The organism is Dermabacter sp. p3-SID358, assembly GCF_025147465.1.
In the GTDB taxonomy this organism is placed as follows: domain Bacteria; phylum Actinomycetota; class Actinomycetes; order Actinomycetales; family Dermabacteraceae; genus Dermabacter.
This window is the reverse complement of sequence record NZ_JALXOZ010000011.1, coordinates 1-57,671: the sequence shown is the minus strand read 5'-3', so window position 1 is coordinate 57,671 and position 57,671 is coordinate 1. Positions and strand designations below refer to the sequence as shown.

Here is a 57,671-nt window from a genome sequence, read left to right as displayed (position 1 = left end):
CCGTGCTCGACCAGCCGAGCCGAACCCTGAACCGCGCCGCGACCGTGTTCTACAACGTCGCGAGCGCCGATGGAACCGAGCCGCTTCTCGAGATCGAATCGAAAGTCTCCGAACTACTCACCGAGCTTGATAACGAGCTGCACCTTAACCCGCAGGTTTTCGAACGCCTCAACGCCGTGTATGAGAACCGCGAAGCGGCGGGGCTCGACGCCGAGCAAGTGCACCTCACCGAGAAATTCCATCAGCGCTTCACCCTCGCGGGTGCGGCTCTGAGTGAGAAGGAGCGCGAGGATCTCGCAAAACTCAACCTCGAGATCTCGAAAGCGCAAACGGAATTCAGCCAGCAGATCACGCGCGACATGAACGCCGCGGCCCTTCACCTCACGAACGAGGATGATCTTGCCGGACTCAGTGCAGATTCGAAGGCTGCCGCCGCGCGCGCCGCGAAGGAAGCTGGCCGCGAGGGCTGGCTTCTCACGTTCATCCTTCCCACGAATCAACCGGCACTCAGCTCGCTCACGAACCGCGACGTGCGAAAGCGCCTTTACGAGGCGAGCATCGAGCGCGGCGATCGCACGTGGCAAATGGCCGCGGAGATTGCGGCGCTGCGTGCCCGCAAGGCTGCGATGCTCGGCTTCGAGGATTTCGCTTCGCTCGCCGTTGCCGATCGTACGGCCCGCACGGCTGCCGCTGTTGATGAGCTTTTCGCGAAGACGAGCGCGCCCGCGATGGCGAACGCCGACCGCGAGGCAGAAAAGATTGCGGCCCGCGCAAAGAAGGATGGCATCAATACTCTCGAGCCGTGGGACTGGGCGTTTTACAGCGACAAGGTCAAGGCCGAGGAATTCAGTGTCGACACCGCGGCGCTTCGCCCCTACTTCGCCCTCGATCGCGTGGTCGAAGACGGCGTGTTCTACGCAGCCGAAAAGCTCTATGGCATCACCTTCAAGCGCCGCGAGGACCTCGTGGGCTACCACCCCGAGGTCAAGGTGTGGGAAGTTTTCGACGAGAGCGGTGAGGGTCTCGGATTGTTCCTCGGCGACTACTTCACGCGCGACACGAAGCGTGGTGGCGCGTGGATGAACAACATCGTCAGCCAGTCGCTCTCGGAGGGCACGAAGCCCGTCGTCGTCAACAACCTCAACATCAGCGCCCCCGCCGATGGCGACACGGCGCTCGTATCGCTGGATGAGGTGAGCACCCTCTTCCACGAGTTCGGGCATGCCCTGCACGGGCTCTTCTCGAACGTCACGTACGAGACCCTCTCGGGCCTTTCGGTCGAACGTGACATCGTCGAGTACCCGAGCCAGGTCAACGAGATGTGGATGTTCCACCCGGAGATCCTGCCGAATTACGCAAAGCACGTGGAGACCGGCGAGGTCGTTCCTCAAGACCTCATCGACGCCGTGACCGCCTCGCAGCAGTGGGGCGAGGGCTTCGGCACCGTCGAGTATTTGCGTGCCGCGGCTCTCGACTGGGCGTGGCACCGCCTTCCGGCTTCGCTCGAGGCCGAGCCGATCGAGGATCCGGTCGTGTTTGAGCAGGCCTCGCTCGAGGACGCGGGCCTCATGCACCCGCTTGTCGAGTCCCGCTATCGCACGAGCTACCTCAACCACACCTTCTCTGGCGGGTACGCGGCCGGCTACTACTCCTACCTGTGGGCCGAGGTTTTCGATGCCGACACAGTCGCGTGGTACGAGGAAAACGGCGGGCTCAAGCGAGAAAACGGCGATAAGTTCCGCACGCACGTGCTCTCGATCGGTGCGACGCGCCCGATTCCCGAGGCCTTCAAGGAGATGACGGGCCGTGAGGCCCAGTACGAGCCGCTCCTCAAGCGGCGCGGTCTGATCTGATCCTCACCTCAGTGTTGGGGCGGTGCCTTGGGGTACCGCCCCATTTTTCGCTTCCCGACGCGCGCGCCACTTGCGCACAAAACGCACGAGAACAACGATCGCGATGATGGCCCCGATAAGGATGAATACCGCGGCGATGCCCGCGAGAATCGGGAGCAATACCGCGAGAATTGCAAGGATCACCGCGGCAATGTCCTCGATGACGCTCACGAGCACATTCGAAACCGGCTCGGGCGAAACGTTGACCGCGGCGCGCGTGGCGGCCTTCGCGCCGTGCGTGCCGAGCGCCGCAACCGTTCCCACAGCGGCATAGATCACCGCGGTCGTCGTGTCGGTTTCACCGCCGAGCAGAAAGCCGATTGCACCGCCGGCAACAGGGCGCACGATCGTGTTGATGCCATCCCACACCGAATCGAGAAACTGCACCTTATCCGCGAGAAAATCGACAATCACGAGGATCGCGGCAATCACGAGCACGTCCGTGCGCTGCATGACCTGTGGGATCTCCTGCACCTCAAGGAGTCGGCCCGCAAGGCCCAGCACGAACAGCATGAAGTAAGGCCGCACGCCGCTCACAACTCCGGAGCTCAACGTCATCATGAAGGCTTCCACTGCGACTCCTTTGGGTGGGCTGCGGGGAAGTTCGGGGTCCGACGCTTGCCGAGCAACCGTCGGAACTACCGTACCCAAAGCAGGGCAAGCCTTCACGAGTAGGGTTGTGTATATGGCAAAGTTCAGGCGTCCCGCATCACTTTCTCCGCAGCGTCAAGAGGCGATTGAGGGGGGTGTCGATCCCGCTCTCAAGAACGAAGCCGCGCATGAGAGCGCAGCGGCGCTCCTTCGCGAGACGCGTGAAAATGCGCGCCCCGAAGTCGTTGAGCGCGTGCTCCGACTCGTGGAACGCGAGGGCCTCGAGGACCTCGCGGCACTGTGGTCGGGCGCGGAGCCCACATCGCTTCCCGGCGCGTTCTGGCGGCTGTACGTTCTGCACACGTGGGTCCAGCGCGATACCGACGAAGTGCGGCGCCTGTTCGAGCTTGGCCGTACCACGGCGCCGGGGCTCACATACCTCGTGGGTTTTAGCGACCCGCCCACGATCGACTCGATGCGCGTCACTCTCGATGCGATCCTCTCGGGCGCCTTCACGGGCGATCTCTCGGTCGCGCTCTCGCGCGCAGCGGCCGTTTCCATGCTCGCCGCCTATGGCTCGGCCCACGCTGCTGACTCCCCCGAGGCTCGCGCGGAGCTCACGCATTCGCTCGGCCGGCCCGCGACTCCCGAAGAGCTCACGATGCGCGCCGAGCGCCTCCTCAAGACCGGCGAGGCCCTCAGCGAGGCGGCCCGCTCGGCAGCCGCGGGCACCCTCGCCTAGCCGGGCTCCGTAGGAGAAGTTCGCCGAAAACGCACGGGAGCGGTTTGAAGCCCCCTCCCCCTTCACTGTTAGGCTTAAAACGCGCGCCGGGCCGTGGTGGCCCCGGGCTCCAACATTTGCCGCTACGAGCGGCCTTCGCGCCGACAGGCGCCCCCGGTCCGGCGCCTCAACCCCTTTTTCATCGTGAGATGATCGACGCTTCACGCGCCGAATTTGGTTACTTTCGGGCGGTACCCTGAGCCCATGCCGCTGTTTTCCCCTCCTCGCGAAAGATCCGTGTACCACATCTTCACGGACCTCGCGCAGTGCGTGCAGACCAGCTCCGAGACGCTCGCCGAAACCCTCGCTCTCGAAGATGAGGCTCGGGCGAAGGCATTCGAACGGCTCCAGGCCCACGCGATCGATGCCTCCGAACTCAACCACAGGATCGCGAACAGGCTCGCCACGAGCCTCATTACCCCGTTCCAGGCCGACGCCCTTCACGGTGTCGCGGCTGCAATGAAGCTGTGCGTGAGCGAGATGGAGCGCGCAGCCGATCTCACCCTTCGGCTCGAGATTGGGAAGCTCCCGAACCGTTTGCTCGAGATCCTCTCTGTCGTCGAGCGCGCTTCGGAGCTCGTTGTGCAGTGCGCCTGGAAACTTGAGGCCCCCAAGCAACTTTCCGCATTCGACGAGGACATGCGGCGACTCACGACCCACGCTTCAGAGCATTCCCGCAAAGCGATCGCGGAACTATGGGAGAGCTGCACGACCCCGTCGGAATTTCCCGCGTGCGCGCGCATGCGCGAGGTGATCGGGGCGCTCGAGTGCGTGCTTCTCGCGTTTCAGAATCTCTCGCGCTGCGTCGACTTGTTGCGCGTCAAGGACGTCTAATGCTCAGCTGGAGCATCGTTGCGCTCGCATCCGTATGGGCGTTCACAAACGGCGCCCAGGACGCCCCGAACGCGGTCACCACCACAATCGTCACGCGAGTTCTTCCCGAGCGGCTCGCTCTCGTCTACGCGGCGATCATGAACGGTGCGGGCGCCTTGTTTGGGCTCGCGAGCGGGGTATTTCTGCATTTCTCGCTTGTCCAGGTTCTGGGCGTTCCCGGGGCGCTTCTCGATGAGCCGCATTCGCTCGGAGTTGCACTCGCGTGCGGACTCGCGACCGCCATCGTCTTCCTTCTCGTCGGATGGTGGCGCGGCATTCCCCTCTCGGGGTGGGTCACAACTCTCGCGGCACTCACAGGCGCGTTCGCGGGAGCCCTCGGCAATGTGAGTCAGCTAGGTGGCATCGCGACTCTCTTCATCCCTGTCCTCGCGGGCCCACTCCTCGGCTTCGGTTTGAGTTTCATCCTCACCCGCGCGGTCAGTGGTCTCCAGTCGAAACGTCGGCTTACGACTGAAACGGTGCGGTGGACTCAAACCCTGACCGCGGGCCTCGTCGCGTTTGGACACGGACTCAGCAATATTCGCCTCCCGCTCGGGATCGTCATCGTCGCCCTCGCAGAAATCGACAGGTCTGCCGCACTCGACTCCTACACGCACGCCCCGGAGTCCGACGGCTCCCTCGGCCACCTCCTCTCGTCTCACTCGGGAATCGCCACCCTCCCCCTGTGGATCGCGCTGCTTCTCTCGGGCGCGATGGCCCTCGGCACGTTCGTGGGTGGCCGCGAAATCGTGCGCACACTCGGCCGGCGCCTGACCGACCTCACGGTGAGCCAGGGTCTCGCGGCCGAAACCTCGACCGCGGCTTTGCTCTATAGCGCGAGCGTGTGGCTTGGCCTCCCCATCTCGTCATCGTTCACGATTGTTGGCTCGATCGTCGGCTCCTCGCTTGCGGCCTCGAAGAAGTCCGTCGCGTGGAATGTGCTCGGTGGTATCGCGCTGTGGTGGGTCTTCACACCGCTCGCGTGCGCTGGTCTTGGATGGGGAACGGTCTTTCTGTCCCTCTCGTAAGGGAGTGCGCACGTTTCCACAAACGCCTGAGGGGAACCTTGTAGGCTTGGCGTGTAAAGCGTCACGCCCGTGATTGCGGTCCCTACTTATCTGGAGGCACACGTGTCCGATCCCTACAACGGCAACGATCGCCCGCGCCCCACTTACGGGCAGAGCGCCAACGAAGCGCAAGGGCAGTACTCCCCGTACGGCCAACAGGTAGCCCCCGGAGCACAGGGGTCAAACCAAAACCAGGGTGTGCCTCAGTACTCGCAGGGCGGCCAGCAGTACCAGCAGCAGAACCAGTATTCGCAGCCCCAGTACACGCCGCAAACGCAGCAAGGTGCCTTCGGCGGCTACGGCACCCCCTACGGATACGGAGGCGCGGCCGCCAAGCCAAAGCAGAAGCCTATCGGCATCGTTCTCACACTCATCGGTATCGTCCTCATGATCATCTCGGCGATCCTCACCGTCGTCGCGGTATGGCAATTCTTCGGGGGCGCATTCAATGAGATCGGCAACTTAAGCAATCTTGATAAGACCAACTCCAAGTTCGAGAACGGTACGGCGACTTATGATTTCGAGGTCGATGGCTTCGAGATCATGGTGCTGTACGTTCCTGAGGAAGATGGGGAAAATGCGACCTGCAAGGCCGTTCTCGAAGATGGCACCGAGCTCCAAACACAGACGGACACCTCAGACTCCGAGGGCATGACGATCGACGGCAAGAAGTACGTTCCCTACAAGGACTCATTCTTTGCTGAAAACCTCAAGGGCAAGGGAACGCTCACGTGCGAAAACGTAAGTGCGCCTGTCTCCGTCATGGGGCCGATCAATGTCTTTAACATGTTCACGAACAGCGCTGGCTGGGGCATTGGTGCACTCGCGACGGGACTCATCGGCGGCTTCCTGTTCTTCGTGGGAGTCATCGTGATGATCGTTCGCGCAATCGGCCGCAGCAGGAACTAAGACGGCCCGCAGGGGCACGAGTGAGGAGTTTTCCATGGTTCACGAAAGGGCGGGGAAGCTCCCGCTTCCCTCTGACCTGATCGACCCGTCACAGGTCATCGACGCGTACTACTCGCTGCACCCGGATCCCGAAAACCCGGATCAGGCCGTGAGTTTCGGGACGTCGGGTCACCGCGGAAGTTCGCTCGATACGGCGTTCAACGAAGACCACATCGCGGCCACGACCCAGGCGATCGTCGAATACCGCGCGGGTCAAGGCATTCGCGGCCCGCTCTTCATGGGCCGCGATACGCACGTGCTGAGCAAGCCCGCGTTCGAGACGGCCCTCGAGGTGCTCGTCGGCAATGGCGTCGCCGTACTGATCGACTCAGGCGATGGCTACACGCCCACGCCCGCGGTTTCGCACGCGATCCTCGTGCACAACCGCGGCAAGGTTGCGAGCGATGACTCGCGTGCCGACGGCATCGTCGTGACGCCGAGCCACAATCCTCCGCGCGACGGCGGATTCAAGTACAACCCGCCGCACGGCGGGCCGGCCGATACCGATGCGACGTCGTGGATCGCGAAGCGCGCGAATGAGATCCTCGCGGGCGGGATTCGCGACGTGCGTCGCGTTGATTCAGCCAAGGCCCGCGAGGGCGCCGGGCGCTACGACTTCACAACGACCTACATCGACGATCTGCCCTCGGTCGTCAATGTGGAGGCGATCGCGAAGGCGGGCGTGAAGATCGGCGCGGATCCTCTCGGCGGCGCCGCCGTCGAATATTGGGCCCGCATCGCCGAGCGTCACGGTCTCGACCTCACGGTCGTCAACCCCGAGGTTGACCCAACCTTCTCCTTCATGACCCTCGATGCTGATGGCATCATCCGCATGGATTGTTCGAGCCCGTGGGCGATGGCCTCGGTTCTTGAGCAGCGCGATAAATTCGATATCGCAACGGGCAACGACACTGATTCTGACCGCCACGGCATCGTCACCCCGCAGGGCGGGCTCATGAACCCGAATCACTACCTCGCAGTCGCAATTACCTACTTGTTCAACAACCGTCCCGGGTGGCCTCAAAACGCGAAGATCGGCAAGACCCTCGTCTCGAGCTCACTCATCGACCGCGTCGGGAAGAAGATCGGTCGCGACGTACTCGAAGTTCCCGTGGGCTTTAAGTGGTTCGTGCCCGGCCTTCTCGATTCCTCGGTGGGTTTTGGCGGCGAGGAAAGCGCGGGGGCGTCGTTCCTGCGCATGAACGGCGATGTGTGGACGACCGATAAGGACGGCATCATCCTCGCGCTCCTCGCCTCGGAGATCACCGCGGTCACGGGCAAGAACCCGCACGAACATCTCGAAGAGCTCATTGGAGAGTTCGGGGCGAGCGCCTACGCGCGTATTTCCGCCCCGGCCGATCGCGAGGCAAAAGCAAAGCTCAAAAATCTCTCTCCCGAAGCCGTCTCAGCCACGAGCGTCGCCGGTGAGGAGATCTCTTCGATCATGACGAACGCCCCCTCAGGCGATCCGATCGGCGGCCTCAAGGTGACAACCGAGAACGCGTGGTTCGCCGCGCGCCCTTCCGGCACGGAGGACATCTACAAGATCTACGCCGAATCTTTCAAGGGCGAAGATCACCTCTCGAGTGTCCAGGCCGCGGCAAAGGACGTCGTGAACGCAGCCCTCAGTGAGTAACCGCTGATCAGCCCTCTTTTCTATCTCAACGGCGGGAGTATTCGTGTGAGCGGTTACTCCCGCTTCTGCTGTCGCCATTCGGCGATTACTACACCAGTCGGTGCACTTTTTATTACAAATCGATAACAGGGGTGACACGCGCATTTACTACCGCGTAGTCTGGGTTCCGTGGCTTTTAGGCCTCTATCCGATTTCCCCACAAGCGCTTTACTCTCGGGAGACTGCATGTCAACTTCACGCAGCGGCGTGCGCCACTCGGCGCATCGAACGCCGGCTCGCAGTCTGCCCTCGCGCCCTCACTCTTTCGTCAAGCGAGTGGGCGCACTCCTTCTCGCCCTCTCCGTTTTTAGCGTGCCCGCGGCACCACTCGCCTTCGCGGTTGGAGAGAGCACACCTTCAACCACCACCAGCTCCGCACAGCCCACAAATGAGAACTCGACTGTGGTGGCTGAACCGTCGGAAATCGAGGCCCCCACGTGCGTGGTACCGGGACCGGAGTACTTCTTCTTCGCGGGATTCCGATGGGTCAAGTGGTGGATTGAGCACCCGGATGAAGTGCCGTGTCTCGATGATCGCTCGGAACCGGAGCCGGGCGATGCGACTCAACCCGAGCCGGAGCCAAGCGGCGAGGCAGAACCAAGCCCAACCGACGAGCCGACTCCAACTCCAGAACCCACCGCCGACCCTTCAGAGGAACCAGCCCCAACGCCCGGGCCCGAGCCCACGGATGAGGCTACGCCCGAGCCGGAGCCGAGCGACGAGCCAACACCGGAACCCACACAAGAATCCTTGCCGCATCCGGAACCATCGACTGAGGCGCCAACGATAACCGAGCCCCAGATTGAGCCAAAACCGGCTCCTTCCGAAAAGCCGGAGCTCGAGCGCGAGGCGTCACCCAAGCCGCAACCCCAATCCGAGCCTAAAGACGAGGCGAAGAAGGCAAAACCAACGGTTCACGCGGAGCCCCCCGCCGAGGCCCCCGCGCCCGAAAAGCGGCTCGAAACCGCCGACCCAGAAGCTAATCCCACCCGGGAGGCTCAGCCGAAGCCGGAGTCCTCGCCCTCGCGACAGACCGAGCCCTCACCAGAAGCAGAGCATCCCGAACGGAACACGCCAGCGCAAAGGGATGCCCAACCCGAGCCAGAATCGGAGCCGCTTCCCCCCGCTCCCGCGCCAGAACCCGAGCCTTCGCCCTCCCCGGGAGGCGACCCCACCGAGATTCCCGCTCTCACGATGCCTGACGGGGGCGAGCCTGAAAGCGCTCCTCCTGGCGTTCGCCTCAACCCAACCGCGGCCCCCACGGATGGTTCGACACCGCGCGCGAACGACATTCTCGGTGATGAGGACGAAAAGGTCGACACGATCCTTTCGGTGTGGACCAACCCTGATGGCAGCGCCCTCGGTTCACTCAAGACCATCCTTGCGGGTACCGTTGCCGTGGGCGTGACCGTAGCCGGTGGCCTCGGCGCCCTGACGCTCAGGGCGCGCGCGAAGAAGCCGTAAATACCCGCGGTTCGCGGCGCTCAGAAATCGCTGCGCACTCGGATCGCCTCTTTGCTCATGGCTCGGGGCTAAGCGATCTCTCCGCGCTCTCGAAGGCGCGACTTAATGAACAGCAGGATCGACGGGACCGCGCGCTCCATTTTGAGCACGGTGCGGTCGAAGAACTTCTGCCCCTCGTAGAAGGGGTCGGGCACCTCGAGGTCCTCGGGTTCAGCGACAGCGGGCTTAGCCGGATCGAACTCGCCCCACATGTGAAGCGTGGGCGGTTCAACGCCTTCGGGAATCGCCTCGAGCTTGCGGTTCATTTCCGCAAGGTGCTTTGTGCTCATCGTAAGAACGAGGTCCCATTCACCGAGCTGATGCACGAGAACGGTGCGGGCCGCGTGCGCCTCGGGACTGTAGCCGGCACGTTCCAAGGCGAGAACGATGCGATCGTCCATGGGAAAGCCCTCGGATTCATAGGTTGTTCCCGCGCTCTCAACCTCGACGAGATCCTCAAGCCCCGCCTGTTCAAGACCGGTTTTGAGCATGACGGCGGCGGCAGGCGAACGACAGATGTTCGCCGTGCACACCGTCAACACTCGATACTTGCTCACGGCACTATCTTGCCGCATTTTCGAGGCGCGCGTTAAGGGTCGCGTGCGGCGCGTCCACTAGGATGAATGAGCTCCCGCCGGGGGCTTTGTCGCGATCCGAGGTGCAGGGAGGTGTGAGTTTGGGTTCGCACACATTCTCGCGCCCCGATCGACCCCATTGGTCGGCGCGCCTCGAGGATAAGAAGAACACTGCAATGGCTCGGCTGCTTCGCACTCTCGGCTACGAGGCCCGAATCCAGCCTTACACCGCGTACGGTTCACGCACGAAGGTTCGCGTTCTCGGACGCGTCCTCTTTGCGGGGCCCGGCACGAAACCCGATCATTTCGATCAGCCCGTTTACGACATGCGCTCGCTCGCGCGGCGAGGTTTTCGCAACTTCATGTCGCAGATCGACCCGCACGTTCGCGTCGAAATCACGGTCGACACCGCTAAGGGCGCACAAGTTTTTGAAACCTACGCGGACCGCTCAGGCATCATCGACGAAATCATCCCCGTCGAGCTCGAACCCGGGCTGCACGAGATCACCCTCAGCACCGACGGCACCAACACCGTCACGGCGAACGCCCACGTGTTTGACGACGAGGCGCAGGAGATCGCCGTTGTGAGCGACATCGACGACACGGTGCTCATCACCCTCCTTCCACGCCCCCTCATCGCGGGCTGGAATGCCTTCGTCATTTCGCAAGCCTCGCGCCGCATCGTCCCGGGCATGCCAGTGTTCTACCAGCAGCTTCGCCGCCACTACGGCGAAAACACCCCGTTCATCTACGTTTCGACAGGGGCGTGGAACGTTGCCCCGGTGCTCGAGCGCTTCCTTTTCAAGAACGGCTACCCCGCCGGGCCCCTCCTGCTCACCGATTGGGGCCCCACGAACACGGGCTTCTTCCGCTCTGGCACGCGACACAAGTTCACCACCCTCGCCTCGCTGCGCGAAATGTTCCCGAACACCCGCTGGCTCCTCGTGGGCGACGACGGTCAACACGACCCGTCAATCTACGGCAGCATCGTGGAGGATCACCCGGAATCGGTCGCAGCGGTCGCGATACGCGAACTCACCGACGACGAGCAGGATCTCGCCCACGGCGCCGAACGCCCCCTCGCTTCCATCGGCGCTTTCGGGCGCGCGCTCGTGGGGGCGGTACCGAAAGTGTGGCGCAGCACGATTGGGAGGAATGAGTCCGACGCCCGCCCGGCAACCGTCGGACCTCCTTCGAGCGGCGCGGGTCGCAACCGATCCGAACATGCGCACGAGAGCGTGCACGAGCGTCACGGCGTCCCGTGGGTGAGTGCACCCGATGGCTTCGGGCTTATCCGGGCGGCGCGCGCGATTGGGATCCTCGGCCGTCACCCACGTGAGGGCGAAGAAAAACTCCCGTGAGGGTGTAGAAAAGAGGGAAGGCAAAGCCGAAACTGGGTCTATGACGCAGTTATCTACACCCTGAACAGTTGGGACGGACGGGCGAGAGAGGGGCAGGCATGGACGAGAGCACCTCCACCGTGCGCTACGACGATGGAAATCTCGCCGATGCCGCGAGTGCACGCGAGGCGCGCGCACGCCGCTATATCCAGGCGCTCCTCGCCTTTTGCAGGCGATACGCCGGCGTGTTGATCGTCGTGCTTATCGCGGGCATCCTCGCCGACATCATCGTGAAGAAGACGACCGGCTTCCAGCTCTTCTTCATCTCTTTCGTGACCTCCGCAGGGATGTTGCTTCTGATCGGTTTCGCGCTCTTTCGAGAAGGGCGCGCGATCGTCGAACGCCTTTTCTCGAACGCTTCAACGCGTTAGCCAACACCTCGGCCCCACCCAAGGGCGAGTACGCGCTCGAATGGGGCCGCGCACTCGACGGAACGGGATTGTGGCTTGGTCCCGAAGGACTGAGTCTCGTCGCCGATCCCGGCGAGCGCGAGACGTATCCGTGGAGCGAGGTGCGACTCGAGACTGCGAAGGTGCTGTGGTTCGGAACCATGGACCTCATCGTGCATCTCCCGCATCGGCGTTTGCGCTATAGCGGCGACAAACTCGGGTTGAGCGCGGCAGAAATCATTGCGCGCGCCTCTCGCCTTCACACGGCGGAGCAGTAGCCACGTTACGCCTGGTCAGGGGGTGACTTTTCCACGCATATTCTCATAGAATTAACAGTGATTCAGGGGCGCGAGAGAGGGCTCAAGATGGAACCCGTCGTGGTGGGCTATGAGGATCACGGTTTGCCGGATGCCCGTGCGAAATTCGGCGCCTTCGCGCGAGAATCACTCGGCGATGCGGGCCTCTCGCGTGACAGCGTCAATCACGCCCTCGGGAACGTTCTCCCCTCACTCCACACGATCAGCATGATTGTGAAGTTTGCGCTCATCCTCGGTCTCGGCGCTATCGCCGCGGCACTCTACCGAAGCAACGTGCTGCCCGAGGACATGCGCTTCACGGTGCTCATCGTTTTCGGCGTTCTCGCTTTCGCCATCATCCCTTTCGTGTCGCGCGTGATCCGCTGGGTGGGCGGAAGCATCGGGCGTTTCACTCCCGTGCGTGAGCCCGAGTTTTCCGACGGCTACGCGGCCGAAGGTGTGTATACGCTCGATGAGCGTGATCTCGCAAACCCTAAGCCGCGAAGCAGGAAGTTTTCGGAGCGGATTTCCTCGGCCTACGACAGACTCGGCGACAACGCTGGCGAGGTCTTCCGGGTCCCGAACATCGCTGGCTCCTCGTATGGCCGATCCTTAGACGGGAAAGGCTTGTGGCTGGACTCCGAGGGACTCACGCTCGTGGTCGCTCGCGGCGAGCGCGAAACCTTCCCGTGGCACAAGGTGCGCCTTTCGGAAACGAGGCATCGCTGGCAAGAGGGCACGGGCCTGGCCGTGCATCTCCCGGACGTGACTCTCCAGTATTTCGGCCTGTATCTCGACCGCACTCCGAGCGAGATCATCGAAGCGGCAGAGCGTTTCCGCTCCGCTCGCTAGAGCACGCTTGCAAGAAATTCCTTGAGTCGCTCCGAGCAGGGATTGTCGAGGACTTCGCTCGGCGCCCCGGCCTCGATGGCCTGCCCCCCGTCCATGAACACGACGTGGTCGGCGACTTCGCGAGCAAAAGCGATCTCGTGGGTCACGACGACCATGGTTTGCCCTTCGGCAGCAAGGTCCTTGAGGACCTGGAGGACTTCGGCAACGAGTTCGGGGTCGAGCGCCGATGTCGGTTCATCGAAAAGCATGATCTCGGGCTCCATCGCGAGCGCCCGCGCGATCGCGACGCGCTGCTGCTGACCGCCGGATAGCTCGCTCGGGTAGTGATCGGCACGGTCACCGAGCCCCACGCGCTTCAGAAGCTCGAGGGCCTGTGCCCGGGCCTCGGCTTTCGGCACGCCGCGCACGTGAATCGGCGCCTCGCACACGTTCTCAAGAGCGGTCATGTGCGGAAACAGGTTGAAGCGCTGGAACACCATCGAGATGCGCGAGCGCTGCGCGGAGATCTCCTTTTCGGAAAGCTTTTGCCAGCGGCCGTCAGCCAAGGGCTCCGGCTGGTACCCCTGCAGTTCCCCGTCAATGAGGACTTTCCCGCCGGTTGGCTCTTCCAGTTGATTGATGCATCGAAGGAGCGTGGATTTACCCGAGCCGGAGGGGCCGATGAGAACGCATACTTCCCCTTCTCCAATTTCGAGGTCGACGCCGCGCAAAACGTGCAGGTCCCCGAAGGCCTTGTGGATGTTGTTGAGCTGCACTTTCGGAGCCGCCGCCATGGTCATGTTCTCTTCCTTGCCGTTCTCGTTGGTCGTTGCCACTGCCGAGCCTGCACTCACAGTTCCACCTCCGGTAGCGGTTCCTTCGGAGTTGTTCCCGAGGCGTTCACGGAGGTTTGACGCGAAGCACGCGAACCCGGTTTCACGCCAGCGCGGTCATCGAACCCCTTGCCGAAGTACCGCTCGATGTAGTACTGGCCAACCATGAGCACGCTCGTCACGGCGAGGTACCACAGGGCCGCGACGATGAGCATCGGCACCGGTTTGAACAGGAGGTTCGCGATCGAGTTCGAGGCGTAGGTGAGGTCGAGCGTGAACGGCACGGCGAGCACGAGCGACGTGGTCTTGAGCATGCCGATCGTTTCGTTGCCTAGCGGCGGAATAATCACGCGCATTGCCTGCGGAATCACGATCCTTCGCAGGATAAGTGAGTTCTTCATGCCGAGGGACTTCGCGGCTTCGCTCTGGCCGCGCTCGACGCTCGTGAGGCCCGCCCGCATGATTTCCGCGAGGTAGGCACCTTCGTTGAGTCCCAATGCGACGACCGCCGCCCAGAATGCCGTGAAAAACTCGCGGGTCGAAAAGCTGAAGAGTTCAGGGCCAAATGGCACACCAATCACAATCTTCGGGATGATCACGGTGATGAGACCCCAGAACACGAGCTGTGTGTACACGGGAACGCCGCGGAACACGAAGATGTAGGCCCACGAGACGCCCCGCAAAACGGGGTTGGAGCTAAGCCGCATGATCGCGGCGGTCAGGGCGATCACGGTGCCGATCACCATCGACACGAGCGTGAGAAGTAGCGTCCAACCGACGCCAGTGATGACCTTGACGTCGAACAGGTAGGTCCCAACGACGCCCCATTCGAAAACCTCGTTCCCTGCAAGGAACACGATAAGCGCCACACTCAGGAGTGCGACGATCACCGCGGCGATCCATGTTCCGGGCCTCGGGGCACGTTTCGCGCGGATCCGGTTGGGGATCGGGGTGTCGATACTCGTACTCATGCCTTCTTGACCTCTGCTTTCTCGATCATCCCTACCTCGTTCCCCCACGCGCTCATAATGCTGCGCAGCGCATCGGTGTCGATGAGGTGCTGCACGGCCGCGCACAGTGCTTCGGCGAGCTGATCCTCGCCTTTCTTGACGACAATCCCGTTGAGCGCCGATTCTTCAACCTCGCCCACGTGCTCGAGGGTCCCGCGCGAACGCGCGATCGCGTAGCTCGTCACGGGCGAATCGGCGATGAGCACATCGGCCTTGCCTCCCGCGACGTTGGTGACGGCGTCGGAATTGTTGGCGTAAGCGAGAATGTCGACGCCACGCTTTCCTGCAGCTCTGCATTTCTCGTCCTCTGCGAGGGCAATTTCCTCCTGGTAGGAGCCGACCTGCACCGCGGGGCGTTTACCGCACAGATCATGCGGATCAATCCCGTAAGGGTTGCCTTTCTTGACCGCGTAGGAGATGCCGGCCTCGAAGTAGCTCACCATCGTCACGGTTTCGAGCCGCTCATCGTTGATCGTGAACCCTGAGATCCCCACGTCGTATTTGCTGCCCACGGCGGGGATGATCTGCGAGAACACGGCGGACTCTGTGCGCGTCTCGAGCCCGAGAACGAGGCCGAGGGCGGTGAGGAGGTCGATGTCGTAGCCAACCGCTTTGCCACTATTGAGGAATTCGCCCGGGGCGTAGCTCAGCTCTGCACCGTTGACGAGTTCGCCGCGGGCGCGGATCTCTTCGGGAAGGAGCCGGGCGATGCTTTCTTGGTATTCGATCCCGCTGAAGTCGACTTCGGGGATGAGGCTCGCCTCGGCCGCGAGGGTTTCGGAGGCCCGGGTACACGCCCCGAGGCTCGGTGCGAGGGCGCCTGCCGCGAGGGTGGCGGGGATGGCGCGTAAGAATGCGCGCCTGGAGGTTCCGACGCTTGCCTGGCTGGCGTCGGACCGAAACTCACTCACTTGAATCATTTTGCAATAGTATGCATGACTATTCGCTTAGCGCAAGGCGTGCACCCTGTGACATGCACGAGGCCTAAAGACTCGGTGACGAGCATTACACTGGAATGGCAGGCATCACTCGGCAAGGAGGCCACCATGAACGAGAGCACCCCCACGAGCCGCGCAACCATGGATGAGGCAAGTTACGCGCACTTCCGCCGCCTTGGAACCTCGGGGCTCATGCTCCCGCCAATTTCCCTTGGTTTTTGGCACAACTTCGGGCGCGAACGCTTCGAGGGTGGCTTCGAACACGAGAATCGCGAACGCCCCAAGGCCGATTTCTCGCGCCAACGCGAGATCGTGCACTACGCCTTCGACCACGGCATCACCCACTTCGACCTCGCCAATAACTACGGGCCGCCCGCGGGCAGCGCCGAGGAGATCTTCGGGGAAATCTTCCACAAGGACCTCGCAGGCCACCGCGACGAAATCCTCGTGACCACGAAGGCGGGCTTTCGCATGTGGCCCGGGCCCTACGGGGATGGCGGCAGCAGGAAGTATCTCCTCGCGTCGCTTGACCAATCACTGAAACGCCTCGGCCTCGACTACGTCGACATCTTCTACCACCACCGCCAGGACGATTCGACCCCCCTCGAAGAATCCATGGGGGCACTTGCAAGCGCCGTCAAGAGCGGCAAGGCGCTTTATGCCGGCATCTCCAACTACTCCCCCGAAAAAACCCGCGAGGCCGCAACGATGCTGCGCACGATGGGTGTTCCGCTCGTCGTCAATCAAGCGAGCTATTCGATGCTTACACGTACGCCCGAGCAGAGCAGGAGCGGGCACGCGGAAGATTCGCTCCTCGGCGTGTGCGAAAAGCTCGGCATCGGCGTTGTCGCCTTCTCCCCGCTCTCGCAGGGACTCCTCACGAACCGCTACCTCACGGGCATCCCCGAGAAGTCACGCGCCGCGCAAAACGTGTTCCTCGGGGAAGACGTCGCGAAGGATCCCCGCTACCTCGACAAGGTACGCGCCCTCAGCCGCGTTGCCGAGGCACGCGGGCAGAGCCTCGCGCAAATGGCCCTCGCGTGGGTTCTGCGCAAGCGGGTCGTCACCTCCGCAATCGTGGGAGCCTCGAGCGTGCAGCAGCTGCGCGCCAACATTTCGGCCGCGCAAACGATCGTGCGAGGCGGCCAAAGTGTTCCGGCAACGACCTTCAGCGATGAGGAAATCTCGAGGATCGATGAGATCCTCGCCGACCCCGCCGACGAGGACTAAAACATCTGGCCTTCCTGAGCAGGGGCCAACGGCTCCTGCTCAGGAGGGTCGGCAATCTCGCTGCTCGCGCCCTCGAACTGCGAGCGATAGAGTCGCGCATACGCGCCACCCACCTCGAGGAGTTCCTCGTGGTTGCCCTGCTCAACGATGTCGCCGTGCTCCATCACGAGAATCAGATCGGCATCCCGAATCGTCGAGAGGCGGTGCGCGATCACGAACGACGTGCGGCCCTCGCGCAGAGTATTCATCGCGTTCTGCACGAGCACCTCGGTGCGCGTATCCACGCTCGAGGTCGCCTCGTCGAGAATGAGCAGCTCAGGGCGCGCAAGGAACGCACGCGCGATCGTGAGCAGCTGCTTCTCGCCCGCCGAGACCGTCGAGCCTTCGTCGTCGATGATCGTGTCATAGCCCTCGGGGAGGTGCTGCACGAAGTCGTGCACGTGGGTTGCCTTCGCGGCCTCGAGCACCTCCTCATCGGTCGCGTCGAGACGCCCGTAGCGGATATTCTCGCGGATCGTGCCCTTGAACAGCCACGTATCCTGCAGCACCATGCCCGTGCGGTTGCGGAGCTCATCGCGCGTCATCTCGCGCGTATCCACGCCATCGATCGTGATTGCTCCGCCATCGATTTCGTAGAACCGCATGATGAGGTTCACGAGGGTCGTTTTTCCCGCACCTGTGGGGCCCACGATCGCGACGGTTGTGCCGGGACTCGCCACGAGCGACAAATCCGAGATGAGCGGCTTCTCGGGTGAATACGAGAAGCGCACGTTCTCAAAGCGCACCTCGCCACGACCCGAGCTCTCCGGAGCGCCTGAGGAAAGGGAAGCGTCGGACCCCTCCCCTGCGAGCGCGGAAACGTTCCCGGAATCAGGTACCTGCTCCTCCGCGTCGAGGAACTCGAAAATACGCTCGGCCGAGGCGACGCCCGACTGGAGCTGCGTGGCCATCGACGCGAGTTGCGAAACTGGCTGCGTGAACTGGCGCGAGTACTGGATAAACGCCTGCACATCGCCGAGCGAGAGCTGCCCCGAAATGACCTTGAGGCCACCCACGAGCGCAACTGCCACGTACGACAGGTTGCCCGCGAACATCATGAAGGGCATGATGAGCGAGCTCACGAACTGCGCGCCGAAGCTCGCCTTGTACATCTCGGCGTTCTTTTCCTCGAACCGTGCGCGCACGTCCCGCTCGCGGCCAAATACGGACACGATCTCGTGGCCCGCGAATGCTTCCTCGACCTCGGAGTTCACGTCGCCCGTCGCGTCCCACTGCTCACCGAAGAGCTTCTGCGCGCGCTTGCCGATCACCGCGGTGATCACGAGCGCGAGCGGGATGACAATGAGCGCCACGAGGGTGAGAATCGGCGAGATCGTGAGCATCATGATGATCGTGCCGAGCACCGTGAGGGACGCCGTGATGATGCCGCCGAGCGTATTGTTGAGCGTGTTTTGGATGTTGTCCACGTCGTTCGTGACGCGCGAGAGCAGATCGCCGCGGCGACGCGAATCGAAGTAGCTGAGCGGCACGCGGTGAAGTTTTTCCTCGACCTCGCGGCGGAGCCGATACACGCTTCGGTAGACCACGCGCATGAGCATGCGCGTTTGCAGCCACGCGAAAAGCGCCGAGATGACATACAGGATCGTGACGGTGAGGAGCACCGTATTGAGGGCGCTGAAGTCGATGCCATGCCCAGGGTTGAGGTCCATCCCGGAGACCATGTCCGCGAGCTGCGACTGGCCGTTGGCGCGCATGCCCGCGACAACCTGGTCCTTCGTCACGCCCGCGGGAAGGCGCTTCGAAATGACGCCGTTGAAGATGATGTCGGTCGCGCGGCCGAGAATCTTCGGGCCGATCACGCTCAGGATCACCGAAATGATGCCGATCGCCATCGCACCGATGAGCATCGCCTTCTCGGCCATGAGCTCACCGAGGAGCCTCTTGAGGGACGGCCCAAAATTGCGGGACGTCTGGCCCGGGCGAAGGCCCCTGTCGCTTTGCTTCTTTTCGTCGCTCATCGCGTCGCCCCTTCCTCGGTCTCCTCAGCCGCGCCCTGCGAGGCCACGATTTCCTGGTACGTTTCGTTCGTCGCGAGGAGTTCTTCGTGCGTGCCGCGGCCAACGACGCGCCCGTGATCGAGCACGAGAATTAGATCGGCGCTCGTAATGGTCGAAACGCGCTGCGCGACGATCACGACGAGCGCATCTCGGGTTTCCGGCGCGAGGGCTGCGCGAAGCCGAGCATCGGTCTGCAAGTCGAGCGCGCTGAACGAATCGTCGAACAGGTAAATATCCGGCTTTGCGAGGAGCGCACGCGCGATCGAGAGGCGCTGGCGCTGACCACCGGAGACGTTCGTGCCGCCCTGCGCGATGGGAGACTCGAGCCCCTCGGGCATTTCGCCAACGAAGTCGCGAGCCTGCGCGATCGTGAGGGCGTGCCACACGTCATTCTCGCTTGCCTCGGGGCGGCCAAACTTCACGTTCGAGGCGACCGTTCCGCTAAACAGGTAGGGGCGTTGCGGCACGTAACCAAGCGCACCGTGAAGGAGTTCGGGCGCCGCTTCGCGCACGTCCACGCCGTTGACTTTGACCGCTCCCTCGGTGACATCAAACTGCCGCGAGATCGCACCGAGAAGCGTCGTCTTGCCGGAACCAGTGCCGCCGATGATGGCGACGGTCTGTCCCGCGTGGGCCTTGAACGACACGTCCGCGAGAACGGGACGCTCAGCCCCGGGATACGTGAACGTCACGCTCTCGAATTCGAGCTCGGGGCGCTCACTCACGCGCGGGTCTCCCGGGTGCACAGCCACATCCGCCTCGGGCGGAAGAACCGAGCTCGGCGTCTCGAGCACCTCCGTGATGCGCTCGGCGGAGACCATTGCACGCGGGATCATCATCGTCATGAACGTCGCCATCATGACCGCGATGAGGATCTGAATGAGGTAGGAAATGAAGGCCGTGATTGAGCCGACCTGCATCTCGCCGCGATCGATCGGCCCCGCAGCCACGAGGAGCACGAGCACCGAGCTGGACGAGAGGAGGAACATGATGATCGGGTTGATGAGCGCAATCAGATGCCCCACGCGCCGATTGATGTGCGTAAAGCGCTCATTCGACACCTCGAATCGGTCGCGCTCGAACGGCTCACGCACGAACGCCCGCACCACGCGAATACCCGTGATCTGCTCGCGGAGAATGAGGTTCAGCTCGTCAATTCTCTCCTGCATCTCGCGAAACAGGGGCGCAGCGCGCAAGACGATCAGTCCGATCGCGACGAGCATGAGCGGCACCATCACCGCGATGAGCCACGCGAGCTGCGCCTCTTGCCTCAGGGCGAGCACAACGCCTCCGATACCCGTGATCGGCGCCGACACGAGGAACTGAAGGCCAAAGAACGCGAGGTTCTGAAGCTGCTGCACGTCGTTCGTGTTGCGCGTAATGAGCGACGCCGGAGTGAAGTGGCTAATCTCTTTCGCGCTGTACGACTGGACGCGGTCGAACACGTCGGAGCGCACATCGCGCGCGAGCCGCATCGAGGCGCGGCCCGAAAAGTAGTTCGCGGCCACGAGTGCCGTAATGTTCGCGAGGCTCACGAGGAGCATCCATCCCGCGAGCCGCCAGATCGCGTCGATATCGCCCTTCGCGATGCCATCGTCGATGATGTCGGCGTTGAGCGTAGGCAGGTAGAGCGCTGCGAGCTGCGCGCACACTTGGAACACGATAACGAGTAGTAGTGAGAGCCACGACGGTTTCGCGTAACGCCACAAGAGCCTCAGGAGGGTCACGGGGCACCTTTCCAGCCGGCTTGGGCTCCTGCGGGCCGACGCCTGCCACGCCCACGGTGATAACTACTCAAGCGTACCGCCCGGCGAGAGATAGTCGGTAGATGGTTCTTCGCCCTCGGCCGATTCTGACTCGCGTGAGAGCGCTGTATTAGCCTTGAGCGGTGAGTAAAACGACCCAGCGCATCGTCGTCTTGATCTTTGCCCTCGCCCTCATCATCCCCGCGGGGCTCGTGGGACTCGGGCAGTTCTCGCAGAACAATCAGGGCGAGCAGCAGGTGGCCGATTCCGCGCAAGACACCCGCAAAAAGGTGGATCCGGCGAGCCAGCCGACACCCACGAATACGACGAAGCCGAATCGCGCCGACTACCCCGGCATCGACGACGAAAGCGAAGCCGGGGCAAAATCAACAGCGACCTATCTCTTTGCCGTCTACGCCTACATGATCGGCACGGGCGATACAGCCGCGTGGCGCGAACTCATGGACCCATCCTGCGAAGAGTGCATGCGCTTCGCCGATAACGCCGAGCAGCTCCACGCCTCGGGAGGCTGGATCGTGGGCGGCGAAATCACCCTCAGCGATGAGAAGGTGACGCTCACGAAGGGCGGCGCGAGTGACGGCGATGCGACAACCGCGAAGGTCGAGGCGACGTTCCACGAAGCGCCCGCAAAGCTTATTGACGACCCTACCCGTGAGCCCGCCACGCGCGGCGCCTCGAGCGGAAAATTCACCGTGGGGATGCATTTTGTTGAGGGCCGCTGGCGCGTGACCTCCATGGCGGTCGGCTAGGTCGACTTTTCGCGACCCTCGATCCGGTAGAGGAAGAGGTCGGTGCGATATGGCATCGCCATTTCCCGGCCGGGTTCGTGTCCGAGGTGCTCGTGGAGGTACCAATCGAGGTTGTCGAGTACCTTCGCCCGGGTCTTGTCCGAAGCCGTGAGGTAATAGCTGCGCGTGCTCGCGAGGCGCACGAAATCCCACGTGGGGCGCGCATCCAACCAGTGCTCGACGTGCCGCTCGACGAGCTCGAGCCCCTCACCCACGTCGGGGAGAAATCCCTCGCGCTGCACGTCGCCCGCGTGGGCGATCCGCGAATACCGGTGCACCCAGGGGATGCTCACATCGAGCGTGTTCCACACGAGTGCGAGCACTCCCCCTGGCGCGAGGATTCTTGCCGCTTCGGCGCTCACCGCATCTCGCTCGAACCAATGCCACGCTTGCGCGGCGGTCACGATATCCGCACTTTGTGTCTCGAGGCCCGTGGCCTCAGCAGGCGCCACGCGCGCCTCGAGCCGCTCCCCTACTCCGATTTCCGCGGCCTTCTCCCGCGCCACCTCGAGCATGGTCTCGCTCGCATCGAGCGCAGTGACGCGACAGCCTCGCTCAGCGAGAGCGAGCGAGAGCTTCCCGGTTCCGGCCCCTAGGTCAACGACCCGGGGGCGTGCGGCGGTTCCGACGGCTGCCAGCATCACGTCGAGCGCCCCTTTGGGGTATCCCGGTCGCAATTCGTCGTAGCCGACACCCGCGCCTAAAAATCCCTTCGCGAGTTCTTCCTTGCGCTCCCGCGAACCATACCTCGGCTCATCGCGGCGCGAGATGTTCGGAATCGGCCCGGAGCTGCGGCGCCTGTCGTCAGTGTTCACGAGTGCTCACCCTAGCGGTGCGCTACCGCTTCGCATTGCGGTGCGCGACCCACGAGTGGTGCAAGCGCGCGTAGATGCCGTTTTCGAGGCCAACGATCTCGTCGTGGGTACCGTGCTCGGCGAGGCGGCCTTTGTCGAGAACGATGATCGAATCTGCACGCTCCGCCGTCGAGAGACGGTGCGCGATCGTGATGGTCGTGCGGCCGCGCGAAAGACCTTCGATGGCGGCCTGGAGGCGCACATCGGCGGCTGGATCAACTGCCGAGGTTGCTTCGTCGAGAACGATCACGTCGGGATCCATGAGATAGGCGCGCGCGAGGGACACGAGCTGGCGCTCCCCCGCACTGAGTGCTTCGCCTCGCTGGCCAACGCTCGTATCGAGACCCGCGGGAAGCGTCTCGAGCCAGTGGCCGTGGCCCAGCTCATCAAGCGCACGTTCGATGTCGGCGTCGGTAGCGTCGGGCCTTCCGAACGCGAGGTTGTGCCGCACGGTCGAATCGAAAAGGAAACCCTCTTGCGGAACGAGAACGACTCGGGAGCGAAGCGACGAGAACGGCACCTTGTGCACGGGGACGCCGCCCGCGAAGATTTCACCTGAGGTCGGGTCCATCATGCGCGTGAGGAGCTTGACGAAGGTTGTTTTGCCAGAGCCGGTTTCACCAACGATCGCCACGTGCGAGCGCGCGGGGATATCAAGAGTAAGGCCGTGGAGAACCTCGGGCCCATTCGGGTAGGTGTAGCGGACGTTCCGCACCGTGAATCCAATGGGCCCCGCGGGGATGGGCCGCGCGCCCTCGACAGGGGCGGTACGCTCCCCCGTGAACGGGTCGATTTTGCCACCGGGATCGGCAACGTCGGCGGGCGTGTCGAGAACGCCGAGCACACGCCCCCATCCAGCGACCGCGTTCTGCGCTTCATTGAGCATTTCAATGAGCATGCGCACGGGCGCCGAGAACAGCGAAATAAGGAAGAGGAATGCGACGAGCTGGCCTGCCGTGAGGATATCGAACCCCGTGCCGAGGTAAATGCCCGCGACGATCACGGCGGCGGTCGTGATGCCGTCGCCCATTTCGGAAAGCACCATCGTTCCCGCTTGCGGGGTCTGCACTGCGAAGCTTGCATCGCGCACGTCCCTCACGGCCTTGAGGCTCTTCTTCTCGCTGCGCTCTTGAACGCCGTAGGCCCGCAGCGTCGCAGCCCCTACGAGAGATTCGGAGATCGTTCCAAGCATGTCGCCCGTGCGGGCGCGGATCCTTTGGAAGCGCGTGCGGATCATCGCGGTGAGCGTGCGAATGAGGAACAGCGCAGGAAGGTAGCAGATCCACACGAGCAGGCACAGCACGGGCGAGTACACGAGCATGACGGCGGTCGCGAGCACAAGCTGCAGCGCCTGTATCACGAGGGTGATTCCGCCAAACGAAATGAACTGCGCGACCGTGTCAATATCACTCGTCACGCGCGAGACGAGCGATCCGCGCTTCTCGGTGCCCTGGGTGAGGAGGGAGAGGTCGTGAATGTGGCGAAAGGCGCGCGTGCGCAGCACCGCTAGGGCCGTTTCCGAAGCTCTAAAGAGGCGCCTGTTCATCCAGATGTTCGCGATCATCGTGAGGGTGAGAACAAGGATCGAAACGCCCGAGATGAGGCCGATGAGCCCGAAATCCGGCTCGCCTTTGGCGAGAATGCCATCGTCGATCACTGACTGGACAGCAATAGGTACCACGATTTTTCCGACGGTGGCGAGCACCGCAAGGAGGATCGTGAACCACAGGCCGTTCTTGATCTCGGGAGTGATGGAGAAGCCGCGTTTGATGATCGAAAGCGAACTTTCGTTCGTCGCTTTCCGCGTGAGGCTCGAGCTACTCATGTCGCACCTCCCCCATCATCTTCGCGCAAATCGTCTTCACTCAGGGCGGGGATCTGCCCGGTTTCGAGTCCCGTGCTCTCCCCGAGCTGGTAGGGATCGACCGCGGGAATGGTGCCCGTCGTTGCGCGCTTTTCGTTCGCGAGGCGGGCCTCGCGATCGGCATCGGTCTTCGTGCCCATGTTGTAGTGGCCTCCCCCGCGCCTCGGGCCGTTGTCCGTTTCGAGAAGATTGTGGGCAATCGCCGCCTCATCGTAGGCGTTCACGAGCGACGAGTATTCGGGATCGCTCGCACTGAGTTCTTCGTGCGTGCCGATTCCTTTGACGGTCCCGCCGCTCATGAACACGACGCGATCGGCAATCGAGATCGTCGATTTTCTATAGGCCACGACGAGCAGGGTCGAGCTTGTCATGTGTGTGCGAATGCCATGTAGGATCGCCGCCTCGATCGCGGGGTCGCACGCCGAGGTCGCGTCGTCGAGGATGAGCAGGCGCGGCTCTCGTACGAGGGCACGCGCGAGAGCGAGACGCTGGCGTTGCCCTCCCGAGAGGGAGCCGCCTCGCTCACCGAGCACGGTCTCGAGCCCCTCGCCGAGACCTTCCACGAACTCGCGAGCCTGCGCGATCTCGAGGGCCCGCCAAATCTGTTCATCAGTGAAGGTCCCGCCGAGCGCAATGTTTTCCCGCACAGATTCATCGAAGATGAATGCCTGCTGGAGGGCGAGCGCAACGGAGCTGTGGAGCGATTCGGTGGAAAGCGCCTGCATGTCGTGGCCGTCGAGGAGAATTCTCCCTTTCGTGGGGTCGAGCAAGCGCGACGCGAGCAGCGTGAGGGTCGACTTCCCACTGCCTGTCGATCCCACAACGGCGAGAACCCGCGAGCCCTCTTCCGGATCCGCCGCGAAGCTCACGTCGTGAAGCGCTGGGTCACTCGAGCTTGCGCGCCCGGCCTCGTCGTCGTATTCGAGGCTCACGTTCTCGAATACGAGGCGCGCGGGGGCGGCGATTTTCTCAACCTCATCAGTTCCGCGGTGCTGATCGGTTTCGGTGTTCACGATCGCTTCAACGCGATCGGTGCCCACGACCGTACGCGAGAGATTCCCGAGAACCCAACCAAAGGAACGAATCGGTACCGCCATGAGCGTGAAGAGGTACGAGACTTGCACGAGCTCGCCTGTTGTCAGGTGCCCTTCGCTCATGCGCCACGCACCGAGGAGCGCGAAAAGAATGATCCCGATATTGGGGAGGGCATCGATGAGCGGGTCGAACCAGCCACGCAAGTACCCGAACTTGATGCCGACATCGCGCAGCTCCTCCGAGGCGGTTCCGAAACGCTCGTCCTCGTCGTCTTCGCGCCCGAGCGCCTTGACGACGTTGCCACCGTCAAAGCTCTCATGGGCGATGTCGGAAACCTCCGCGCGCAGCTCTTGCATGCGGATGACCACGGGAGTGATCATCGTTTGGAACACGAGGTTGAGCCCAATGAGCAGGCCAAACACAAGCACAAGGACGCTCAACATGACCCAGTCGATGAGGGCAACCATGACGGTCACGTAGATGACCATGACGCCCGTCGAGAGGGCATAGGCCCACGAGATGATCGCTTGAACGGCGGCTTCCGTATCGGCATACACGGCGGAGAGCAGCGTGCCGGTCGAGCGATTGCGGTGCCACTGGAGCGGGGTTTGGGAGAAGACTCGAAGGAGTTTCGTGCGGAACTGCCAGTGCAGCTCATACATCCCAAAGGAGGTGAAGGCACGGCGCCCCACGATCGTCGCGGCGCGCAAGACCGCGACACCCACGAGCGCTGCCGCGAGAGTCCAGGTTGCGCCCACAACGACCTTGCCTTGCGCGAAGCTCGGCACGATCGCCTTTTCGGTGGCCTCGCCGATGAGGGAGCTCGTAAGGATCTGCAAGAGCGCGTAGCAAATACCGCCCGCGATCGCGACGAGGAAGTACTGCTTCGCCATCCACGTGAGGCGGAAAAGCCGCTTCAGGCCCGGCCACAGCTTTGCGGCCTCGCGTGCATCCACAGGGTTTGGGCGGGATTCCGACACCTGCCGGGCCTTCACTGCGCTCGCCTTCATGAGAGTTAGCCCGCCCTCGAGAAGAGATGAATGCCAAGCGCAACGATGAACACGGTTCCGCTCGCCATCGCAAGCAAGAGCTCCACGAGAATGCCAATCCCGAGGGTTTTCATGGTTGAGAGCGTCGAATTGAGCGCCTCCTGAAATTCACGCTTACGGCTCAGCTCCACGAGGAAAAAACCGAGAATGAAGCCGATGAGCAAGCCCGGGCCGGGGATAAGGAAAAGCCCGAGGACCGCACATCCGATCGCGACGAAGATCGCCCACGTGGGCACTTCGCTCTGCTTGAGTTTACGGCCTGTAAGCACGTAGCTACTGGTCATACCCGCGATCGAGAAGAGCGCGACGAGCGCGAACGCGATCCAGCCCGTCCAACCGCCGATCCCGATGGCCCACACAAGCATCCCCACGAGGATCAGGAAGGAACCGGGAAGCACAGGCAGCACGATGCCCGTGATGCCCACCGCGAAGCAAAGCGCGGCGATGATGGTGACGATGATGTCCACGGGCACTGTGCTCTCCTCGGTGCGTGGCGGTCAAAGGTCAGGGTGCTCGTCGCGAGTAGAAACTTCAGTTTAGGAGAATTGCGTAATCCTCGCGGGCCCCGTACTCACGGTGATACGCGAAGTACCGTCAGACTTTCTTTCCACGTGGATCTTTTCCGCGATTTGCGTTTTGAGTTCCGCGACGTGGGAGATGATCCCAACCGTGCGACCGTGGGAAGCGAGCGCCCGAATCTCAGTGATCACCTCCTCGAGCTTTTCCTGGTCAAGCGTGCCGAACCCTTCGTCGATGAAGAGGGTGTTCATCTGTACGCCGCCGTTTTCCCCGCTCACGATGTCGGCGAGACCGAGGGCAAGAGCGAGGGAAACATAGAACGTTTCGCCTCCCGAGAGGGTTGAGGGCGAGCGGAACGAGTCGTTGCGAAGATCGAATATTTCCAGGTCGAGCCCAACCTGTTTGCGACCAGCTTTCTCGGGACGCTCGAGGCGGATTTCGTAGATTCCGCCGGAAAGGGCCGAAAGGCGCGCGTTTGCGGCCTCGATGACTTTTTCGAAGCGGCGCATGACCGCGAAGGTCGAAAGCGTGAGCCGGGCTCGAGTGTCACCCGAGTTTCCCGTCGCGATGTTCGCGAGGTGCAGCACCTCGCTTTGGCGTGCAGAACGTTTCTCGTGCGCTGCGGCGCGAGTCATGAAGTCCGTACGCGCGTGCTTGACCCGCTCAAGCACCTTCGCTCGCGTCGCGTGCTCTCCCGCGGCTTCGGTGTGGGCCTCGCGCGCATCGCGCACATGCTTAGCGGTGACGTCGAGGGCCTCCGCCGCCGCTTGGCGTGCCTCCTCACTCGCCTCGATGTCCCTAAGGCGCTCATCCTTGCGGGCTTCCTCAATGAGTGCCGTAAGCGAGGCGTACTCGCGCACGATTCCCTCAAGCGCCTGCTTTTGTGCGGGTTCGAGACGCGCCCGCGCCACGTCCTCGACGCTCTCGAGGCCGCTCGCTTCGAGCGCTTCGGCGAGGCGAGCTTTCGCTTGTGTGTGCGCATTTTGCGCGTCGAGAGCTTTCTCGAGGCGGCGTGCGTGCGCGCGAGCGCCCTCCCCCTTGGAGAGGAGCGAGGAGCGCAGCGACGCGAGAGTTTCATGGGCGCCTTCGTGTTTCTTGAGTTCGGCGGCGATCGCCGCGCGGGTCTCCGCAAGATTTTTGGCAAGGTGCCGAGCTTCGAGGGCCGCACGTTCCGCGGTGACTGTGCTTTCTTGCGCCTCTCTCTCAAGTGCGCGCGTGCGCTCATCGAATTGCGAAATCTCGGTGCTCAGGCTTTCACGCGCGCCCTCGGCTTCACGAGCGGCATGTTCTTCGAGCGCGAGGGCCGCGCCTTCGTTTGTGAGGCGTTCGATCAGCGCGGGCAGACCCTCCTGGAACCGAGCGAGATCACCCTCGACGCTCTCGCCCCACGCGCGTTCGAGCGCATCGATATGGAGTGCCTTCGTGGCCGCCGCTGCCGAGCGCGCTTCGCTCAGACGCTGCTCCGCCGCGATTCGCGCATGCTCGGCCTTCGTGATGCGCTCCTCGCTCACGAGCTCATCGTCGGTATGTGCCGGGGCAGGATGCTCGCACGCGCCGCACACGGGGCACGCCTCGCCTTGTTCGAGGTTTGCGGCGAGCTCAAAGGCGATCGCGTCGATCCTCTTACGGCGAAGGAGCGATTCTTCCTCACTCGCACGCTTGAGAGCCGCGAGTGCGTCGCGCTCACGCTGCATGTGCGATCGGTGGGTCGCGAGGCTCTCACGCGCTTCCGCGGCGGTGCGCTCACGTGCGGCGTGGATCTCTCGCTTTTCTTTGAGCGCAGCGAGAGTCGAAGCCCTCTCACCAGCCTCGCGAAGCTTCGCCGTGAGCTTCTCGCGTGCCGCCGGACGTTCCTCGAGAAGGGCCGCTTTCTCTTTCAGCTCGTTTGTGGCCTGCTCTTCCTTCTGCTTGGCACCTTTTGCTTCCGCCGCGTACCTCGGGAGCGCAGCCTCCTCTTTTTCTAGTCCCGCGAGCGCGGCTGCCGTGCGAAGTGCGGCTTCGCCCTGCTCGCTTTCTTTCGTGAAGAGCGCATCCCATCGCGAAGGATCCCTACGCTCGGCCTCTGGCAGCGCCAGGGCAGTGTCGCGTAGCGCTTCAGCCGCACTCTTTTCGTGCTCGTGGGCATAGAACGGCCTCTCGGCACGCTCGTGGGAAGCGAGATTCTCGCTCGCCTCCCGCACTGCTTCGTCGAGCGCTGCACGTTTCTTTTCGTGCGCGTCGAGCGTGCTCTTGCGAGTGAGCAATTCGTGATGTGCGGAGGCTGCCTTAGCGGCTTCTTCCGCTTCATTCGATGCAGCTTTCGCCTTCGTAAGCGCGTGCGCGGCTTGAGCGAGGGCTTCGCCGGCTGCATCTTCGAGTTCTCTGCCAATGTCGAGGGAGCGCTCGAGGCCGGCGGGTGTAAAACCCCTGGTATCAGTGAGCGCATGGTCTCGTTGTTCGTCGCTTACCGAGGCCGCTTCGAGCATGCGCTCGAGTGCTGCACCTAGCTCCGCCTTGGATGAATCGACGTCCCGCTGGACCTCGCGCCTCAGCTCACCAAAGGACTGCTCGATCTGCTCGTAAAACTGGGTTTGAAAAATTCGCTCGAGCACGACCTTGCGCTCGCTCGTGTCACATTTGAGGAAGCGCGCAAACTCGCCCTGGGGAAGCACGACGGTTTGCGTGAACTGCGCGTGCGTAAGGCCGAGAAGTTCGCGAATCTCCGAACCGACGTCGTGGGGACGGTTCGCGATCGGTTCGATTTCCTCGGCGCGCTCGGTGCCTTCGATCGCCTCGGCGAGGGCGTCGGGGGAACCGAGCTTCCAGAGTTTCGCGCTCTGGTTTTCATGCACGGGCGCGCCTGTGCCTCGAAGGCGCGCCCGATCGTACGCGGGGGTGCGACGCACGCGGTAGATACCCCGCGGCACCTCGAAGAAGAGATCCACGACGCTCGCACGCGTGTTCGGCATGAAGTCGCTGCGCACGCGCGCATCGCTCGAACCGCCCCCGGCGACGTTACCGTAGAGCGCAAACACGATCGCATCGATAATGGTCGATTTTCCCGAGCCCGTGGCCCCTTCGAGAAGGAACACACCGCTCGCACTGAGCGCATCAAGGTCGATGTCAACCCTGTCTTTAAAAGGACCGATGCCCTCGAAGCTGAGGTGATGAAGTTTCATCGGCTCACGATGCCTTCCTTCGCGAGTGCGACTCGGTGAGATTAGCGCGGGCACGCGCATCGGCAAGGACGTGCTCAATGATCTCGCGCTGAGTGGCGTTCGGCTCTGCCCCCGTGAGGTAGTCGAAAAACTCCGAAACCACCTCGGCGGGCGGGGCCTCGCGCGTCACGAGCGGCGCTTCGGTGTTCGACACATCGCGCGTGGAGCGAAACTCCGTGAAAAGCAGGTGCTCAAAGGCACTGCGCAAGGTCTGCTGAAGATGGGCAGGGCGCGACTCTTCCCGCACGATCGCGTGGATCCACTCCTGCCCGTACTCTTCTTTCTGCGCGAGGATGCTCGCAAGGCTGCCCTCCAGTTCGACGAGCTTTCGGCCAACGGGTGTGGGGATTCGCTCAACGTCGACGGCACCCGATTCATCCATGTCCACGAGCACAATGGCCTTCGTGTGGTGACGCTCCGAAAACGAAAACGCGAGAGGGCTTCCCGAGTACCATGCGACAGGCCGACCCCCGGGAACAAGGCCGCTCATGTTTTGACAGCCGTGAAGGTGGCCAAGGGCGACGTAGTCGACTCCTTCAAACACGCTCCCCGGAACGGAAGCGACGCCGCCTACGCTCAGATCGCGTTCCGAATCCGAACCGTCCCCTCCTGCGACGAAGGTGTGGGCAAGGACCACGCTTCGCGGATGCCCGAGTGTCTCGAGTTTCGTGCGTACGCGATTCATCGCGTTCGCCATGACGCTTTCGTGACTGCGCGCGAGCGGCACTCCACCCTCTGGTGCAAGGCTGTAGCGGGCAATATCCGGGTCCAGAAATGGCAGCCCGAAGAAGAGCACTTCGCCGTGCTCATCGGCGACCGAAACCGGGTGTTCGATGCCCTCGACATCCGCGAGAATGTGGATACCGGGGCGCATGAGCTTCGAGCCAAAGCCGAGACGCACCGCCGAATCGTGATTACCGGGCGTGAGGATCACCGTGGTTTCCTCCGCGAGCGCGGCGAGGGAAGTGTGGAGAAGCTCGACCGCTTCGACGGGAGGGACCGAGCGATCGTAGATGTCGCCCGCAACCACGAGCGCCTGCGCACCGGTTTCGCGGACCTGCGCCAAGAGGAATTCTTGAAACTCCTGCTGGTATACATGCAGGTTCTCGCCGTGGAGAGTGCGCCCGAGGTGCCAATCCGACGTGTGAAGAATTCTCATGCTTTCACTCTAAAAGGAGGGTGGGACATTTAAACTCACCTCATGAAGTCCGCGCCTTTTCTCGCCCTCGTGGCGGCGCTCGCAAACGCCGTATTTTTCGTACCGAGGGTTCCCGACGCCGCTGAACCCGTCGTGAGCCTCCCCGGTGCCGACAAGATCGGTCACGTTCTTATTTTTGCCTTCACCACCTGGGCTTTTGCGAGACTCCTGACGCTTCAGGACCAAGGTGTTCTTACCTGGTCGTCCACGCCGACTCAGGGTGCCCACGAGCGGGGCCGCGCGCACCTCGGCACCGTTTTCGGGGTCGTGCAAGTTCGACGCTTGCTCGCCCTCATCGCGGTCCTCATTCTGTGGGGTGTTGCCGTGGAGGTTATCCAAGCGTTCATGCCCGCGCGCTCGGCGGACGTCACTGATGCACTCGCGGACGCATCCGGAATCGCCCTCGGCGTCGGCGCACTCTGGGTTGAGCTTGCGCTCGCCGGGCACTACCGCATGCGCCGTGACGCACGATAGAGGCAAAACAATCGACAGCGAATATGGAGCTTTCTTTCACATCCTCGACCTAGCCTTGGGGTCGGCCCTCGCATAGTCGCCTCACTAAAGGAACGGATCGTTCATGCCCTTGCTGCCCGCGTTCTACCGCAAGACCGTGCCCGCCAAGGATGGTGCTAGCTGGCCTCATATCGTGGTCGTCGGTGGCGGATTTGCCGGCGCTCACCTCGTGCTCGCGCTGCGGAATGCGCGCGTGCGGGTAACCCTCATCGATCGAAACGTCTACAAGACCTTTCAGCCACTCCTCTATCAGGTTGCGACAGCCGGGCTGAACTCTGGCGATGTCACGATGTTCCTTCGAGGACTCTCCCTCCACGCCCCTAACATGCGTTTCCGCCAGGGTGAGGTCACGGGCGTCGACACCGATGAGCAGGTCGTGAAACTTTCCGACGGCGGCTCGGTGCGCTATGACCACCTCGTTTTGGCAAGCGGGGCCACCACGAACTATTTCGGCACACCTGGCGCGGAAGAGTTCGCGATGCCGATGTACACCCGCTCTCAAGCCCTCGACATCAGAGAGCGGGTTTTTGCGGAGCTCGAGCGCGCCACGCAGCTCACGGAAATGAGCTTCACTGATCGCCTCGCAATTTCAATCGTGGGCGGTGGCCCCACCGGCGTCGAGATCGCAGGCGCTCTCGCCGATTTCCGTATTAGCGAACTCGACGTGCTCTACCCCGAGGTCGATCCCGGCACTCTCGAGATCTCCCTCATTCAGCGCGGCGACGAACTCCTCAAGGCTTTCGAGCCCGAGCATCGCGAGTATGCGGCCCGGGAGCTCGAACGGCGAGGTGTAAAGCTTCGCCTCGGCCAAGGCGTCGAAGAGGTCGGCTACGACTTCGTGCGCCTCGCCGATGGTTCCTACGTCGAATCGGACATCACGATTTGGGCCGCGGGCGTGAGCGTATCATCGGCGGTGAACGCATGGGGCTTCCCGCAGGGGCGCGGCGGCCGAATCGACGTTGATCCCACCCTGCGCGTCAAGGGCTACCACAACGTCTGGGCTGCAGGCGACATCGCAGGAGGCGATGACCCCCAGCCTCAGCTTGCCCAGCCGGCAGTCCAAATGGGTCAACATGTCGCGCGCGCGATCAAGGCAATCGTCGAAGGCAACGATGCAGAAGCCGAGAAACCGTTTAAGTACACCGACCTGGGAGCAATGGCAACAATCGGTCGACGTGCCGCGATCGCGGAACTTCCCGGTGGGGTCAACCTCCAGGGTTCGATCGGATGGCTCGCGTGGCTCGGTGTTCACGTTTCGAAGTTGCTCGGTACGCGCAACCGTCGCTCGGTCGCCGCGAACCTCCTGTACCTCTACAACGGCACCGGCATCTCACGCGTGCCAAATCCGGTCGTGGGCGATGTCGATTCCCTGGAAGCGCGAAAGGCCTTTCGGGAAAACGCGCCGATCCGCCGTTTCGGCTACCAGGCCGGTAGACGCTTCAAGGACCCGGGTAAACCTCGGATGCGTCGCTAAGGAGCATGGCCCGGGTTTTACACGGGTTTTAAGCGTGCCAAACGCTTAACATCCGTTACGTCGCCTAGGGTGAGACCGAGCGTGGAACCTTTGTCGCGCCCTCTCATAACCGCCCGCAACCCTGAGGACCCCATGCCGGAGAAACGGAGCACTGCGCAACAGCGCCGCTTCGGCGGTGCCGTAGTCGGCGTCAGTGTTTTTGCCTCGGCTCTCGCGTTTTCGGGGTCGTTTCCGTTCGAAACTGTGGCCGCATTCGCCGCCGACCCCGCGTGCACCCCCGGTACCGTCACTCTTTCGAGTCAGAGAGTAGAAAAGAACGCGAAGTTCACGGCACTCGTATGTGGCCTCAAGGAAGGCACGCGCGTCCGGGGTGAATACCGGAAAGCCACGCCTTCCCTCGCGAGCGGCGCCACGTCAACTCCCGTCGAAGCACAACCCGTTGAGGCCGCACCGATCGGGTATTCGCGCGATATTGCCACCGTGGGCCCCGATGGGCGCGCGACCGTGACCTTCTTGATCGCTGAGCCCGGTGCCTACACGATCACCGTTGCTCCAATCGACGGAGGCACAGCGTCACAGGCGCAAGTCGACATCACCGATAATGCCCCGCCCACGACGAAGCCCTCTGAACCGTCGGACCCCGCGCCAAGCCCTTCGACCGAGCCTACGAAGGAACCCACCGACGAGCCAACCGGACGCCCGAGCGAAACCCCTACACCCAAACCAACGCCGAAGCCCGCACCGGAACCCACGCAAGAACCGGAACCGACACACAGTCCCTCGAAAGATCCCACGGACAATCCCGAACCTAGCCCCACCAAGGGACACGAGCCCACGGATCAGCCCGGCGCATCTCCTTCGGAGCCGAAAAAGCCTTCTCCGCTCCCAGACACGGGCGATTCCGCGTCCACCGAGCCGAACCGGGAACCTAGCGGTCGCAGCACCACCCCGTCACGCGGGAACACCAAAAGTACGGATTCCTCCACCGAAGCGAGCGGCTCGGATTTCGTGCGGCCGAAGGCCAGCGCAATGTCGCGCATCCCCGGGCGCGACGGGTACGGCCGCTCAGCCGATTTCGGCGCAGTGGGAAGTGATTACTCGAAACTCACGAGCGACGGCAATCGCGCTAGGGGCACGCTGCGACCGGGGCCTACCCCGAGCGCGAATCCCGCAAAAAGAGAAGAGGAATCGACCGAAGGCTCGACTCAGCTCATTACCGATCCCTCGCGACAGCCCCTCGGCCTTTCGGTCGCGTGGCTCATCGGGGGCGTCATCGGGGGCCTAGGCCTCGCCGCTACGGGCGCAATCGTCCTTATGCGCCGCAATAATCACTGAGCCAGGTACGCGGCGAGAGCCTCGAACTGGTCGCGCGGGTGGAAGCCTGCAGCGACGATCTTACTCAGATCAAGTGCTGAATTGATCGGCCGAACTGCAACGCCCTTGTGCGCATCGAGGTACTCAGCGCTCGACACGCTCTGAACCATGTCAGGATCATGCCCTGTAAGCGCATAGACCCTCTGAGCGATATCGAACCACGACGCGAGATCGCCGGAATTCGACACGTTGTACGTGCCGAAAGGCACCTTCTCGCGAAGCACGAAGTCGACCGCCCGCGCGATCTCCTCCGTAAAGGTCAAACGCCCGAACTGGTCATTCACAACCGAGGGTGACTCGCCGCTGCGGGCGTGTTCGCGCATGGTCGCCACGAAGTTTTTCCCCTCACCGACAACCCAGCTCGTGCGCAAAATGTAGTGGGTTCCAAGTGTTGACACCGCGGCATCGCCTGCCGCCTTGGTCTGCCCGTAGACACCAAGCGGAGCGAATCCCTCCTCCTCGGTATGAAACGCCACCGAACCATCGAACACATAGTCGCTCGAAATGTGCACGAGTACGGCTCCCGCCTCGCGCGCGGCCGACACGAGAAGCGCCACGCCCTGAGCGTTCACGGCCCACGCCTCGCGGCGGCCTTCAGCACTTTCGGCACCATCCTTATCCGTGTAGCCCGCGGCATTCACGATGACCGAATAGGGCGAAAAATCGAACGCGGAGATCGAGGCGTGCGCACCGACATCGAGAACGTCGCGTTCCACGAAGTCCACATCGTCGCGGCCGAGCCAGAGACCCTGGAGCGCACGACCAAGCTGCCCGCCGGCCCCCACAACGAGAGTACGTTCGGGTGCTTCAGGGGTCTGTTGCCATGCGCGCTCAGCGGGCGAGGATGCAAAACCGTTGGACACGGACATTCCTTACTTTTCGTTTCTCGCGTATGTCGCTTCGGTCGCAAATGAGGATGTCTCGCGTGCGTGCGCACATGTGCGCCAACGAGGAAGCTGCGACCACAGCCGCTAGTAGTGTGCCACGTCTAGGCGAAGGAATCCGCTAAGCGAGTCGCCCGGCTCGTTCACCGCGACCGAGTGCCATGATCGTGAAGCCCGCCTTGCGCCAGCGAGCGAGATCGAAAACGCCACGACCATCAATCACTGCGCGCTCCGCGACGAGTTCGGCGACGCGTGCGGGATCGAGATCGCGGTAAACCTGCCACTCCGTCGCGAGGATGAGCAAACGCGCCCCGTTCATCGCTTCCTCCAGGTCGTCCACGAGGGTCAACTCTTCGTAGCGACCACGCACGACGTCGAGGGCTTGCGGATCCGTAATGCGCACATCTGCGCCGTGCCGCGAGAGCGAAAGCGCGATATCGATCGCGGGCGAGTCGCGTACGTCGTCGCTGTACGGTTTGAAAGCCGCGCCGAGAACCGTGACAGGCACGCCCCGGAGGTTTCCGCCGAAATGCTCAAGGGCAAGCTCAACGGGCCGTGCACGACGCTTCTGATTGATGCGATCCACATTGCGGAGAAACTCAAAGGACTCCCCCACGCCATGCTCTTCGGCGCTCGCAATGAACGCGCGCACATCCTTCGGGAGGCAGCCACCGCCGAAGCCGATACCGGCCTTGAGGAAGCGACGCCCGATACGGTCATCAAGGCCGATGGCCTCCGCGACCTCGACGACATCTGCGCCAGTCGCCTCGCACATCTCGGCGACCGCATTCACGAAACTAATCTTCGTCGCGAGGAATGCGTTTGCGCTGACCTTCACGAGCTCAGCGCTTTCATAGCCGTATACAAGACGCGGCGTGCCGGCCTCGAGGATTGAGGCGTAGACCTCGTCGAGATGCGAGATCGCAAATTTTTGCTCCTCGTGCACGCCGTAGACAAGGCGATCGGGGCCGAGCGTGTCCTTCACGGCGTACCCCTCGCGCAAGAACTCCGGATTCCACGCGAGCTCAACGTGCGGGAGGTCGGCAAAGGCTTCGCTCAGGCCACGCGCGGTCCCGACGGGAACGGTTGACTTGCCGACGACGAGAACCTTCTCGGGGGTGGCCCCGGCGAGAATCTCGTGAAGACCCTCGCGTACCGCGTGGAGCGCACCGAGGTCAGCGGAGCCGTCGGCACCTTGCGGCGTGCCCACGCACACAAAGTGCACGTCGCAATCGCGGACATCGGAAAGATTCTTCGAGAAACGGAGTGTTCCTCGTTCGAGGGCCGCGGAGAGCTTCTCGGGAAAATCTGGCTCAAAGAATGGCGCTTCGCCGCGTTCAAGTTTGGCAATCCTCTCGGTATCCACATCGATCCCCACGACATCGTGCCCCAGTTCCGCCATACAAACCGCGTGAACCGCGCCAAGATATCCGAGCCCAATAACCGAGATTTTCATGTGTGCCCTCGTGCCGAATTAGTAAGCGAATACTTCCTGGCAAAATTGCCATTGATTCGACTCTACCGAGCGGCGATGCGCCCCTTCGCTCGGGTCACCGAGAATTCACCGGGTACTTTCTGGCGTTCACGCGGCTGTAAACAACGTCTGGTTTTCCGGTGCGAGCTCAAACCCTGTGGCACCTCTGGTAATCAGTCATGCGGGGAGGAGCACGGGTCGGCAATCACGGCAGACTCGTAGTACGTGCGCAGTTGCTCTTCTTGTGTGAACGTCAAATGGCCAAGCCCGTTGGCGCGCGGCGCCCCCTCGAGGATTTCCCGGCGAAGAGCAGTTTTAGGAACGCCATTATCGAGATCAATATATTCGTAAGGAATATAGACTTCTCGGGTACCGAAAGGGCCGAGTGCGACGGTAACAAACGATATTTTCTGGGTGCGATCATTGAGGAAAATTTCGCACACCTTCCCGAGGCGCGCGCCGGAAGAATCCCGCACGAGAGCGTTGCGGAGCCGGTCGAGCTCAACCTCGGTAGCCATAAGCGCTATTTTCCACTCTTCGAAGGAAACGGGTCAACCTCGCGCAGAGGGATGATAAACATTCGCAAGAAGATCGACAGGTCATGGTCGTAGAGACCGTCTTCCATGAGTGCATCGCGCATAAACACCCCGGTCCACATCGCGACGATTGAGCGGGCGATCCAGCCCGGGTCCGCACCTTGTTCGAGCCAGCCTTTATCCTCGTACATCTCAAACAGAGCGGTGAGCTTCTCTTCGGCCATCGTTTGCATGCCCACAATAGCGTCATGCCCGGGATGATCCTTTTCGACAGCCTCGGCCCGCACGACCGCGAACATGACCGACTGGTACTGACGTACCGCATCCCATTCGCGGATCGCCGCAGGATCCTGCGCAGTTTTCACAAAGTCGTCGATCAGTTCCTCAAAGTAGTGCGCAGCACGCTCCAGAACAGCCTGAAGCAGAGCCTCCTTGCGCGAGAAATGGTGGAGCATCCCCGGGTGGGAAATGCCCACGCGCTCAGAGATATCGCGCAGCGACGTGCCGCGGTAACCGTACGTGGAGAACAGGAGGGTGGCCTCCTCGAGGATCACCTCGCGCGTGCGTTCGCCGCGTGCCCGTGTGAGGTTGACTCGAGTGCCGGATTCGCGCGAAGGATCGACCGTGAGGCGGGCGACGCGACGATCGGGGGTCATATGTCAACACTCCTAGGATCTTCAGAAGGCGCTTCGAGACCTGCGGTTATTTTCGTGCCGACCCACACCGCACCTTCGTGGCGGACCTGCACATTTAGGGAATGACCGAGATACTTACTGAGAAAGACTTTCGGAAATTTATCAATATTTCCAACAATTAACACAAGTATGACACAGCCCGCCACTTTCACGCCGCAAGGAGCTGGCAGATTTGCACGGCGTTGAGCGCCGCCCCTTTGCGCAGATTGTCTGAAGACACGAAGAAAATGAGCCCACGGCCACCCGGGACTGCCTGATCACTGCGGAATCGCCCCACAAACGTGCCGTCTCGCCCGGCCGCGAGACGTGAGGTGGGAAGGTCCACGAGGCTGACGCCTGCTTGGGCTCGCACCGCCTCCTGCGCTTTTTCCACCGATATCGGCCGCGCAAACTCGGCGTGGATGCTGAGCGAGTGCCCCGTGAATGCGCCGATCCGCACGCACGTTCCCGAGACGCGCAGATCCGGAAGTTCAAGAATGCGCCGGGATTCGTTTCGAAGCTTCTGCTCTTCGTCGGTTTCGAGGGACCCATCGTCAACAAGCGCCCCCGCGAAAGGCACCGCGTTGAAGGCAATCGGAGCGGGGTACACGGACGGGGTCGGTTCGGCCTCCATACACCCATCGAGGGCGAGGCCTTCAAGGGTGTTGTCGAGTGCACGTGCCTGGCCCGCGAGCTCCTCGACTCCCTTTACTCCGCTTCCAGATACGGCCTGATAGGTCGCGATGGTCAGCCTTTCGAGGCCGGCGCGGTCGTGGAGTGCCTTGAGAGCAGGCATCGCCGCCATCGTCGTGCAGTTCGGGTTCGCGATGATGCCTTTCGGTGCATGAGTGGCACACTCGCCATTGACTTCGGCGACGACGAGCGGAACCTCCGGATCCTTGCGCCATGCGGAGCTGTTATCAATCACCGTCGCCCCCGCGGCTGCGAAGACCGGAGCGAGACGCCTCGAAGTCGCACCGCCCGCGCTGAAAAGCGCGATGTCCACGCGGTTGCCTTCGCCTTCAACTTTCGCCGTATCCGCGTTTTCCACGACAAGGTCTTCGCCGTTCACGCGAAGGTGCGAGCCTGCCGAACGCTCCGAGGCGAACACCCGGATCCGCGAGTGGCGAACGCGGCGTTCCTCGAGAAGCGCGAGCATCACGCGGCCGACCTGGCCCGTTGCTCCCACGACAGCGATGACGGGCCCGAACGGGTCCTTCTCCATAACCTTCTCGCCCATTGCCTTCTCCTTCCGGCCGCCCTCAGCGGCCCGTCCCGGCATACACCTTCGCTTCGCCCTCGCCGTCGAGGCCGAAGGCGGTGTGCAGCTCGCGCACCGCCTGATCAAGCTCGTCGGCCCGCGTGACAATGCTGATTCGGATCTCCGACGTCGAGATCATCGAAATGTTGATGCCCGCGTTCGCAAGCGCGCGAAAAGCCGCCGCCGAAACCCCCGGGTTGGACTTCATCCCCGCGCCGATAACGGAAACCTTCCCGATTTGGTTCGTGTAGCGCAGCTCCCGGTACCCGATCTCGCTTTTCGCTGCCTCGAGGGCGCTCGTGGCAGCCTCAGCATGCGCCTCGGGAATCGTGAAGGAAATCGCGACGGTGGCGTCAACCGTCGAGACGTTCTGAACGATCATGTCAATGTGAGCGCCCGCTGAGGCGACAAGTTCGAACACTGCCGCAGCCTTGCCCGGCGTATCGGGAACCTCGACGAGAGTCACCTTCCCCTCGCTGCGGTCGTGGGCAATGCCCGTGATCATCGGGGCCTCGTGGCCACCTTCTGTTTGGAACGCCACGGGGGCCTCCTCAGTCGTGAGTGGAACACTTTTTGCACGCTCAAGGGCGCCGTGCCTCGTCAGCTCGGGATCGATCGGAAAGTCCCGCTCGGGATCCTCGCAAATCACGGTGCCAATGCGGCCGCTGTGGCTTGAGCGCACGTGGAGTGGTACCTCAAAGCGTCGCGCATACTCGACGCAACGCAGTGCAAGAATCTTCGCCCCTGCTGCGGCCATTTCCAACATCTCTTCCGAACTGATCTCGGGGATGCGGCACGCACTCGGCACGATACGCGGATCCGCAGTGAACACGCCGTCCACATCGCTGTAGATTTCGCACACGTCCGCCTCGAGGGCTGCCGCGAGCGCGACCGCGGTTGTGTCGCTTCCTCCGCGCCCGAGAGTCGTGATTTCCTTCGTGGTGCGCGAAACGCCCTGGAAGCCCGCGACGATCGCGACGTGACCGTTGTCGAGGGCGCTTCGGATGCGCCCGGGTGTCACATCGATGATGTGTGCGCCGCCGTGAAGCTCATCGGTGATCATGCCGGCTTGCGAGCCCGTGTAAGCGCGTGCGCTCACGCCATTCGCGTTGAGCGCCATCGAGAGCACGGCCATCGAGATACGCTCGCCAGCCGTCAGCAGCATGTCGAGTTCACGCGCGGGTGGCTGGGCCGTCACTTCATGAGCGAGATCAATGAGCTCATCTGTCATATCGCCCATCGCCGAAACGACGACAACGACCTCGTGCCCGGCCTTGGCGTACATCGATATGCGCGAGGCTACGCGCTTGATCGCCGCGGCGTCCTCAACAGAGGATCCGCCGAATTTCTGTACGACAAGCGCCATGGGTGACTTTCTCTTTCGTGCGGTATTCCGCGATGGTGGCATGAATACGTCAAGCTCTTGCCATTGTGACAGCCGAGCCCGCAACCAAGACCGCAGCACGCCCGAGATCACTCACAATGTGAGACGTCCCGCGTGGAGCTCCTCGAGATTTTCGGGAATGTCGTGCTCGCTCCTCACCGCCGGCGGATCGATGATCGCGGGAGCGGCCTGTTCGTCACCAAGACCAAAATCGGGGAGAACACCCGTACGTGAGGCGGCTTTCGCGATCTCTTCCAGGCTCGCGTTTTTCGGCAGGCCGAGCGCCATCGCCTGGCGTTCGCGCAACGCTGCCCTCACGCGCGGGTCATCAGCCAAGTCCGCACGTGTGCCTCGCTTCGGGGCGATCGCGGAAAAGGGGACCTCGCGGCGCGTGTACCAACCGGCGGGCCCATACACGATCGTGCGCAAATCGATCGCTAAAGCGCGGTAGGTGGCGATCATGCCAAGCGCACTCGCGCCAAAGCCCGCGAACACGAGGGCGGCGATGTGAAGGGAACCGGCTTCTCCCGCATCCCCCGTAGCACTCAGCACGACGAGAAACGCGAAAAGGCACACCGCCTCAATCGCTGCGAGACCGAGGGTCGTGACCCACACGACCCCCCGTTCCCACCGATTCACGGCGAGGCGCTCGGAAATCGTGGGGTAGGTGCGTTCATCTCGCACACCTCGCTTCGACGGAGGAATGAGGTGAAAGAGCGAAAGCACAAGGGGCGGAAGCCACGCGAGGGCACTCCCCCACGCGATCACGAGTGCAACGAAGGAGAGACGGCTCACGAGTGAGAAGTCGGTCGCATCGCTCACCTCTTCGAGGTCATTCGCGTAACTGAAGAGCTGCCCGATATCGGCGAAGAAGTAAAACGGGGAGATCAACGCGGCGAAAAGGACGATCTGCCATGCGCGGTAACGAAGGAGTGTGCAGAAGGATTCGACAAACATGCGAGTGTTGACAACAAGCTTATTGCGCGGCAAATGCCGCCGATCCTGCGCAAACATCACCCGCGTGTAGGCAGCGTATTTAGGTGTTCCTAGGGCCGCTTGCCGTTTCACCTCCAGCTCGTTGTACCCCGGCAATCCAAGGGGATTCGCGGTGCGGGCACAACCGCCCGCGACCGGCACGCTCACAATCGCCACAGCGAGCATCGAGAGGTATCCCGCGACCACAATGTAGGAAAAGTCGGCGAGCATGAAGGTGTTGCCGGGAAGCGCTGTCAGCAGAACCGAAAGTGCGAGCACCGCGAGCTGCGGCCAAAGGAGCCACTTCGCAAAAGACCAACCGATCGCTCGCCGAAACAGCTTCTCCGTGAGATATTCACGCGGACGAAGCCTCGCGACAGAACGCAAACCGAGTGCCGCCGCGCCAAGGCCCGCGAGCGCGCCGAAAGGCGCAGAACCGAAAGCTATGAACAGCACCTCCCATAGAGAAACTCCCAGACCGCTCAGGAACGAGGTCACGAAGCTCGGTTCGGCGATGGCAAAGATGGGAAGGAACGCGAAGATGGGCGTGAGAGAGCTAAGAAAGACCATGCCGAGCACCCCCCAAGACGCGGCCCCAACAACCGCCATCCACACCCAAATCTTCCAGCCCGCCCTCTTGCGCATTACGCGAGCCGAATCGAAGAGGACTTCCTCGGGGAGATCAACGATGTCATCCCCCGTCGGCAGCTTTTCCGGCTCCGGCAAGCCGCGCAAGGGAGCAAGTGGCTGCACCGGATGCCCGGGAAGCGTCGGACTTCCCATTTCTCCACCCGGCATTGCACCTGGCTGAACAGCCTGCACCACCATTACCCCCTAGAACGCGCGGCGCCCTGCGAAAGCGCGGCCGAGCGTCATTTCGTCTGCGTAGTCGAGATCTCCACCAACCGGCAGGCCCGAGGCAAGCCGCGTCACCTCGACCCCCGTATCGGCGAGAGTGCGCGCGATGTACGTGCTCGTGGCCTCACCTTGAACGTTCGGGTCGAGCGCGAGAATCACCTCGGTGACACCACCCTCGGCGACGCGATCACGAAGTTCCTGGATGCGCAAATCGGCCGGCCCAACGCCACCAATGGGATCAATCGCACCACCGAGCACGTGGTAGCGACCCCGGTACTCGCGAAGACGCTCGATGGCAAACACGTCGCGGGGCTCTTCTACAACGCACAAAAGCTCGCCATTGCGGCGCTCGTCGAGGCAAATCGCGCAGCGTTCTTCCTCCGCGATGTTGCCGCATACCTCGCAAAAGCGGATGCGCTTCTTCACCTCGATGAGAGTTGAGGCGAGCCGCTCGACGGACGCGCTCTCCGCGCCAAGCACGTAAAACGCGATGCGCTGCGCCGACTTGGGGCCCACACCGGGAAGCATCCCGAGTTCATCGATCAGATCCTGCACGATTCCCTGAAACACACCTAAACTCTATGGCACGGGTGAGACAAATAAACTCGTAAACTCGCCTCACGCCTGTCCTCAACGTGAAAGCACTCCATGACCATCCACACGACCCCCGGCGGAAGCGACGTCGAAAACGGACGCGGCTACACCACTCTCACCGTGCTCGACCAGCCCTCCGTGCCGCTCGCCGCCGTGCGCGTTAACGATCTCGCGATGGGCTCACTCGGAGAATGCGCGCGGGTGGTTGCCGATTCGCTTCCCGCCGTGCTCGAACGCGAAGGGGTCGCGATCACCGGGCACCTCGTCGTCGTGTTTTACCGCGTTGGCGGGATTGACAGCGCGCACGCGAACAGCGACGTCGCAATCGGCTTCCCGATCGAAAAGCCGCTCCCCGGGACCATCGCGCTGGAGTCCGACGCCGGCTCGGCCTTCCCCGGTCTTTCGGCGAGCACCGTCTCCTTGCCCGAGGGGCGCATCGCTGCCCTCTCCCACAATGGCCCCTACAGCACGCGCGATGACTCATGGGACGCACTTCTCACAACGCTGACCGATCGCGGCCTCGAACCCACGCCCCCGTTTTGGGAAGTGTCGATCCCCGTAAGCGAGCACGACACGATCGTCACGACCTCCCGCACCGATCTTTTCGCGCCGCTCGCGCCGCTGACCTAAGGGCTTGCCGTGGGCGTCAGCACCGTTGAGGATCCGCTCGATTTCAGCGCGGTTCGCCTCGCCCGCGCCTACCGAGACGGCGAACTCACCCCGAGCGTCCACGTTGACCGCGTGCTCGAGCGCGCCCGCGAGCGCGGAGGAAAGGTCGGGGCTTTTTCGTGCGTGTGCGACGATCTCGCGAGGCAACAGGCGGAAAGTGCAGAGGAGATGCTTCGCGCGCGCGGCGGCTCGCAAGCGCCACTGCTCGCGGGCATCCCGGTGCCGATCAAGGATTTGGTCGAGATAGAAGGCCTGCCGTTTGAGGCGGGCTCACCAGCCCTTGCCGGGAATGTCTCGACGCACACCGATGGCGTAGCCCAGGACATCATGAACGCCGGAACTCTCACGATTGGCAAAACGACGACGAGTGAGTTCGGCATGAGCGTCTTTAGCGAATCTCCGCTCGGTGCGGCACGCACCCCGTGGGATGGACGCCGCACGGCAGGAGGCTCAAGCGGAGGTGCCGGTGCGGCCGTCGCTTGCGGTGTAGCACCGCTCGCTCATGGCAACGACGCCGGCGGGAGCGTACGAGTGCCGGCAGCCTGCAACGGCGTACTCGGCATGCTGACCTCGCGTGGCACGGTAAGCGTCGGCCCCTTCGGGCTTGACGGTCCCGGGCTCGCGCGCCACGGAATGCTGTCGCGCACGGTCGCGGATCTCGCGCTCGGCATTGACCTCATTGCACGATCGAGGCCCGGTGATGCTTTCGCTCGCGCGGGCGTCCCGGGCGATCGCGGGTGCGGCGCGCTTGCGGCCGTTGAGAGCTCGCTCGTGGCACTCGATGCGCGAGGGATTGCTCCGCTCCGCATCGGGCTCATCACGGAGCCCATGGTCGCGGAGGTGGAGCTTTCCGCTTCCTCTCTCGACGCCGTCGAAAGGGCGCGCGAGCTGCTTGAATCCCTCGGGCACACGGTCGTGGAGATCCCTGCGCCCATGACACCCCACGACTGGCAAACGTTCATGCCCGTGTGGACCGTAGGCGCTGCCTCTCTCCCTTTGCCCTTCGGGCCGGCTGGGAGCGCCGAGGCTCGCGCTGCGGAGGAAGCCGCAGGCGTGGGGGCACTTACCCGCTGGCTTCGCGACATCGGAGCTGAGGTGAGCGGGGTTGAATACGCCGCGGCGATCGCGCGGATTCAGAGGTTGACGCGACGCATGGCCGAGGCATGGCAGAGCTTCGATGCGATCCTCACGCCGATGCTCTCGGAGCCGCCCGTGCTCGCGGATCGAATTCCCACGAACCCGCAAGAGGACTTCGATTTCCAGTCGCGCTTCACGCCGTTCACGAGCGTGTGGAACATGAACGGATTCGCCGCCATGAGCGTGCCGCTCCACCGAACCGAGGTTGACGGAACTGTGCTGCCCGTGGGCGTGCATCTCGGGGGTACCCGCCCTGGTGACGAAGCGACTTTGCTCCGCATCGCCGCGCAGCTCGAGGCCCTCGATCCCTGGCCCACGCTCGTCACCCCCTGACACACTCCTCCGGCCCTGGCTTCCGCCCCACTTTCCAGTTCCTACCCGCCCTCGGCTTCCTCGCCGCCCCACTTCATGAAAAAACTGCCACCACCCGAGCCTCACCGACCCTCAGCACCACATTTTCTTCATCAACCGGAACAGCCCAGAGCCCTCAGCCGACACAGTCCCCCGCTCCGCTGCTCCACTTCATCAAAAAACTGCCACCACCCGGGACTCACCGACCCTCAGCACCACATTTTCTTCATAAACCGGAACAAAGGCTCAGGGCTGCTCGTCGATCACCTCGAGCACCTCGCCGCCAAGAAACTCCTCAACGATGTCGCGCCCGGGGCGACGCTGCGTACTCATCGACGAGGCGTCCTCATCATCAAGCGAGGCACCTTGGAAGGGGTCGTCGTACCCCTTGGGTTCGGCTGGTGCATCTGTTTCCTGAGCAGGCGACGCACTCGAACTCGGAGCATAACCGCCAGACCCCTTTCCGGCGGGTCGCTTCGCCTGTGCCTCGTGGAGCGCTTGACGCGCGAGAGCGGCACCCGTGAGGCGCGGCGCCGCCGCCTCTTGCCCTGGGCCGCGCGTGAGATCCTGCTCTGACGCAGGTTCGGGCCTCTCTCCAGATCCGGCTCCAAGCCCCCAACCGTCGGCATCCGTCGGATCGGTGTGCGTCGAGCCCGACCACGCATCGCTGTGCTCCGCTTCAACCTCCGCCTGGGCTTCCTCGATAGCCGGATCCTTCTCGTGCCCCGCGGGCACGTTGGCATCGGGCTCTTCTACGAGAGTCGCTGCTGGCTCAAATCCGCCGCCAAAGGCTCGCCGCATCGCCCGTTCGAGCGCGTGCTGACCATGCGTGCGAGGCTCCCCCTCGCCCGGCTGCGCCGGAATGCGCACGGGCTCCGTCACGCCTCGCGGAGTCTCCGAATTGTCGCGCGTATCTTCAGCCGCCACGGTTTCCGGTGCAGCGGATTCTGAACGATCAGCCTTCGGCGCAGTTCGGTGCCCCTGAGGGTCTGCGCCGTGTTCGTTCTCAGCCGCAGCTCGCGCTTGCTGTCGCCTGCCTTCCGCGCTGTGCGGCGCGGGCGCCCAATCCTCAGGCGGCGCGTCATCGTCGAAGGGCGGCTCTTCATCGACAAGAGGTGGCACGTCGTCAGGTGCACCGCGCCCCCCGCGATTGCCATCAGCATCCGGTCCGCGCTTATCCCTCGATTCCGACGGATGCCCTGCACCCTGATCCGCCGATTTTTCCCTGCTCGGGCCCGCCGAATCAATCGCATCGCCCCACCGCTCTCCAGCCACGGGGCCTTCTTGGCGCGATGGGCCGCTGCTCGAAGGAGCGCCATTCGGTCCGTCTCCGCTCGGCGATCCACCTTTTGGCCCACCGCCATTCGCGCCTTGCCCAACGCTCGACGGCGCATCGCCGGAGACTGCTTCAACTGTCACGTCGATACGCATGATGCGACGCACAGCTTCGGCCATATTGGGCGCGTGCTGGCCGCGATAAAACGCATTCACAAGCCCCTGGCTGCGGAAACTCAGCACGAGGGTCGAACCATCAAACGACTGAATGCCCGCATTCTGCGCAATCAGCGCCCACGACGCACGCTTGAGCGTCTGCAGCGTATCCATGAGCGCCGACCAGTGCCCCTCCACATCGCTCACGCTCGCCCCCGGATTCGCGAGTGCGGCTTGCGGGGCGGGCTCGCTCTTCGCGGAAGCCGCAGGCTGCTCGGTGGCGGGGTTCAAATTCGAGGAGTCCGACGGTTGCCTCGATACGAGGTCGCCCCACGAATCGTCGCTGCTGCCCGACGTCGGGCGCTGAGGCTGCGCCTCGCGCTGTTCCGGTTGCAAGGACTGCACCTGCGGCGACTGTGCGCGCTGCGGTTCCGACTGCTGAGCGCCCCACGACGGTTCAGTGTCGCGAGCCGGCGCATGCCCCGATTGCGGCTCGTTTGCCTGCGACTCTCGAGGCTCTTCGTTCGCCGGTTGCGCTTCGGCCATCGCCAATGGATGCTTGGCCTGCGTCGATTCTGGTTCCACACGCGTCGACGGCTGCTCGGCCCGCGGCGATCGCGAAGTCACATCGCTATCACGCCCCGCGGCTGCTGCCGCTTGTTCGCGCGCAACCTGCACGGCACGCTGACGTGGCGACAAGGTTTGCCGGGAAGCGTCGGACTGAGAAGCCCCACCCGACGCCCCACCGCGTGCCGAACCACCGGGACCACCCACGCTCGCTTGCGCACCGCCAGCCGCAACGCCGGACCCGGTCGAAGGGCCGAGGATGAGGCGCGCGGCGAGCAATTCAAGGTGCAGGCGCGGCGATGTGGCCCCAACCATGGAGTTGAGGGCCTCACTCACGATTTGCGCCGAGTCCGTGAGAGTACGCGGTTGGAAGCGCTCGGCCTGGGTGCTCAAGCGATCAATTTGGTCGACGGGGACATCGGGAAGAAGATCCCGAGCACGCTCGGGAGCGGCGACAAGAACGATGAGATCGCGGAAGCGCTCAAGCAGATCCTCGACGAAGCGGCGCGGCTCATGGCCCGAGCCGATCACCTCATCGAGAACGCCGAACAGGGTCGCGGCATCGTGCTCGGCGATCGCCTCAACCGCGCGATTGAGCAGCTCAACATCGGTGAACCCGAGAAGGTTCGTCGCGATATCAAGCTCAACACCGCGCTCATCAGAACCGGCAATCAGCTGATCGAGGACGCTCAACGTATCGCGGGCAGAGCCGCCACCAGCACGCACGGCGAGTGAAAGAACGCCATCCTCGACGGAAACGCCCTCGTGGACACAGATTTCTTCGAGATAGGGAAGGAGCACCTGCGGCGGGATGAGCCGGAACGGATAGTGATGGGTGCGCGAGCGGATCGTGCCAATGACCTTGTCGGGCTCGGTCGTGGCAAACACGAACTTCACGTGCTCGGGCGGCTCTTCGACGAGCTTAAGCAACGCATTGAAGCCAGCTGAGGTCACCATGTGGGCCTCATCGATGATGAAAACCTTGAAGCGATCCCTCACGGGAGCGAATGCGGCGCGTTCACGCAGGTCACGAGCATCGTCGACGCCGCCGTGGCTCGCCGCGTCGATCTCAACGACATCGAGGCTGCCCGCGCCATCACGCGCGAGATCGCGGCACGAATCGCACGTCCCACAAGGCGTATCCGTGGGGCCTTCGGCGCAATTAAGACACCGCGCGAGAATGCGCGCCGAGGTGGTCTTGCCGCAGCCGCGAGGGCCCGAGAAGAGATAAGCGTGACCGATGCGGCCCGACTTCAAGGCGCGCCGAATCGGCTCAGTGACGTGATCCTGGCCGATCACTTCGGCAAAGGACTCGGGGCGATAACGACGGTAGAGAGCTGTAGCCACGGCACCAGCCTAGTAGAGGCGAGGATGGTGGAGGGTGGGTGTGTGTACTGGTTTGGTTTGGGTTCTGGCCTTGCTTCCTGGTCCGCGTGCCCACTTGGACTGGAGCCTTGCCCGTGTAGCTACGAGCCCGGAGCCTTGTCCGCGTGGCCACACCTGCTGCCCATTCCGCTTGACTCCCCGCCTGGCGCCTTGCCCGCCTAGCTCCGCTGCCCACTCCGCTTGACTCCCCGCCTGGCGCCTTGCCCGCGCGGCCCTGCTGCCCGTTCCGCGCCACCCCACGCCCAGTTCCTGCCTTTTGCGTTCCAAACCATGAAGAAAACACCAGCCTGCCGCGCCGACAGAGACTCGATCCTACGAAATTTTCATAATGAGGTACGCACCCAAAACTAGAGCTAGCACTGAAGGCGACTTGCCCAACGTCGCGAGTGTGCAAGGCCAGTACCCACACCGCACTGACCTTGTTCACCGCACTCGCTTGCGATGAAAACCTTGCCTGATGGCTTCCACCACTCTGCGCTCGCACTCTTCCCACTTATAGAACACCTGGTCATAGGTCAGCCTGATCACCCTGTAGCCACGCAGATGAAGGTCTGCATCGCGCTCACGATCTCGATTGAAACCTCGACGGCTGGCCTGATGGTGCTCGAACGAGTCAAGCTCCACAACGAGAGAGTCGCCGATCAGGAAGTCAACGCGTCCAATTCCGGCGATATTCACCTGCTGCCGGAACCGGATGCCGAGGCGGTTCATGCGGAAAGCAAATGCGGACTCCGTTCCTGATTCGGAAAAACGACCAGGGCTTCCTAGCGATTTGGCCTGATATGCAAAGCACTTTCCTACAATGCGGTCGACCTCTGTCGGTGTCACTTTCCCCAAACGAAGGGCAGATTCGAGCACGATGAACGCTTGCTCTGATGTTCCGCAATGAATTGCCTCGGTGAGCGAATCGACGATGTCGAGCACTGGTGCTTTCGACGGGTTGCGGGTCCATCGCCGGTGAGATCCCACGCTCTTCGATCGAGCTTTGCCACTGGATAGCCGGTTGTAGGTCGTGCACAAATGCGGCGGTCCTGGAATCCGCGGAACCCAGAGGCCGTGCCTCTCGAGTGCCGAAAAGCACGTGACCCAGCAGCCGAGCTTGACCGCGCGTATCGCGAGGTCTTCTGTCGAAAGAGGCGCGAAGCAGTAGCTGCCATACGCGACCCGCACCAGGTTGCCGTTCGACAGGGCGCTGTTGATCGAGCGGCGACTCCAGCCCGCATCCATAAGCTGCGCCGCACTCACAATCCCGTCGAGAAAATCAATTCTCATGCTCCAAGGATTGATGGAGAAGGGCTCTAGATCTGCCAGAGTCTCTGCCATTGGTGACCGTTGCACCTTGTGGAGCACGAGTCGAGGTGCGGGGCCCTCGCCGTGCCTGGCCCAGCCGCTCGCCGAGTCGATCTCCCACTCAAATCCCCGCTCCACTTCATGAAGAAACGACGGTGTAGAAGGGGGTAGCACCCCCGCAACGCCGCCAAATCTTCATAAAGTGCGCCGCAGGGAAGGGAGGCGGGGCCGAGGGAAGGGACAGCTGGGGAGAGCCCGACACAAAGAATGAAGAAACGACGGTGTAGGAGGGGCGGCACCCCCGCAACGCCGCCAAATCTTCATAAAGTGCGCCGCAGGGAAGGGAGGCGGGGCCAGGCGGAGGAAACAGCAGCAGGGAGAACAGCTGCTGGGGAAGAAGAGAGACTGCGGGAGAAACAGCAGCTGGGGCTGCTGGAGGAAGACCCGCGGAGCGAGTGGCCTAGGCTTGAAACATGACGACTGAGGAGTGGACCCAAGCGCTGGTAGGGGCAATCGGCATCGAGTGGTGGCGCATCCCCATTGTGGTCCTCTCCGCCATCGTGATCTACCTGGTTTTCTACCTGCTCATCCACATTTTTGGTCCGCGCATCCTCACGGGATCGACGAGCTTCGACGCCGCCGTGATCATCATGCTCGGCGCGGTAGCTGGCCGTGTCGTGATCGGGCACCCACCCACGCTTGCGGCGGGTGTCATCGGGCTCGTCACTCTCGTGCTCATGGAGGTGTGTTTCGGCGCACTGAACTCGGCTCTTTCGAAGTCGACAAAGTATCCCGCGCTCGGTCTCAACAAACGGCCCGTCGTCGTGTTCGCGCACGGAAAAAAGATTGACCACTATGCGCGCCGGGCGCGCGTCACGGATCAGGATCTCGCATTCGCGTTTCGCCGCTCGGGGGTGGCCGGCCCTGCGCAAGTGCAGTGCGCAATCATGGAGCCCAATGGTTCCATCAGCGTGATCCGCGAGGGAGAAACGATCGACTCCTCTCTCCTCGAAGGCGTCGTGGGCCAGGAATTCTTGCTGCCGGAAGATGACACGCTCGACTAGGGCGCCCCTCATCAAAGTTCGACCGAGAAGACCGCGCCGGCCAAGCCTCAATTACGAATACCGCGATTCTCAAACCCCACCGTGCGACTGAGATAGATGCCGAGAAGAGTTTCGGCACTACTCCCCGGCGGGACGGCGAGAAGGATCGAACACCGCCCCGTTCAGAGGCCATAAAACGACTCCCCGCGCACCTGCCAGAGCCTTCGTACCCTTGCTGCCGTCAAGCCCTGGGGGATTCCGATGGATGACACCACGCGGGGAGTCGCCCACCACGATACAGCTTCGTGCCCCGTTTCGCACAGCGCACTGCTCTCACTGTGACCTAGCTGCATCTTGCGACACCGCGTGCCCACATGGCGAACGAAAGTGGACAATCCAGCTTCGGTTTCCCACACTGTGGAGGTTACTTTTCGCAGCATTCCCGAACTTTCGAAGAAAGAGCACAATGACCGAACACTCCCACCATTTGGGCGTGGAGCCGTCGGCCCCCGATACGGATCGACCGGCGGGTGCCACCTCGACCATTCACGCCGCCCCCGAGCAACAGCGCGCCAACCGCGGCGCGTTCTCTGGCCGCTCAGCGTTCATTTTTGCGGCGATCGGCTCGGCGGTGGGCCTCGGAAATATTTGGCGCTTCCCCTACACCGCCTACGAAAACGGCGGCGGCGCGTTCATGATTCCTTACTTGGTTGCGCTCCTCACCGCGGGTGTTCCACTCCTGTTCGTCGACTACGCGATCGGGCACCGTTGGCGCAGCTCGGCCCCGCTTGCGTGGCGCCGCATGAACCGCAAGGCCGAGGCGATTGGCTGGTGGCAGGTCATGATCTGCGTCGTCATCGCTGCCTATTACGCGGCGATTCTCGCGTGGTCAGCCTGGTACTTCATCTTTAGCTTTACAAAGGCGTGGGGCAACGATCCCGCGGCATTCTTTGGCACCTTCACCGCGTCGGTGCCCGCGGAAACCACCGGCATTGGCTTCGACTTCGTACCGAAGATCCTTATCGCGATGATCATCGTGTGGGTGTTGAGCGTGGGGGTACTCGCGCTCGGCGTTCAGGGCGGCATCGCTCGCTCGAGCTCGATCTTCATTCCGCTTCTTATCGTGATGTTCCTCATTCTCGTGGTGCGCGCGGTGACGCTTCCGAACGCGGCCCTCGGCCTGAACGCGCTCTTTACCCCTGACTGGGGCGCGCTTACGATTGGATCGGTGTGGATCGCTGCCTACGGGCAGATCTTTTATTCGCTTTCGGTCGCGTTCGGCATCATGCTTACCTACGCGTCATACCTCAAGAAGAAGTCGGATCTCACTGGCTCCGGTCTGGTCGTCGCCTTTTCCAATTCGGGTTTTGAGCTTCTCGCGGGCATCGGTGTCTTCGCTGCGCTCGGCTTCATGGCGGCCTCGACTGGGCAGCAGGTTTCCGACGTCGCCACGGACGGCATCGGCCTCGCATTTATCGCGTTTCCCGCCATCATCAACGAGGCGCCGCTCGGCGGTCTCATCGGCGTGCTGTTCTTCGGCTCGCTCCTGCTCGCGGGATTCACCTCGCTCATCTCAATTCTCGAGGTCATCATCGCAGCTGTGCAGGACAAGCTCGGTTTGAACCGCGCCAAGTGCACCCTCGCCGTTGGCATCCCCATGGCCATTCTTTCGACTCTCGCATTCTCGACGACGACGGGCCTCAACTTGCTCGATGTGTCCGATAAGTTCGTGAACTCGTTCGGCATCGTGATCGCGGCTCTCGCGGGCACGCTCATCCTCGCGTACGTTGTGAGGGCCATTCCCGCCCTGCGCGACCACCTCAACATGTACGGCTCGTTCAAGGTCGGCGACTTCTGGCACGTGATGGTGTCGCTCATCATTCCCGCGGTTCTTGCCGTGACTCTCGTGCTCGATGCTCGCGAGATTCTCGCGAAAGGCTACGGCGGTATGCCCTCGTGGTTCGTCAATACGTTCGGGTGGGGCATGGCTGCCGCTCTCGTGGCCGCCGCGATCTTTATGAGCGCGCTTCCTTGGCCGAAGAGTTCCAACGCCGGCAAGCTCGATTCCGACGGTGACCCAATTGCCCAGGGCATCGTGCGCGGCAAGCCCCTCGAGGTTCCAACCTCCAGCACTCAGTTCCCGCAAGAGCTGCGCGCCGAGGATGACCTCGCACGCGCCGGCCTCCTCACGCGTCTCTTCTCGAAGGGAGGGAAACGATGAACGCTTCTGCGATTACTCTGCTCATCGTCGCGATGCTCATGCTCTGGGGCGGGCTCGGCGCCGCTATCGTCAACCTCGTGCGCCACCCCGATCTCTCCGCCGAGGACGACTAGGCCATGTGACCTTCGCCCCGTCGACCGTGCTTGTTTTCGGGCCCCACATGCACCGCGCAGGGCTTTTTGGGTACACTGAAACGCGTTGCCTTTTGTGGCGGGCATGCCCCGCACGCGGCAGCGAACTGGAGGATTCGCCTAGCGGCCTATGGCGCACGCCTGGAACGCGTGTTGGGTTCACGCCCTCAGGGGTTCAAATCCCCTATCCTCCGCGGATTGAGCGGGCACCGTCTCAGCCTTCACGGTTGGGCCGGTGCCCGTTTTTCGCGCTGCGGCTCTCGCAGTTCCACCAGAACCGGTACGTAAACTCGGTGCGCGCCCCTTTCGATCACGACGAAACGACGACCGGCACTTGGAATCCCGCATGTGGCACATCACCCCGCTCGACAAGATTGAACAGTGCGCCGCACAGAGCGCAGAGGCGTGCTCGCAGGAGCCGCCCGAACACCACTTCCCCACGAAGATTGCTGCAAGCCTCTATCTCGATGAGTTGCGCTCCGAGAGTGTCATCGACCACATTTCGGGTTTCCACATTCGTGAGCTGAGGCGTGTGCGGCCGAGGAGCGGGGCCCCCGATCGCTTCCTTCGGTCCCTCAAAGATGACCTCGACGAGAAATTTGAGGGGAGCGAGCCTGGCGAAATTAAGGGGGTAAACATGGTGAAGACGGCGACGAGCCGGGTCTTACCGGTTTCGTATGGGATCTTTCGTAACGTGAGGAGCGATGGAAGCGGTACGTGGAAGCTCGTCTTCCCCGACTGCGCGGATAAGCACGTGCGGCATCGGTTTTCCACGAACGGTACCGGCGAGCGAGATCCACGCGTGACGGGCGAAATCGACGAGGCCGTTGACGCCTTCCGCGACCTGGTCTACAGGGAGTACGAAAGCGCGACGTGGGAGTTTCGCCCCGCAAGCGCGGAGGAGTTCGACCGAGCAATCGCCACCGACATGGCCTCCATCCTTTCGTGCATCTGCTACGTCGAGGAATACCTCTCTCCGTTATCCTCCGGAAGCGATCGCCTGTACAGCGGGAGCGCGAGTTACCTCTTCAATCACCTGATTCAGTCCGACGGTTCCCTTGCAGGGCAGGTTCCCTACTTTTCCGGTTTCGACGCGCGGGACATTCGTCGTCTCTTCCGCTGCTCGCCCGCCGTGCGCGATCGGTATGCGCGTATCGACATCACCGTGAGCGAGGAACCCGATGCGTACCTGCGAAGGGAGATTGGCGACCGGGCACCCGCGTGGGCCCTGCGGAACGCTCAGGGGCGCTGGCAGTACGACGAAATTGAGAACGGCGAGTGCGTCACGCACGCTCTCGCCTCCCCCGACGATGCTTTTGCGAAGGTCATGGAGCACTTTGAGAGGCTCGAGAACGTGCAGGGGTTTGCTACTTCCGGGGACAAGATTCAGCGCAGCCAGTACCGACGTGCGGCCACGAGACGTGCGGAGTGGGCACGAGATTTCATGCGCGACACCGATGCCTTTGCGCTCGCACATGATGCGGCACGTGCGCAGGCCGCAAAGAGCGCGCAGGGCTAAATGCTGGGCTGGGTGACCGCGAAGCCGGGCCCGGCGGCATCAGCATTCGATGTGGAGTCCGACGGTTGCCGGGCCACCGTCGGAACTCCTTCGCCCATGACGGCCGGACGCCCCCACACACGAAAGCCTGATCGCGAAAGCGCGAGCCGAACGAGGCGAGTGGAGCGATGAGTACCGATTCGAGACGGGTGAGAATTGGACTCGCCCCACGGCCAAGGCCCGAGGGGAACGTGACCGGCTCAATGCCGCGGAATGAGCGGTGAGCGGGAATCGTTAAAGACGCATGAGCATCGAGCACACTCCCCTTCGCATCGCCACGGTTCAGGCGGGCCTTGGCGTGCCCTCGACGACCGCGCGGCTCGCGACCACTCTCGAAGAGGCACTCGTCAACGAAGCACGCGCCGCAGGTCTCGAACCCTCGCTGACGCGCGTCAACGTGCGCGAAATCGCGACCGCGGTGACGGAAGCAACAGTGACAGGATTCGCGTCGGAAACGGTCGAGAGCGCCCTCGAGGCCGTTCAGGACGCTGACCTCTTGATCGCCGTGACGCCCACCTTTAACGCGTCGTATTCAGGTCTTTTCAAGGCATTCTTCGACCTACTCGATGCGGAAGCGATCGCAAACACGCCCGTGATTCTCGGCGCGACGGGCGGGACCGCGCGCCACTCCCTCGTGATCGACATGGCGATGCGGCCGCTCTTCTCCTACCTGCGGGCAATCCCCGTGCCCACCTCGGTGTTTGCCGCCTCGGAGGATTTCGCCTCGCCCGGCGGGGCAGGCTCGATCAGCGTGCGAGCGGCACGCATCGCCGAGGAGGCGCTCGCCCTTGTCGGGGCGCGGAAAGCATCCACTGCAAATGCGGGAAGGCCCGCCCCGGGAAGCACCGGCAAAAACGGCGCCCGGGACGATTCCGTGAAGCGAGATTCGGACGGTGGCCAGGCAACCGTCGGAACCGCAAACCCCGAGGTGCTTCACTCCCCCGCCGGGGATTTCACCCCGTTTGACCAGATCGCAAGGAAGCTCTCAGGCAACGAAACCGAAAGGTGATTCTTCGGCGATTCGGCACCCGCTCGACACTCCACGGTGAGAGGATCACCGCATCCCCGGCCGATAGGCGCCCAATCCTCAAGCTCCGCCTCCTGTAAACGGATTACCCCACGAAGCTCCCCCTGGGGAACTATGTCAGCGTCGAACACGAAGCGGACGTCTTCGGTACTCCATACGTCGCACTCGAGGGCACTCTACTGATCGAGAGAAGTCGAGGCGCGAGGGAGCACAACGATGCATCTTCCTTGCTCGACCGCGCTCTCGTGACACACAACACTCACGGTTTTAGGTTGCCCTAACTTCTTTGTTAGGGCATCCTGGTTTCCTCGCGTCACAAGGCGCGAGAGGCGCGCCAACGCCGGACTTGCACAGCGGCATGCCCGATCGACACGCCTCCACACAAGCGCAAAAGGAACAACATGAGCCTTCGAAAGTCAGCACGCGCTGCCATGGTCGCCTTCGCCACCGTGGCGCTCGCCCTCACAGGCTGTTCAGACCCATCCTCCCGCCACGCCGACGGGGCGAAGCTCTCGGTATATGCGACGACGGGCTACCTCGCCGATGCCGTCGCGAACATCGCCCCAGACGCCGAGATCACGACGATGGTGGGTCCCGGAGGGGATCCCCACACCTACCAGCCCTCCACCCAAGACATCGAAAAGATGCGAAGCGCCGACCTCGTTTTCTGGAACGGCTTGAATCTCGAGGCCCACATGACCTCTCAGCTCGAAAGCTTCGGCGATCGTCAACTCGCCGTCGGCTCGAAGGTCCCTGAGAAGCTTCTCCTGCCGTGGCCAGAAAAGGACGACAAAGGGCGCCCGCTCCATGACCCTCACATCTGGAACAGCCCTGAAGCATGGCTCATCGCCGTTGACTCGGTTGCCGACAAGATCGCCGAGGCCGACCCCAAAAACGAAAAAACCTATCGCGCGAACGCCGAGAAGTACAAGGAAAAAATACGAGCAGCAGTCAAAGAGGCTGACTCGAAACTCGCAACAGTGAATGAACCGCGCATCCTCGTGACGGGCCACGACGCTTTCAACTACTTCGGCAAACGATTCAACCTCGAAGTGCACGCGACCGATTTTGTCTCGACCGAAGCGAAACGAAGCGCCAAGGAAATCGATGAACTCGCAACCCTTATCGCCTCGAAAAAAGTTCCCACGATCTTCCTCGACAACCAAGCAAATCCGCAAGCGATCAAGAGCCTCCAAGAAGCCGTCCATGCGAAAGGCTGGGACGTCGAAGTCTCAAAAGCCGAGCTCTACGCGGACTCCCTCGGAGCGGAACCCGGGGTCGACACATACCTGGGAGCTTTCACCCACAACGTTGACGCTGTCGCGGAGGCGCTTGGGAAGTGACGGCGCAACCCCCTGCTAAGAGTGTCGCCGCGCCCGCGTGTCGCGTCACCGACATGACAGTCGCCTACCGCGAAAATATCGTCCTCAAAGGTGTCACGCTCGAAGTGGCACGCGGCGCCTGCATGGCAATCGTCGGACCGAACGGCGCCGGAAAGTCCACACTTCTCAAAGCCATGCTTGGCCTCGTTCCACCCCTCACGGGCACGGCCGAGTTTTTCGGGCAAAGCCTCCGCGTGGCGCGTTCGCGAGTGGGGTACATGCCGCAATCTCTGAGCGTCGATTGGGACTTTCCCGCGACCACGCTCACCGTTGTGACAATGGGGACCTACGGTACTCTCGGGTGGTTTCGCCGACCGG

Annotated in this window: 48 protein-coding genes, 1 tRNA gene and 1 other RNA gene (1 of these 50 running past the window's edge); 26 read left to right on the top strand and 24 right to left on the bottom strand. The window is 62.8% G+C overall.

Annotated features, from left to right (window positions below; all coding sequences use genetic code 11):
• Positions 1–1,853: the 3' portion of a M3 family metallopeptidase gene (locus M3B90_RS06555; RefSeq protein WP_259889219.1), read on the top strand. It extends 193 nt beyond the left edge of the window; 1,853 of the gene's 2,046 nt are visible here — the last part of the coding sequence; its start codon lies off the left edge, out of view; its stop codon occupies positions 1,851–1,853.
• A gap of 3 nt (positions 1,854–1,856) precedes the next feature.
• Here the strand turns inward: M3B90_RS06555 and M3B90_RS06550 are convergent, their stop codons facing one another.
• On the bottom strand, positions 1,857–2,465 hold the full coding sequence (locus tag M3B90_RS06550) for a DUF4126 domain-containing protein (protein ID WP_259889218.1): 609 nt from the start codon (positions 2,463–2,465) through the stop codon (positions 1,857–1,859).
• Between the two features lie 112 nt (positions 2,466–2,577).
• On the opposite strand from M3B90_RS06550, the gene M3B90_RS06545 reads away from it, so the two are divergent.
• From M3B90_RS06545 to M3B90_RS06520, 6 genes are all read left to right on the top strand, one after another.
• Positions 2,578–3,225, top strand: coding sequence for a hypothetical protein (locus M3B90_RS06545; protein ID WP_259889217.1), 648 nt, complete (start codon positions 2,578–2,580; stop codon positions 3,223–3,225).
• A 243-nt stretch (positions 3,226–3,468) separates the two neighbouring features.
• Positions 3,469–4,098: a DUF47 domain-containing protein gene (locus M3B90_RS06540; protein ID WP_259889215.1), complete on the top strand. Its 630-nt coding sequence runs from the start codon at positions 3,469–3,471 to the stop codon at positions 4,096–4,098.
• Positions 4,098–5,165, top strand: coding sequence for an inorganic phosphate transporter (locus M3B90_RS06535; protein WP_259889214.1), 1,068 nt, complete (start codon positions 4,098–4,100; stop codon positions 5,163–5,165). The genes M3B90_RS06540 and M3B90_RS06535 overlap by 1 nt, the downstream gene beginning before the upstream one ends.
• A 102-nt stretch (positions 5,166–5,267) precedes the next feature.
• Entirely contained in the window at positions 5,268–6,113 is an 846-nt protein-coding gene (locus tag M3B90_RS06530; protein ID WP_259889213.1) for a hypothetical protein, read from the top strand.
• A gap of 34 nt (positions 6,114–6,147) precedes the next feature.
• Positions 6,148–7,788, top strand: a complete 1,641-nt coding sequence (pgm, locus tag M3B90_RS06525; protein WP_259889212.1) for a phosphoglucomutase (alpha-D-glucose-1,6-bisphosphate-dependent) — start codon at positions 6,148–6,150, stop codon at positions 7,786–7,788.
• Positions 7,789–8,139: 351 nt separating this feature from the next.
• Positions 8,140–9,291, top strand: a complete 1,152-nt coding sequence (locus M3B90_RS06520) for a hypothetical protein (RefSeq protein WP_259889211.1) — start codon at positions 8,140–8,142, stop codon at positions 9,289–9,291.
• Between the two features lie 68 nt (positions 9,292–9,359).
• Here the strand turns inward: M3B90_RS06520 and M3B90_RS06515 are convergent, their stop codons facing one another.
• A complete protein-coding gene (locus M3B90_RS06515) occupies positions 9,360–9,887 on the bottom strand; it encodes a protein tyrosine phosphatase (protein WP_259889210.1) in 528 nt (175 codons plus the stop codon).
• Positions 9,888–10,006: 119 nt separating this feature from the next.
• Between M3B90_RS06515 and M3B90_RS06510 the strand changes: the two genes are divergently transcribed.
• The 4 genes from M3B90_RS06510 to M3B90_RS06495 all read left to right on the top strand — a co-directional run bounded on the left by M3B90_RS06510 (position 10,007) and on the right by M3B90_RS06495 (position 12,842).
• The gene (locus M3B90_RS06510) at positions 10,007–11,266 is read left to right on the top strand and encodes an App1 family protein (RefSeq protein WP_259889209.1); all 1,260 of its coding nucleotides are present in this window, start codon (positions 10,007–10,009) and stop codon (positions 11,264–11,266) included.
• Between the two features lie 98 nt (positions 11,267–11,364).
• Positions 11,365–11,676 carry a hypothetical protein gene (locus tag M3B90_RS06505; protein WP_259889208.1) on the top strand — a complete coding sequence of 104 codons (312 nt, stop codon included), beginning with the start codon at positions 11,365–11,367 and terminating at the stop codon, positions 11,674–11,676.
• Positions 11,677–11,744: 68 nt separating this feature from the next.
• Positions 11,745–11,972, top strand: a complete 228-nt coding sequence (locus M3B90_RS06500) for a hypothetical protein (RefSeq protein ID WP_259889207.1) — start codon at positions 11,745–11,747, stop codon at positions 11,970–11,972.
• An 87-nt stretch (positions 11,973–12,059) separates the two neighbouring features.
• On the top strand, positions 12,060–12,842 hold the full coding sequence (locus M3B90_RS06495) for a hypothetical protein (protein WP_259889206.1): 783 nt from the start codon (positions 12,060–12,062) through the stop codon (positions 12,840–12,842).
• Here M3B90_RS06495 and M3B90_RS06490 read toward each other — a convergent pair.
• From M3B90_RS06490 to M3B90_RS06480, 3 genes are read right to left on the bottom strand one after another with little or no spacing between them, the layout of a single operon-like run.
• The gene (locus M3B90_RS06490; RefSeq protein ID WP_311199952.1) at positions 12,839–13,621 is read right to left on the bottom strand and encodes an amino acid ABC transporter ATP-binding protein; all 783 of its coding nucleotides are present in this window, start codon (positions 13,619–13,621) and stop codon (positions 12,839–12,841) included. The two genes, M3B90_RS06495 and M3B90_RS06490, sit on opposite strands and share 4 nt — an antisense overlap.
• A 50-nt stretch (positions 13,622–13,671) precedes the next feature.
• A complete protein-coding gene (locus M3B90_RS06485; RefSeq protein WP_259889205.1) occupies positions 13,672–14,625 on the bottom strand; it encodes an amino acid ABC transporter permease in 954 nt (317 codons plus the stop codon).
• Positions 14,622–15,584, bottom strand: coding sequence for an ABC transporter substrate-binding protein (locus M3B90_RS06480; protein WP_259889204.1), 963 nt, complete (start codon positions 15,582–15,584; stop codon positions 14,622–14,624). The genes M3B90_RS06485 and M3B90_RS06480 overlap by 4 nt, the downstream gene beginning before the upstream one ends.
• Before the next feature lie 126 nt (positions 15,585–15,710).
• Between M3B90_RS06480 and M3B90_RS06475 the strand changes: the two genes are divergently transcribed.
• Positions 15,711–16,832: an aldo/keto reductase gene (locus M3B90_RS06475; protein ID WP_259889203.1), complete on the top strand. Its 1,122-nt coding sequence runs from the start codon at positions 15,711–15,713 to the stop codon at positions 16,830–16,832.
• On the opposite strand, the gene M3B90_RS06470 is transcribed toward M3B90_RS06475, so the two are convergent.
• Both M3B90_RS06470 and M3B90_RS06465 read right to left on the bottom strand, forming a co-directional pair.
• Positions 16,829–18,850, bottom strand: coding sequence for an ABC transporter ATP-binding protein (locus M3B90_RS06470; RefSeq protein ID WP_259889202.1), 2,022 nt, complete (start codon positions 18,848–18,850; stop codon positions 16,829–16,831). The two genes, M3B90_RS06475 and M3B90_RS06470, sit on opposite strands and share 4 nt — an antisense overlap.
• Entirely contained in the window at positions 18,847–20,616 is a 1,770-nt protein-coding gene (locus M3B90_RS06465) for an ABC transporter ATP-binding protein (protein WP_259889201.1), read from the bottom strand. The genes M3B90_RS06470 and M3B90_RS06465 overlap by 4 nt, the downstream gene beginning before the upstream one ends.
• Positions 20,617–20,777: 161 nt before the next feature.
• On the opposite strand from M3B90_RS06465, the gene M3B90_RS06460 reads away from it, so the two are divergent.
• Positions 20,778–21,404, top strand: coding sequence for a DUF6318 family protein (locus M3B90_RS06460; protein ID WP_259889200.1), 627 nt, complete (start codon positions 20,778–20,780; stop codon positions 21,402–21,404).
• On the opposite strand, the gene M3B90_RS06455 is transcribed toward M3B90_RS06460, so the two are convergent.
• The 6 genes from M3B90_RS06455 to M3B90_RS06430 form a co-directional block, all read right to left on the bottom strand.
• Entirely contained in the window at positions 21,401–22,258 is an 858-nt protein-coding gene (locus tag M3B90_RS06455) for a class I SAM-dependent methyltransferase (RefSeq protein WP_259889199.1), read from the bottom strand. The genes M3B90_RS06460 and M3B90_RS06455 overlap by 4 nt on opposite strands.
• Positions 22,259–22,280: 22 nt before the next feature.
• Positions 22,281–24,122, bottom strand: a complete 1,842-nt coding sequence (locus tag M3B90_RS06450; RefSeq protein WP_259889198.1) for an ABC transporter ATP-binding protein — start codon at positions 24,120–24,122, stop codon at positions 22,281–22,283.
• The gene (locus M3B90_RS06445; protein WP_259889197.1) at positions 24,119–26,191 is read right to left on the bottom strand and encodes an ABC transporter ATP-binding protein; all 2,073 of its coding nucleotides are present in this window, start codon (positions 26,189–26,191) and stop codon (positions 24,119–24,121) included. Before M3B90_RS06445 ends, M3B90_RS06450 begins: the two co-directional genes overlap by 4 nt.
• A 20-nt stretch (positions 26,192–26,211) precedes the next feature.
• Positions 26,212–26,712 carry a DUF456 domain-containing protein gene (locus M3B90_RS06440; protein WP_259889196.1) on the bottom strand — a complete coding sequence of 167 codons (501 nt, stop codon included), beginning with the start codon at positions 26,710–26,712 and terminating at the stop codon, positions 26,212–26,214.
• Positions 26,713–26,781: 69 nt separating this feature from the next.
• Entirely contained in the window at positions 26,782–29,922 is a 3,141-nt protein-coding gene (locus M3B90_RS06435) for an SMC family ATPase (protein WP_259889195.1), read from the bottom strand.
• Positions 29,923–29,926: 4 nt separating this feature from the next.
• Entirely contained in the window at positions 29,927–31,120 is a 1,194-nt protein-coding gene (locus tag M3B90_RS06430; RefSeq protein WP_259889194.1) for an exonuclease SbcCD subunit D, read from the bottom strand.
• Between the two features lie 42 nt (positions 31,121–31,162).
• Here M3B90_RS06430 and M3B90_RS06425 point away from each other — a divergent pair, with 42 nt between their 5' ends.
• The 3 genes from M3B90_RS06425 to M3B90_RS06415 all read left to right on the top strand — a co-directional run bounded on the left by M3B90_RS06425 (position 31,163) and on the right by M3B90_RS06415 (position 34,481).
• Positions 31,163–31,633: a VanZ family protein gene (locus tag M3B90_RS06425; protein WP_259889192.1), complete on the top strand. Its 471-nt coding sequence runs from the start codon at positions 31,163–31,165 to the stop codon at positions 31,631–31,633.
• Positions 31,634–31,736: 103 nt separating this feature from the next.
• Complete coding sequence (locus M3B90_RS06420) at positions 31,737–33,146, top strand: NAD(P)/FAD-dependent oxidoreductase (RefSeq protein WP_259889191.1); 1,410 nt, start codon at positions 31,737–31,739, stop codon at positions 33,144–33,146.
• Between the two features lie 132 nt (positions 33,147–33,278).
• The gene (locus tag M3B90_RS06415) at positions 33,279–34,481 is read left to right on the top strand and encodes a hypothetical protein (RefSeq protein ID WP_259889190.1); all 1,203 of its coding nucleotides are present in this window, start codon (positions 33,279–33,281) and stop codon (positions 34,479–34,481) included.
• Here M3B90_RS06415 and M3B90_RS06410 read toward each other — a convergent pair.
• From M3B90_RS06410 to recR, 8 genes are all read right to left on the bottom strand, one after another.
• The gene (locus tag M3B90_RS06410) at positions 34,475–35,383 is read right to left on the bottom strand and encodes an NAD(P)-dependent oxidoreductase (protein ID WP_259889189.1); all 909 of its coding nucleotides are present in this window, start codon (positions 35,381–35,383) and stop codon (positions 34,475–34,477) included. The genes M3B90_RS06415 and M3B90_RS06410 overlap by 7 nt on opposite strands.
• Before the next feature lie 142 nt (positions 35,384–35,525).
• Complete coding sequence (locus M3B90_RS06405; RefSeq protein WP_259889188.1) at positions 35,526–36,860, bottom strand: UDP-glucose/GDP-mannose dehydrogenase family protein; 1,335 nt, start codon at positions 36,858–36,860, stop codon at positions 35,526–35,528.
• A gap of 191 nt (positions 36,861–37,051) precedes the next feature.
• Positions 37,052–37,396 (bottom strand): PRC-barrel domain-containing protein, encoded by a 345-nt coding sequence (locus M3B90_RS06400; RefSeq protein ID WP_259889186.1) that lies wholly within the window; start codon positions 37,394–37,396, stop codon positions 37,052–37,054.
• 5 nt (positions 37,397–37,401) lie between these two features.
• Positions 37,402–38,070 (bottom strand): TetR/AcrR family transcriptional regulator, encoded by a 669-nt coding sequence (locus M3B90_RS06395; protein WP_259889185.1) that lies wholly within the window; start codon positions 38,068–38,070, stop codon positions 37,402–37,404.
• A gap of 187 nt (positions 38,071–38,257) precedes the next feature.
• Entirely contained in the window at positions 38,258–39,328 is a 1,071-nt protein-coding gene (locus tag M3B90_RS06390) for an aspartate-semialdehyde dehydrogenase (RefSeq protein ID WP_259889184.1), read from the bottom strand.
• Positions 39,329–39,350: 22 nt separating this feature from the next.
• On the bottom strand, positions 39,351–40,715 hold the full coding sequence (locus M3B90_RS06385; RefSeq protein ID WP_259889183.1) for an aspartate kinase: 1,365 nt from the start codon (positions 40,713–40,715) through the stop codon (positions 39,351–39,353).
• A 111-nt stretch (positions 40,716–40,826) separates the two neighbouring features.
• Positions 40,827–42,491 (bottom strand): hypothetical protein, encoded by a 1,665-nt coding sequence (locus tag M3B90_RS06380; protein WP_259889182.1) that lies wholly within the window; start codon positions 42,489–42,491, stop codon positions 40,827–40,829.
• Between the two features lie 51 nt (positions 42,492–42,542).
• Positions 42,543–43,136, bottom strand: a complete 594-nt coding sequence (recR, locus tag M3B90_RS06375) for a recombination mediator RecR (protein WP_259889181.1) — start codon at positions 43,134–43,136, stop codon at positions 42,543–42,545.
• A 78-nt stretch (positions 43,137–43,214) separates the two neighbouring features.
• Here recR and M3B90_RS06370 point away from each other — a divergent pair, with 78 nt between their 5' ends.
• Together M3B90_RS06370 and M3B90_RS06365 are read left to right on the top strand one after the other, a co-directional pair.
• Positions 43,215–43,790 carry a hypothetical protein gene (locus M3B90_RS06370; RefSeq protein WP_259889179.1) on the top strand — a complete coding sequence of 192 codons (576 nt, stop codon included), beginning with the start codon at positions 43,215–43,217 and terminating at the stop codon, positions 43,788–43,790.
• Between the two features lie 9 nt (positions 43,791–43,799).
• Complete coding sequence (locus M3B90_RS06365; RefSeq protein ID WP_259889178.1) at positions 43,800–45,299, top strand: amidase; 1,500 nt, start codon at positions 43,800–43,802, stop codon at positions 45,297–45,299.
• 264 nt (positions 45,300–45,563) lie between these two features.
• Here M3B90_RS06365 and M3B90_RS06360 read toward each other — a convergent pair whose 3' ends face one another.
• Positions 45,564–48,662, bottom strand: coding sequence for a DNA polymerase III subunit gamma and tau (locus tag M3B90_RS06360; protein WP_259889177.1), 3,099 nt, complete (start codon positions 48,660–48,662; stop codon positions 45,564–45,566).
• Positions 48,663–49,124: 462 nt separating this feature from the next.
• Positions 49,125–50,024, bottom strand: coding sequence for a DUF559 domain-containing protein (locus M3B90_RS06355; RefSeq protein ID WP_259889176.1), 900 nt, complete (start codon positions 50,022–50,024; stop codon positions 49,125–49,127).
• A 440-nt stretch (positions 50,025–50,464) separates the two neighbouring features.
• On the opposite strand from M3B90_RS06355, the gene M3B90_RS06350 reads away from it, so the two are divergent.
• Positions 50,465–51,055 (top strand): DUF421 domain-containing protein, encoded by a 591-nt coding sequence (locus M3B90_RS06350; RefSeq protein ID WP_259889175.1) that lies wholly within the window; start codon positions 50,465–50,467, stop codon positions 51,053–51,055.
• A 171-nt stretch (positions 51,056–51,226) separates the two neighbouring features.
• Here M3B90_RS06350 and ffs read toward each other — a convergent pair.
• An RNA gene (ffs, locus tag M3B90_RS06345) (signal recognition particle sRNA small type) lies at positions 51,227–51,322 on the bottom strand.
• Positions 51,323–51,500: 178 nt separating this feature from the next.
• Here ffs and M3B90_RS06340 point away from each other — a divergent pair.
• The 7 genes from M3B90_RS06340 to M3B90_RS06310 form a co-directional block, all read left to right on the top strand.
• The gene (locus tag M3B90_RS06340; RefSeq protein ID WP_259889174.1) at positions 51,501–53,255 is read left to right on the top strand and encodes a sodium-dependent transporter; all 1,755 of its coding nucleotides are present in this window, start codon (positions 51,501–51,503) and stop codon (positions 53,253–53,255) included.
• Positions 53,252–53,368 (top strand): methionine/alanine import family NSS transporter small subunit, encoded by a 117-nt coding sequence (locus M3B90_RS06335; protein WP_259889173.1) that lies wholly within the window; start codon positions 53,252–53,254, stop codon positions 53,366–53,368. The genes M3B90_RS06340 and M3B90_RS06335 overlap by 4 nt, the downstream gene beginning before the upstream one ends.
• Before the next feature lie 127 nt (positions 53,369–53,495).
• A tRNA-Ser gene (locus tag M3B90_RS06330) sits at positions 53,496–53,580 on the top strand.
• A 152-nt stretch (positions 53,581–53,732) separates the two neighbouring features.
• Positions 53,733–54,905 carry a hypothetical protein gene (locus tag M3B90_RS06325; RefSeq protein WP_259889172.1) on the top strand — a complete coding sequence of 391 codons (1,173 nt, stop codon included), beginning with the start codon at positions 53,733–53,735 and terminating at the stop codon, positions 54,903–54,905.
• Positions 54,906–55,188: 283 nt separating this feature from the next.
• Complete coding sequence (locus M3B90_RS06320; protein WP_259889171.1) at positions 55,189–55,953, top strand: CE1759 family FMN reductase; 765 nt, start codon at positions 55,189–55,191, stop codon at positions 55,951–55,953.
• 419 nt (positions 55,954–56,372) lie between these two features.
• Positions 56,373–57,314 (top strand): metal ABC transporter substrate-binding protein, encoded by a 942-nt coding sequence (locus M3B90_RS06315; RefSeq protein ID WP_259889170.1) that lies wholly within the window; start codon positions 56,373–56,375, stop codon positions 57,312–57,314.
• A gap of 53 nt (positions 57,315–57,367) precedes the next feature.
• On the top strand, positions 57,368–57,671 hold a 304-nt coding region (locus M3B90_RS06310), incomplete at its 3' end, for a metal ABC transporter ATP-binding protein (protein WP_259889169.1).

Excerpts from the sequence above, each read along its gene's own strand:
- M3B90_RS06485 (WP_259889205.1), bottom strand. The coding sequence starts at position 14,625 with ATGAGTACGAGTATCGACACCCCGATCCCCAACCGGATCCGCGCGAAA.
- M3B90_RS06415 (WP_259889190.1), top strand. The coding sequence starts at position 33,279 with ATGCCGGAGAAACGGAGCACTGCGCAACAGCGCCGCTTCGGCGGTGCC.
- M3B90_RS06495 (WP_259889206.1), top strand. The coding sequence starts at position 12,060 with ATGGAACCCGTCGTGGTGGGCTATGAGGATCACGGTTTGCCGGATGCC.
- M3B90_RS06325 (WP_259889172.1), top strand. The coding sequence starts at position 53,733 with ATGTGGCACATCACCCCGCTCGACAAGATTGAACAGTGCGCCGCACAG.
- M3B90_RS06380 (WP_259889182.1), bottom strand. The coding sequence starts at position 42,491 with ATGGGAAGTCCGACGCTTCCCGGGCATCCGGTGCAGCCACTTGCTCCC.
- M3B90_RS06430 (WP_259889194.1), bottom strand. The coding sequence starts at position 31,120 with ATGAGAATTCTTCACACGTCGGATTGGCACCTCGGGCGCACTCTCCAC.
- M3B90_RS06470 (WP_259889202.1), bottom strand. The coding sequence starts at position 18,850 with ATGAGCGACGAAAAGAAGCAAAGCGACAGGGGCCTTCGCCCGGGCCAG.
- pgm (WP_259889212.1), top strand. The coding sequence starts at position 6,148 with ATGGTTCACGAAAGGGCGGGGAAGCTCCCGCTTCCCTCTGACCTGATC.
- M3B90_RS06370 (WP_259889179.1), top strand. The coding sequence starts at position 43,215 with ATGACCATCCACACGACCCCCGGCGGAAGCGACGTCGAAAACGGACGC.
- M3B90_RS06405 (WP_259889188.1), bottom strand. The coding sequence starts at position 36,860 with ATGAAAATCTCGGTTATTGGGCTCGGATATCTTGGCGCGGTTCACGCG.
- M3B90_RS06355 (WP_259889176.1), bottom strand. The coding sequence starts at position 50,024 with ATGGCAGAGACTCTGGCAGATCTAGAGCCCTTCTCCATCAATCCTTGG.
- M3B90_RS06545 (WP_259889217.1), top strand. The coding sequence starts at position 2,578 with ATGGCAAAGTTCAGGCGTCCCGCATCACTTTCTCCGCAGCGTCAAGAG.
- M3B90_RS06450 (WP_259889198.1), bottom strand. The coding sequence starts at position 24,122 with ATGAGTAGCTCGAGCCTCACGCGGAAAGCGACGAACGAAAGTTCGCTT.
- M3B90_RS06475 (WP_259889203.1), top strand. The coding sequence starts at position 15,711 with ATGAACGAGAGCACCCCCACGAGCCGCGCAACCATGGATGAGGCAAGT.
- M3B90_RS06435 (WP_259889195.1), bottom strand. The coding sequence starts at position 29,922 with ATGAAACTTCATCACCTCAGCTTCGAGGGCATCGGTCCTTTTAAAGAC.
- M3B90_RS06395 (WP_259889185.1), bottom strand. The coding sequence starts at position 38,070 with ATGACCCCCGATCGTCGCGTCGCCCGCCTCACGGTCGATCCTTCGCGC.
- M3B90_RS06490 (WP_311199952.1), bottom strand. The coding sequence starts at position 13,621 with ATGACCATGGCGGCGGCTCCGAAAGTGCAGCTCAACAACATCCACAAG.
- M3B90_RS06320 (WP_259889171.1), top strand. The coding sequence starts at position 55,189 with ATGAGCATCGAGCACACTCCCCTTCGCATCGCCACGGTTCAGGCGGGC.
- M3B90_RS06425 (WP_259889192.1), top strand. The coding sequence starts at position 31,163 with ATGAAGTCCGCGCCTTTTCTCGCCCTCGTGGCGGCGCTCGCAAACGCC.
- M3B90_RS06420 (WP_259889191.1), top strand. The coding sequence starts at position 31,737 with ATGCCCTTGCTGCCCGCGTTCTACCGCAAGACCGTGCCCGCCAAGGAT.
- M3B90_RS06480 (WP_259889204.1), bottom strand. The coding sequence starts at position 15,584 with ATGATTCAAGTGAGTGAGTTTCGGTCCGACGCCAGCCAGGCAAGCGTC.
- M3B90_RS06315 (WP_259889170.1), top strand. The coding sequence starts at position 56,373 with ATGAGCCTTCGAAAGTCAGCACGCGCTGCCATGGTCGCCTTCGCCACC.
- M3B90_RS06400 (WP_259889186.1), bottom strand. The coding sequence starts at position 37,396 with ATGGCTACCGAGGTTGAGCTCGACCGGCTCCGCAACGCTCTCGTGCGG.
- M3B90_RS06335 (WP_259889173.1), top strand. The coding sequence starts at position 53,252 with ATGAACGCTTCTGCGATTACTCTGCTCATCGTCGCGATGCTCATGCTC.
- M3B90_RS06385 (WP_259889183.1), bottom strand. The coding sequence starts at position 40,715 with ATGGCGCTTGTCGTACAGAAATTCGGCGGATCCTCTGTTGAGGACGCC.
- M3B90_RS06540 (WP_259889215.1), top strand. The coding sequence starts at position 3,469 with ATGCCGCTGTTTTCCCCTCCTCGCGAAAGATCCGTGTACCACATCTTC.
- M3B90_RS06535 (WP_259889214.1), top strand. The coding sequence starts at position 4,098 with ATGCTCAGCTGGAGCATCGTTGCGCTCGCATCCGTATGGGCGTTCACA.
- M3B90_RS06350 (WP_259889175.1), top strand. The coding sequence starts at position 50,465 with ATGACGACTGAGGAGTGGACCCAAGCGCTGGTAGGGGCAATCGGCATC.
- M3B90_RS06390 (WP_259889184.1), bottom strand. The coding sequence starts at position 39,328 with ATGGGCGAGAAGGTTATGGAGAAGGACCCGTTCGGGCCCGTCATCGCT.
- M3B90_RS06340 (WP_259889174.1), top strand. The coding sequence starts at position 51,501 with ATGACCGAACACTCCCACCATTTGGGCGTGGAGCCGTCGGCCCCCGAT.
- M3B90_RS06505 (WP_259889208.1), top strand. The coding sequence starts at position 11,365 with ATGGACGAGAGCACCTCCACCGTGCGCTACGACGATGGAAATCTCGCC.